This is a genomic window from Marinobacter persicus (genome assembly GCF_900114155.1).
GTDB lineage: Bacteria > Pseudomonadota > Gammaproteobacteria > Pseudomonadales > Oleiphilaceae > Marinobacter > Marinobacter persicus.
Genome location: NZ_FOSC01000006.1, coordinates 1 through 56,593, shown reverse-complemented (window position 1 = coordinate 56,593; position 56,593 = coordinate 1). Strand labels below are relative to the sequence as shown.

Sequence of the window (56,593 nt, the reverse complement as noted above, 5' to 3'; positions counted from 1 at the left end):
GGGCCATGATCACTGAAACCGGAAAAGTCGTGGCCATCGATGGTGGCTATGCCTGGGTACAGACCATCCGCACCAGCGCCTGCCAGAGCTGCTCGGCCCGCTCCGGTTGTGGCCAGCGGGCTCTGGCTTCGGTGACCGGTGGGCGGGCCAATCGGGTCAGGGTAAGCAACTCCGCCGGCGCCCGGGTCGGTGATGACGTGGTACTGGGCATTGACGAACAGGCCCTGTTGCGGGCTTCGCTATGGGTTTATGGTGTGCCGTTGCTTGCGCTGGTGGTTGGCTGTATTGCCGGTTTTCGCGGGTTTGGTGGTTCTGAGTTGTCGGCGGTAGCCGGCGCGGTGGTGGGCCTGGCAGGCGGGTTCTGGCTGGTGCGCCGTTGGCAGGCCGGCAATGCCGGGGCCTTCGAGCCTCGCATGTTGCGTGTTCAGCGCATCGGGACGGTGCCAGGGCTTTGATACCTACGGTTTTTTAAGTTGAAAAGTCGTACTTTGCCCTCAGAATGTAGGCTGGTCACGAATCAAACCAGGGGTTGATTATGTCGCGTGTAAAAACGAATGTCATGCTGATGCTGGCGGCTCTGGTAGCCGCGTTCTGGAGCCAGGTGGCGGCGGCCCAACTGCCGGATTTCACCGATCTTGTGGAAGAGAATTCCAGTGCGGTGGTGAATATCAGCACCACCACCGAACCACAGAACCGCAGTTCCGGTTTCCATGGTTCTCCGTTTGATGAGCGCCAGCTTGAACAGTTGCCCCCGTTTTTGCAGGAATTTTTCCGTGGCCCCCAGTCTCCCTTTGGTGACTCCCCCCATTCCCGTCAGCAGCCCCGCCGTTCCATGGGCTCCGGCTTCATTGTCTCGGCCGACGGCTATGTGCTGACCAACAACCATGTGGTTGAAGGTGCCGATGAGGTGATGGTGCGCCTGAGTGACCGCCGGGAATTCAGTGCCACCATCGTTGGCACCGACCCCCGTTCGGACATGGCCGTGTTGAAAATCGAGAATGGCGATGATCTGCCGGTGGTGCGCATTGGCCGCTCCCGCGACCTGGAGGTGGGCGAATGGGTATTTGCCATCGGCTCTCCCTTCGGCTTCGATTACACCGTGACCGCCGGCATTGTCAGCGCACTTGGCCGCTCACTGCCGTCGGAAAACTATGTACCCTTCATCCAGACCGATGTGGCCATCAATCCGGGCAACTCCGGCGGCCCGCTGTTCAACCTCGACGGCGAAGTGGTGGGTATCAACTCCCAGATTTACACCCGCTCAGGTGGTTTCATGGGGGTCTCGTTCGCCATCCCCATTGATGACGCCATGAATGTGTTCCGCCAGCTGCGCGATGATGGTGCCGTGTCCCGTGGCTGGCTGGGTGTGCTGATCCAGGAAGTCAGCCGGGATCTGGCCGAAACCTTTGGTCTTGATCGCCCCCGGGGGGCGCTGATTGCCGAGGTGATGGAAGGTTCGCCGGCAGCGGAGGGTGGTCTGCGTTCCGGCGATATCGTACTCGAATTTGATGGCGCCCCGGTGGATACTTCCGCAGACCTGCCACCAATGGTCGGACGCACCCCGGTGGGAGAAACGGTGCCCCTGACCGTGCTGCGTGAAGGTCGGGAAATTACCCTGAACGTGGAAATTGGCCAGTTGCCGGAAGATGATGAGCGTTCGCCGGCGGTCAGTGGTCGGGATCAGGGCGATAGCGCGGGCAATCCGCTCGGCCTGACGGTTGAACCGCTGCCGGAAGATGCCGCTCGCTCCCTGGGTATTGACGGGGGTGTGGTGGTGACTGACATCGACCGTGGCCCGGCCTACCAGGCTGGTATCCGGGTGCGGGATGTGATTACCGAGCTGAATCGTCGCCCGGTGACCTCGCTGGCGGAGTTCCGCGAGGCGGTGGAACGCCTGCCGGATGACCGGGCTGTTTCTGTGCGCATAATCCGCGAAGGCCGTGCCAGCTACCTGGTGATGCGGCCCTGAAGCCATCCCCGTCTGGCAAGGCCTTCGGCAATCCCGCGGACCTTGCCAGTTCTCCACAAACTCGCGCCACCTGCGGCGTTCAGGGCGACAGCGCCCTCTGTTCGCGTTACAATGCCTGCCGTTTTTAATTTCCGCACCGGATGATTTTCAGCATCCTTGCATCCGAGTGTTCATACCATCTGGGTTTTGATGAATGTCTGAAGCCGAAAAAGATAACGACATCAGTCGTATACGAAATTTTTCCATCATTGCGCACATCGACCATGGCAAATCCACCCTGGCGGATCGTTTTATTCAGATTTGTGGTGGCCTGACAGACCGGGAAATGGCCGAGCAGGTACTTGATTCGATGGACCTGGAGCGTGAACGCGGGATTACCATCAAGGCCCAGAGCGTTACGCTCAACTACAAGGCCCGGGACGGCCAGATCTATAAACTGAACTTCATCGATACCCCCGGCCACGTGGACTTTTCCTACGAGGTATCCCGTTCCCTGTACGCCTGTGAAGGTGCGCTGCTGGTGGTGGACGCCGGCCAGGGCGTGGAAGCCCAGTCCGTGGCCAACTGCTACACCGCCATCGAGCAGGGCCTGGAAGTGGTGCCGGTGCTGAACAAGATGGACCTGCCGCAGGCCGAGCCCGATCGTGTGTCCGAGGAAATCGAGGATGTGATCGGCATCGAAGCGACCGACGCCGTGCGCTGCAGTGCCAAGAGCGGCATGGGCGTGGAAGATGTGCTTGAGGATCTGATTCACCGCATCCCGCCGCCCAAGGGTGACCGCAAGGCGCCGTTGCAGGCGCTGATCATCGATTCCTGGTTTGATAACTACCTTGGCGTGGTGTCGCTGGTGCGGATTACCGAAGGCACCCTGCGCAAGGGTGACAAGATCGTGATCAAGTCCACCGGCAAGGCCTGGAATGCCGACAAGGTGGGTATTTTCAACCCGAAGCCGAAAGACACCAACATTCTCGAGGCCGGCGACGTTGGCTTCGTGGTGGCCGGTATCAAGGACATCCACGGCGCGCCGGTGGGCGACACCATCGTGCATCAGAAGTACGCCGAGGAAACCCCGATGCTGCCGGGCTTCAAGAAAGTGAAGCCGCAGGTCTACGCCGGCCTGTTCCCGGTCAGTTCGGATGACTACGACGATTTCCGGGATGCGCTGGAAAAGCTCACCCTGAACGACGCCTCTTTGTTCTTCGAGCCGGAAAACTCCGACGCCCTGGGATTCGGCTTCCGTTGTGGTTTCCTGGGCATGCTGCACATGGAAATTATCCAGGAGCGGCTGGAGCGGGAATACGGCATTGATCTGATCACCACCGCGCCCACCGTTATCTACGAAGTGGTGACCACTCAGGGTGAGACCCTGTCGGTGGACAACCCTTCGCGCTTGCCGGATATTGGCTCCATCGAGGAAATGCGCGAGCCGATTGTCGAGGCCAGCATCCTGGTGCCACAGGAGCATTTGGGTAATGTGATTGCCCTGTGTGAGGAAAAGCGCGGTGTGCAGAAGAACATGCACTTCATGTCCAACCAGGTGCAGGTGGTGTACGAGCTGCCCATGGCCGAGGTGGTGCTGGATTTCTTCGATCGTGTGAAATCCGCCAGCCGCGGCTTCGCCTCGCTGGACTACCAGTTCGTGCGTTTCCAGCCGGCCAAGCTGGTGCGCCTGGATGTGTTGATCAACGGCGAGCGGGTGGATGCCCTGGCGCTGATCGTTCACAAGGATCAGGCCCACTACAAAGGCCGTCAGCTGATCGACAAGATGAAAGAACTGATTCCCCGCCAGATGTTCGATATTGCCATTCAGGCGGCCATCGGCACTCAGGTGGTGGCGCGGGTCACGGTCAAGGCGCTGCGCAAGAACGTCACCGCCAAGTGCTACGGCGGCGACGTCAGCCGTAAGAAGAAACTGCTGCAGAAGCAGAAAGAGGGCAAGAAACGCATGAAACAGCTGGGCAATGTGGATGTGCCCCAGGAAGCGTTCCTCGCCGTGTTACAGGTCGATAAATAGGACAAGACACCGGAATGGATATCAATTTCCCGCTGGTACTGGTGGTGCTGACGTTTGCCACCGGCGTGGTCTGGCTGGCCGACAAGCTGTTCCTGCGCAAACGCCGTCTGGCGGCGGCAGGTCCGACACCGGAGGCCGGCGAACCGGCCGAGGAGCCGAAAGAGCCCTGGCTGGTGGACGTCAGCCGGTCGTTCTTCCCGGTACTGGCCATTGTGCTGGTGTTGCGTTCCTTCCTGGTTGAACCATTCCAGATTCCCTCCGGTTCCATGTTGCCCACGTTGGAAGTGGGCGATTTCATTCTGGTGAACAAATACGCCTACGGTCTGCGTTTGCCGGTGGCCGGCACCAAGGTGATCGAGGTGGGGGACCCGGAGCGCGGCGACGTCATGGTCTTCCGTTATCCCGAAGACGGCGCGACCAATTACATCAAGCGGGTGATTGGCCTGCCGGGTGACCACATCCGTTACCGGGACAAACAGCTTTACGTGAATGGCAAGGCGGTACCCCGTGAATTTGTCGCCCGCATGCCGCCGATGGAACGCTGGCGCGAACGCATTGGCGGCGTTGAGCACGATCTGTACCTGAGCATGGGGCGGGTGTCGGGTTCCGGCGAGGGCGAATGGGTGGTGCCCGAGGGTCACTATTTTGTCATGGGTGATAACCGCGACAACAGCAACGACAGTCGTTTCTGGGGTACCGTGCCGGACGACATGGTGGTGGGCAAAGCGTTTGCCATCTGGATGCACTGGCAATCCCTGACCAGTCTGCCATCTTTTGAACGGGTGGGTACGATTGAGTGATTCAGGCGTTTAAGGAGAAAACGGTCATGAGAACGGATTATCCCGTGGGAAGCCGGCAGCACGGCGGCGCCCTGACCATGGTGATTGTGGCACTGTTTTTCGGGGCCCTGCTGACCCTGGGCATCAAGCTGGGGCCGGCCTACATCGATGACATTACCATTCAGGAAGCGCTCGAGAGCCTTGAGGGCACGGAGGGCCTGTCCACCATGGGGCCGGCCGAGGTGCGCAGGCTGATCAACAAGCGGCTGAGTGTGAACAACGTGCGGGGCTTTGACGCCAAGCACATCTCGGTCGATAAAAACGGCGAATACGTGGTGATTAACGTGGACTACGAAGTTCGCAACAATCTTTTTGCCAACGTGGACAGCGTCGTCCACTTCCAGCATGAATACGAGTTGAAGGGCCAGTGAATTCACAACCAGATCTTGACGAACTCCAGCGCCGCATCGGCTATCAGTTCAAGCAACCCGAGAGGCTGTTGCTGGCGCTGACGCACCGCAGTTATGGCAACCAGAACAACGAACGCCTGGAGTTTCTGGGCGACTCCATCGTCAATATGGTGATAGCCGAACACCTTTACCAGCATTTCGAAAAAGCCCGGGAAGGCCAGTTGAGCCGCCTGCGGGCCCGTATGGTCAAGGGGGTAACGCTGGCGGAGATCGGTCGTGAATTCAAGCTGGGCCAGTACCTGCGGCTGGGGTCGGGTGAGCTGAAAAGCGGAGGTTTCCGCCGGGAATCCATCCTGGCCGACGCGATCGAATCGATCATCGGCGCGATTTACCTGGACAGCGACTTCTACACCTGCCGGGAGCAGGTGTTGCGCTGGTTCGAGCAGCGCCTCAAGCGCCTGGATATCCAGGATACCCAGAAAGATCCCAAAACCCGGCTGCAGGAATATCTGCAGTCCCGGCAATTCCCGTTGCCCAACTACGAGGTGATCTCGGTGGATGGCCAGGCCCATAACCAGACCTTCCATGTATCCTGTGCGCTGCCCTCCCTGGACCGGAAAACCAACGGGACTGGCAGTAGCCGGCGCATTGCCGAACAGGAAGCGGCGCGTAATGCGCTCAGGCAACTGGGCGTGGAGACCGAATAATGAACGATCTGATGCAACCGGAAGACCCGAACAGCCGCTGCGGTTTTGTCGCCATTGTCGGCCGGCCGAACGTGGGTAAATCCACTCTGCTGAACCACATCCTGGGCCAGAAGCTCAGCATCACCTCCCGCAAGCCCCAAACCACCCGCCACCAGGTACTGGGTATCAAGACCGAAGGGCCGGTTCAGGCGATTTACGTGGACACCCCGGGCATGCACGAAGACGAGCCCCGGGCGCTGAACCGTGCCATGAACAAGGCGGCCTCGTCGGCACTGATCGATGTGGATGTGGTGGTGTTCATGGTGGACCAGTTGAACTGGACCAGTGCCGATGAAATGGTGCTGGAAAAGCTCAAACGCCTGACCTGCCCGGTGATTCTGGCGGTTAACAAGGTCGATCGTCTGGAAAAGCGTGAATTGCTGCTGCCGCATCTGGATATGTTGTCCAAGAAGCGGGAGTTTGCCGAGATCATCCCGCTCTCGGCCCTGAAGGAAACCAATCTTGAGCCGCTGGAGCAGGCGGTCGGGCGCTTCCTGCCGCAGAGTGTCCATTTTTACCCGGACGACCAGGTGACCGACCGCAGCGAACGGTTCATGGCGGCCGAAATGGTGCGTGAGAAAATCACCCGCCAACTGGGCGCGGAGCTGCCGTATTCCGTGGCCGTGGAAATCGAGGAATTCAAACGCCAGGGCAATACGCTGCACATCTCCGCGCTGATTCTGGTGGAGCGGGAAGGCCAGAAAAAAATTCTGATCGGTGACAAGGGCGAGCGTATGCGTCGCATCGGCCAGGAAGCCCGGGCCGACATGGAACGGCTGTTTGACAGCAAGGTGATGTTGCGCCTCTGGGTGAAGGTCAAGCGGGGCTGGGCCGACAGTGACCGGGCGTTAAAAAGCCTGGGCATGAACGATTTCTGAGGCTGGTATGGAACCGGCGGTGCAGCAGGAGCCCGCTTACGTCATCCACCGCCGGCCCTGGCGGGAGTCTTCATTGCTGGTTGACCTGTTTACCCTGAACCACGGTCGCATGGCGGTGGTTGCCCGTGGCGCCACCGGCGCCCGTAGTCCGCTGAAGGCCCAACTGCAGCCATTCCAGCCACTGCTGGTGGACTGGCGCGGGCGCAGTGATCTGAAAACCCTGGTGCAGGTGGATGTGCGCCCGGCCGAGCCGCCAACCCGCACCCGCGCCCTGTACAGTGGCCTGTATATCAACGAATTGTTACAGCGCATCCTGCCCGAGGCTGACCCCCACCCGCAGCTGTTTGCCAGCTATATCGAGGCATTGCAGGCGCTGGCCGGGCTGCCCGCTGACGCCGATGTGGAACCGGTGCTCAGGGTCTTTGAGCGAGCCTTTGCCCAGGCCCTTGGTTACGATTTTGCCTGGGACCAGGCCACCGATACCGGCGAGCTGGTTCAGCCCAACGGCCATTACGGCTATGATCCGGCCCAGGGTGTTATCAGTCCCGACAACCCCGACGCCCTGTTGCGGCAACTGCCCGGTTCCGCTCTGCTGGCACTGGCGGCCGGTGACCTGACCTCCGGGCAGGCCCGTAAAACCGCCAAGCAGGTGATGCGCGTGCTGGTGGATTACCTGCTTCAGGGCCGGCCGCTGCACAGCCGTTCACTCTTTTCCCATTCCGTCCGTTCATCAGGGAGTAAATCATGACCGCCAGAGTGCTTTTAGGTGTCAATATCGACCATGTGGCCACGCTGCGTCAGGCGCGGGGTACCCGTTACCCGGACCCGGTGCAGGCCGCCATGCTGGCAGAAGAAGCCGGAGCCGACGGGATCACCGTGCATCCCCGCGAAGACCGTCGGCACATCCAGGATCGGGATGTGCTGCTGTTACGCGAGACCCTGCAGACCAAAATGAATCTGGAAATGGCGGTCACCGACGACATGCTGGCTTTCGCCGAGCAGGTGCGGCCGCAGTGCGTATGCCTGGTGCCGGAAAAACGCGAGGAGCTGACCACCGAGGGCGGCCTGGATGTGGATGGCCAGGAAGAGCGGGTGGCCCGGGCCTGTGACCGGCTGGCGCGGATTGGCGCCGAGGTGTCACTGTTTATTGACCCGGACCCGGTGCAGATTGATGCGGCCGTTCGTTGCGGCGCGCCGGTCATCGAGCTGCATACCGGCGAATACGCCGAGGCCGAGACGCCCGAGGCGCTGGCCCGTTCACTGCGCGTGCTGGAAGACGCCGTGGCCTATGCCCGAAAACGGGGGTTGGTTGTGAATGCCGGTCATGGTCTGCATTATCACAATACCGAAGCGGTGGCGGCGATTGCCGGCATTAACGAGCTGAACATCGGCCACGCGATCGTGGCCCGGGCGCTGTTCACCGGGCTGAAAGAGGCTGTGCAGGAAATGCGGGCCATCCTGGACCGCGCCCGGCGCTGATCAGGCATCCGGCGCGGACGGGTCTTGGGGTTCGGCGGCGGGAGGAGCGTGAGAGCGTTCCCGGAACAGGGCCTGCCAGTCGGTTTGCTCACTCCAGGCTCGCAGCCGGTCCATGGCGGCAATCAGTTGCTCTTTATGGGCCGCAAGCTCGGAGCTTTCGCATTTCAGTGCGGTTTCGAACTGATAGGTGGCCCCGCGTAGCTCCGGAACGCCGCAATAACGAGTGGCGCCGTGCAACTTGTGTACGCATTCCAGCAGGTTGGCCAGTTCGTTCCGTTGCCAGAGCTGCTCCACCTGTTCCCGGTCTTTGGGCAGTTGTTCCATCAACATGCTGAACAGCTCTTCGGCCAGATCCGCTTTGCCGCCAGCCAGTTCCACGCTTTCCTCAATACTCACGCACTCGTGTTGCCGGCTGCGGCTTGACGGCCTGGGGGTACTGCTGCGGGTGTCCCTGACTTCATCCACCGGTTCCTGGCCAGCCACCGCCGGCGGCTCATAGCCGGTGTGTTCGCGCACCAGCTCCCTGAGCTGGCGACTGCTGATCGGTTTGGGCATGTATCCGTCGAAGCCCTGCTCGCGCAGTTTTGCCTGTTCGCTGGCCATGGCGTGGGCGGTTAGCGCGATGATGCAGGTGTGATGGTTGTCGGTGTCCTGCTCGCGAATTCGGGCGGTGGCCTCCAGGCCGTCCATGCCCGGCATTTGCAGGTCCATCAGCACCAGGTCATAGGGCTGCTCACGCACCAGGCCCAGTGCCTCGAAGCCGCTGGTGGCTCCGTCGGCCGGCAAACGGCTTTCTTCGAGCAGGGTCAGTACCAGTTTGAGATTGGCGGCGTTGTCATCCACCGCCAGAATGCGCGGACAAGCCGGGGCACGTCGCCTGGACAGCCCGCTGCCCGGCTGATCGTTGGCGGCGTCTTCGGAATAGATACCGTGAATCAGTAGCAGCAGCTCGTGGTAGAAGGTGTCCCGGCGTACCGGTTTGGTCAGATGGCTGCTGGCAATGCCGGAGAAGGGCGTGTCCTGCGTGTCCAGGGTGGGGGTCAGCAACAGGGTGCGACAGTCGTAATCCACCTCCAGGGTGTGCAGCAGGCCCCGGTACTGGTTTGACCGCAGCAGGTGCCGGGTAATGCCGATCATGGCCAGGGCGTAGCCCCGGTTGTTTTTCTGGGCCTCGTCCACGCGCTCGAGTAACTCAGCCGGTGTGTCGGCACGTTCCACCGTTACGCCCCAGCTGCGCAACAGGTGTTCCATGGCCAGGCCGGTGGTTTGCTGATGCTCCAGATAAATGATCCGCTCGCCCTTGAGGGCATCCCTTGCCGGCATCTCGTTGGCCAGGGTTGAGAGTTCCGGGTTCAGGGTAAACCAGAAGGTAGAGCCCTTGCCCAGCTCGCTCTTCAGGCCAATCTTGCCGCCCATTTCTTCCACCAGCCGTTTGGATATCGCCAGGCCCAGGCCGGTGCCGCCGTACTGGCGCGCGGTCGATGGGTCGGCCTGGCTGAAGGCGTTGAACAGGGCATGCTGCTGCGCCCGGGACAGTCCCACACCGGAGTCGGTCACGCTCAGGCGCAGGGTAACCCGGTGATTTTCCGGGTCTGCGGCTTCCAGGCTGGCGCGCAGCACCACCTCACCGGTCTGGGTGAACTTGATGGCGTTGTTGATCAGGTTAGTGATGACCTGTTTCACCCGCAGCGGATCGCCCATGATGTTGTCGGGAACGTCCTGGTACACCAGTGCCACCAGATCGAGATTCTTGCCATGGGCCTCGGGAGCCAGCATGACCATCACTTCCTCGATGATGTCCCGCAGCTGGAACGGGATGCGGTCCAGGATCAGCTTGCCGGCCTCGATCTTGGAGAAGTCCAGAATGTCGTTGATGATGGTCAGCAGGATTTCCGACGACTTGCGTATGGTGTTCAGGTGGTCACGGTGCTGGCGTGGCATGGGGCTTTTCAGCAGCAGCTCGGTAAAGCCAATGATGCCGTTCAGCGGAGTACGGATTTCGTGGGACATGTTGGCCAGGAATTCGGACTTGATGCGGCTGGCATCCAGGGCCTGTTTGCGTGCGATGTCCAGTTCGATGTTCTGGATTTCAATGGTTTCCAGGGTCTGGCGCAGGTCACTGGTGGCCTGGTCAATGTTCTGCTGCATCTCGGCCTGGGCCTGGCTCAGTTCCGAGGCCATTTCGTTCAGGCCGGATTCCAGCTGTTCGAATTCCGGCCCGGCGCCGGTGTAAACCCGGGTGTCGAGTTTGCCTTCCTTGAGCCGGGCCACGGCCTCGTTGAGCTGGAAGATCGGGTCGGTGAAGGCTTTGCTCAGCCGCACGGAAATGGCCATGCTCAGGAGCACGCCGCCGAGAATCAGCAGCAGCGAGATCAGCAGCGCCTTGTAGGTTTCTTTTTCCGTGCGCACGTGGGACATTTCCACGGCAGCCCAGCCGAGCGGTTCGCGTATGCCGGCGGTGCGCTCCCGGGCATCCGGGTCGAGCATGGAGTCGACCATCAGCTCTTGAAGGTATACCGGTGTGATGAACAGGGTACTGTTGTCTTTGCTGATGCGCCGGGCGTTTTCCGGGTCCAGGCGTGGCGTGCTTTCCGGCTCGCTGCGGCCAGGGCCGGCATGCAGGAGCCGCTCGCCGTCGCGGGTAAAGAAGGTGATAGAGCGTACGTCCTGTTCCTCGAGCAGGGCGTTGGAGAGGTTGGTCAGCAGGCTTCGGTTGGCGGTGAACAGGCCGTATTCGGAACCGGCCGCCAACTGGCGGGACAGGGATTCGCCGCGGTCTTTGAGCAGGGTTTCAATGTTATTGACCCAGCTATAGGTGAAGAACAGCCCCAGCAGCACGGTGGTCAGCAGTATGGGTACCAGTGTCACCACCAGCACTTTCTTGCGAATGCCCCAATGTCGCATAGACGTTCCTGTCACCCTTCCTATACACCGATAAGCCAGCAAGCAGAGAGGTATCTCTGCCTGCGGGTTCATACAATACACCAAGTTTCAATGTTATAGCCGTCGGTCATGGTGTTAGCGACAAGCCGTATTGGGACAACGGGGCTATAACGAGTATGATTCGTCGCCAAAGTGTATCACAGGGTCAGAGCATGAGTTTTCCCACCATTGAAGATTATGTCGGGCACACGCCGCTGGTTCGCCTGCAACGTTTGCCGGGTGATACCAGCAATGTGATTCTGGCAAAACTGGAAGGCAATAACCCGGCCGGCTCGGTGAAGGATCGTCCGGCACTGGGCATGATTCAGGAAGCGGAGCGTCGCGGTGAAATCAGCCCCGGCGATACCCTGATTGAGGCCACCTCCGGCAATACCGGGATTGCCCTGGCCATGGCGGCGGCCATCAAGGGTTACCGGATGAAGCTGATCATGCCCGAGAACATGAGTGAGGAGCGTCGTGCCTCGATGCGTGCCTACGGTGCCGAGATTATCGGTGTCAGTCAGGCGCAGGGGATGGAGGGCGCCCGGGATCTGGCGTTGAAGATGCAGGCTGAAGGCCAGGGCAAGGTGCTGGACCAGTTTGGCAATCTGGATAATCCGCTGGCCCATTACCGCACCACCGGTCCGGAGATCTGGCAGCAGACCGAAGGGCGGGTGACCCACTTTGTCAGTTCCATGGGCACCACCGGCACGATCATGGGTGTGTCCCGCTACCTGAAAGAACGCAATCCGGACATCCGCATCATCGGCTTGCAGCCGGAAGACGGTGCCTCCATTCCGGGTATTCGGCGCTGGCCGGAAGAATATCTGCCGAAAATCTACGACGCCAGCCGGGTCGATCAGGTACTGGACATTGGCCAGCAGGAGGCGGAAGACACCATGCGTGCGCTGGCATCGCAGGAAGGTATTTTCTGTGGTGTGTCGTCCGGCGGCTCCATTGCCGCGGCCCTGAGACTGTCCCGTGAGGTTGAAAATGCCGTGATCGTCGCGATTATCTGTGACCGTGGTGATCGATACCTTTCTACTGGCGTGTTCCACAGCGCCTGAACGGAAACCGACAAGAGAGCGATTATGAGCAAGCGTCGCCGCAAGGCCCTGCCCAAGGAGCCCGTGCGTTGTGAAGTTGAAACCCTGAGCCACGATGGCCGGGGCATTGCCCGGGCCGAGGGCAAAACCCAGTTTGTTGACGGCGCGCTGCCCGGTGAAACCGTGATGGCGAAAATGGTCGGCACCCGGAGCCGGTTTGATGAGTTGCGCACGCTCGAGGTGCTGGAGGCAGCGCCGGATCGCCAGCAGCCGCCCTGCGAATTTGCCGATCTGTGCGGTGGTTGCAGCCTGCAGCACATGAGTCCGGATGCCCAGATCCGGTTCAAGGAAAACACCCTGCGTGAGCATTTTGCTCATTTCGGGGGCATCGAGCCGGAGCTGTGGGTCGAGCCCATGCGCTCGCCCGACAGTCTGGGTTATCGGCGCAAGGCCCGCCTGGGCGTGCGCTACGTCAAGGCCCGGGAGTCGGTGCTGGTGGGTTTCCGCGAGAAGCGCAACAGCTTTCTGACCGACATCGACCAGTGCATCGTGCTGGACCCGCGCATTGGAGAACGGATTATCCCCCTGCGGGAACTGTTGCACGACCTGGCGGCCTTCAACCGTATTCCGCAGGTGGAAGTGGCCTGTGGCGACGAAGCGGCTGCCATGGTGTTCCGGAATATGGACGACCTTGTGCCGGAAGACCGGGAGAAGTTAATCCGGTTCGGGCAGGCCCACGACTTGCATATTTACCTGCAGCCGAAGGGACCGGACACGGTGCACCGGATCTGGCCGGAATCGTCTGGGCATGATGCCGAGCGATTAAGTTACCGCATGGATGAATTTGACCTCACCATGCAGTTCCACCCCATGGACTTTACCCAGGTGAATGCCGGCATTAACCGGGATATGGTGCACCGTGCGGTTGAGTGGCTGGATGTGCAGCCGGGCGAGCGAGTGCTGGATCTGTTCTGCGGGCTGGGCAATTTCACCCTGCCATTGGCCCGCAAAGGCGGCCAGGTGGTGGGTGTTGAAGGCGATGGCGCCATGGTGGTGCGGGGGCGCGAAAATGCGCGCTTGAACAACCTGGATAACGTCGAGTTTTTCGGCGCCGACCTGCATGGGGATTTCACCGGCCAGAGCTGGGCGAAGGAAGGTTTCGACAAGATCCTGATCGACCCGCCCCGGTCCGGCGCCGAGGACATCTGCAAGTACCTGACCGCGTTTGGTGCCAGCCGCATCGTTTATGTGTCGTGCAACCCGGCCACGCTGGCCCGGGATGCCGGTGTGATGGCGCGCAACGGCTACCGGCTGGTGCGTGCCGGGGTGATGGACATGTTCCCGCACACCACCCACGTTGAATCTATTGCGCTGTTTGAGCGGGATAGTCACTGATCACTGACTAAGTATCTGCCATGGTTAAAGTAAGGGAAGATTACGCAACAAGCGGCAATGGGGAAGTGGATATCGGCCAATGGGTCTCCCACATTGCCCAGCAGACCCACCTGGACAACCCTGAGCAGTTGCGCCGGGCCTGTGAAAAAGCGGCGGTAATCGATCTTGAGGCCTTCCGCGAAGACCGCCAGTGGGCGCCGGGCGCCAGCAGCTTTCTTACGGGCCTGGAAATGGCTCAGGTACTGGCGGAATTGCGCATGGACCAGGCCAGCCTGGTGGCGGCGGTACTCTACCGCTGTGTACGGGAAGAGCGGGTGCCTCTGGAAGACATTCGTAAGGAATTCGGCGACGAAGTGGCTGCGCTGATCAACGGCGTACAGCAAATGGCGGCGATTTCCTCGATCCACCACCCGTTAAAAGGCAACGTCCTGGGGCAGAGTGAAGGCCAACTGGACAACGTGCGCAAGATGCTGGTCACCATGGTGGATGACGTGCGGGTGGCACTGATCAAGCTGGCGGAGCGAACGTCCGCCATCCGGGCGGTGAAAGACGCACCGGACGAAAAGCGCATGCGGGTGGCCCGGGAAGTGTTCGACATCTACGCGCCGCTGGCGCACAGGCTGGGTATCGGTCACATCAAGTGGGAACTGGAAGACCTGTCTTTCCGCTACCTGCACGCCACCGCCTACAAGAAAATCGCCAAGCTGCTGGACGAAAAGCGCCTTGACCGGGACCGCTACATCAAGCGGGTGATCGAAACCCTGCAAACCGAACTGGCCGCCTCCGGCATCAAGGCCGAGCTGAACGGCCGGGCCAAGCACATCTACAGCATCTGGCGCAAAATGCGCCGCAAGGGCATCGATTTTTCCCAGGTGTATGACGTGCGTGCCGTGCGGGTGCTGGTGCCCGAGGTGAAAGACTGCTATGCCGCGCTGGGCATTGTGCACACCCTGTGGCGCCATATTCCCAACGAATTTGATGACTACATCGCCAACCCGAAAGAGAACGGTTACCAGTCCCTGCACACGGCGGTGATCGGCCCCGAGGGCAAGGTGATGGAAGTGCAGATCCGCACCCAGGCCATGCATGAGGAAGCCGAGCTGGGCGTGTGTGCCCACTGGCTGTACAAGGGCACGGACACCAACAACAAGTCCTCCGGGTACGACGCCAAGATCAACTGGCTGCGTCAGGTTCTGGAGTGGCAGGAAGAGTTGGGCGACCTGTCCGGCCTGGCCGATCACCTGAAAAGCGATGTCGCGTCTGACCGGGTGTACGTGTTTACTCCGGATGGCCATGTGGTGGACCTGCCCCAGGGGGCCACGCCGGTGGATTTTGCCTATCGCGTACACACTGAAATCGGTCATGCCTGCCGGGGCGCGCGGGTGAACAGCCGTATTGTGCCGCTGACCTACCCGCTGAAAACCGGCGATCAGGTGTTCATTCTGACTTCCAACAACCAGGCACCCAGCCGGGACTGGCTGAATCCCAGCCTGGGTTATATCCAGACCTCCCGGGCCCGGGCCAAGGTCACCCACTGGTTCAAGCAGCAGGACCGGGATCGCAACATTGTCGATGGCCGGGCCATCCTGGAAGACGAGTTCAAGCGCCTGTCACTTTACGACGTCGACCTCTCCGAGCTGGCGAAAAAGGTGAACTACCATTCCACCGACGACATGTTTGCGGCGGTGGGCGCCGGTGATTTGCGCCCCACCCATGTGGCCAACGTGGCGCAGCAACTGCTGGTACCAAAATCCGAGCAGTTGGATCTCAAGCTCAGCACGCCCCGGAAAACCGCCTATGACACCGAATCCGACATACAGATCCAGGGCGTGGGCAAGCTCAAGACCCAGGTGGCCAAGTGCTGCAAGCCGCTGCCGGGTGACCCCATTGGCGGTTACATCACCGTGGGGCGGGGCGTAACCGTGCACCGCCAGGACTGCCTGACGTTCCTGAACCTGTGCGAGTTCGAGCCCAACCGCATCATCGAGGTGAACTGGGGCGGCACGCCGGCGGCGGTGTACCCGGTGGACATCGATATCGAGGCCTACGACCGCTCCGGCCTGCTGCGGGACATCACCCAACTGCTGTCGTCCTCGCGCAGCGATGTGTTGTCGCTCAATACCCTGACCAACAAAGACGAGAACACAGCCCACATCCGAATTACCGTGGAAATCTCGAGCCTGGAGCAGCTGGCCCGTCTGCTGGCGCAGATTCGTAACCTGCCGAACATCATCGACGTGAGGCGCAAACGCGGATGAGCTACTCCATTGAAGACCTCAAGTACCTGATGGCGCGCCTGCGGGAGCCGGAAACCGGCTGCCCGTGGGACACCAAGCAGACCTTCAAGACCATCGTGCCCCACACCATCGAGGAAGCCTACGAGGTGGCCGATGCCATTGAGCGGGAAGACTATCCGCACCTGAAGGATGAGCTGGGTGACCTCCTGTTCCAGGTGATCTTCTACGCCCAGATGGGGCGGGAACAGGACCATTTTGATTTCGACGGCGTGGTGGACCACCTGGTTCGCAAACTGGTGCGCCGCCACCCCCATGTGTTCCCCGAGGGTACCCTGGAAAGCCGGATTGACCCGGACAACCGCCCGGACGAAGCCTGGATCAAGGAAAGCTGGGAGCGCATCAAGGCCGAGGAGCGTGCCGAAAAAGCGGACGCCGCCGAGCCGGACAGCCGGCTGGACGGTATCGCCCGCACCCTGCCGGCCATGGCCCGGGCCGACAAACTGCAGCGCCGGGCGGCACGCCATGGCTTTGACTGGCCGAATGTGGAACCGGTGTTCGACAAGCTGCATGAGGAAATCGACGAGCTCAAGGAAGCCTGGCAGGCGGCCGAGGCGGGCACCGGCGAACGGGATGCGGTGGAAGACGAGCTGGGTGATCTGTTGTTTGTCTGTGTGAACCTGGCCCGGTTCATGAAAGTCATCCCCGAACAGGCGCTGAATCGCACCAACCACAAGTTCGAAAGCCGTTTCCGGGCCATTGAGCGGACTCTGGCCGAACAGGGGCGCGATATGGACAGCGAAACCCTGGAGGCGCTGGACGCCATCTGGCAACGGGTGAAGGGTGTGGAAAAAGGCTGACGGAATGGCTGGCGGCTTTGACTAAATGCCTGATTGGGCCGACACTTAGAGTTGTGCAACATTACTGACGCAAAACGGAAACAAAGGGGAAGTCAGGGTATGAAAATCCGCGAATTGGTGGATCACTGGGACAAGCATGGTCGGGGCCGGTTAACCCGTGAGCCGACGTTTGTATCCCTGTCGGAAGAGCACCATCAACTGCTGCAACGGCTGGTGGAGCTGTATCCTCTGAAATCGCCACAGGAGTTGATGCGTGATCTGCTGACCGCCGCCCTGGACGACCTGGAAACAGGATTGCCCTACAAGCAGGGTGACAAGGTCGTGGCTTACGACGAAGACGGCTTTGAAATCTACGAGGATGAAGGCCTGACCCCGCAGTTCGTGGCGTTGAGCAAGAAGCACATGCAGCGACTGAAGAAACGCCCCCAGTCGCCGGCCTGAGCCAGAAGCCGCCTAATTGCCGGCTTTCAGCCGTTCATTCAGGTCGCCCTGGCTGAGCAGATCATCCAGGGCTGCCGCCACCAGATCATTCAGAATCTCGCCTTCGCTGCGCCCGGGATAGAGCTCTGCCAACGCCGCAATTCTTGCGGCATCCTCCATCGGCAACCGCAAATTGTATTGATGTGGCCGCTCCACGTCGCTTTTGCCACTGGCCCATTGTTGGGGTAAGTCGCTGACTGTCATACCGGTCTCCCGTCAGGGTGCGTATTTGCGATGGACTTCCATCGGCTAGACTTAGTATCGTAAGTTTACTTTGCATCCGTCAATTGATAAGGACACCGCCGTGACTGAACTGCATCCTGATCTGCGTGAAAATGTACGCATGCTGGGTGAGCTGCTGGGCCATAGCATCCAGCGCTTCCCGGGCATGGACTGTTATGAGCGGATCGAGGAAATCCGGGCGGCGGCGAAAGCCGACCGCAACAACGAAAGTGGTTCCGGCCAGCGCCTGGCAACCCTGCTCAGGCAACTGGACGACAACGAACTGTTGCCCGTTACTCGGGCCTTCAACCAGTTCCTGAACCTGGCCAACCTGGCCGAGCAGTACCACGGTATCCGCCGCAAGCAGGGCCACCCGTCCGACCTGGTGGTGGAATCGCTCAGTGAGGTGTTCGAGCGGCTGCAACAGGGCGGCGTTGATCCGCAGGAACTGCACAAACGGGTGGCGGACCTGCGCATCGAATTCGTTCTGACCGCCCACCCCACCGAGGTGGCCCGCCGCACACTGATTCTGAAATACGACGAGATGTCCGACTGCCTCGCCCGGCTGGACCACGAGGACCTGCTGCCGGCCGAGCGCGAGGAAGTCATCGCCCGGCTGACACGGCTGATCAACGAAGCCTGGCACACCGATGAGATCCGCCAGCAACGCCCGACGGCCGTCGACGAGGCCAAATGGGGCTTTGCCGTGATCGAAAACAGCCTGTGGCACGCACTGCCGCAGTTTCTGCGCAATCTGGATGTGTCGCTGGATGATGCCACCGGCCACGGCTTGCCCCTGCAGGCCTCGCCCATCCGCATCGCTTCCTGGATGGGCGGCGATCGGGACGGCAATCCCAATGTTACCCACGAAGTCAGCCGGGAAGTGTTCCTGCTCGGGCGCTGGAAGGCCGCCGAACTGTACCTGGCCGATATCCAGGCCCTGCGCAACGAGTTGTCCATGTGGCAGGCGAGTGATGAGCTGCGGCAAGTGGTTGGCGACGCGCCCGAACCCTATCGGGAAGTGCTGGGAGAACTGAAGGCGCGGCTGATCCGCACCCGCGACTGGGCGCTGGCGCGCATGCGCGGTGAGAATGCCGATGCCTACGGCATTCTGTTCGAGAAAGATGACCTGGTTGAGCCGCTGGAGCTGTGTTACCGCTCGCTGGTGGAATGCGGCCTGCAAGCCATTGCCGACGGCCCGCTGCTCGATACCATTCGCCGGGCGCATACCTTCGGCCTGCCACTGATTCGCCTGGATATCCGTCAGGAAGCTTCCCGTCATGCCGAGGCGGTGGCGGAAATGGTGGACTATCTGGGCATGGGGGATTACCTGGCCTGGTCCGAAGAGGAGCGCCAGCAGTTCCTGATCCGGGAGCTGAACAGCCGCCGGCCATTGGTGCCTCGCAACTGGCAACCATCCGAACCGGTGCGCGAAGTACTCGCCACCTGCGAAGTGGTCGCGCAACAAACGCCGGAGGCCCTGGGCTCCTACGTCATCTCCATGGCCAGTAAGCCCTCCGATGTGCTGAACGTCATCCTCCTGTTGCGGGAAGCCGGCATGAACTTCCCCATGCGTGTGGTGCCTTTGTTTGAAACCCTGGATGATCTGCAGGGCGCACCGGAAAGCATGTCGGCGCTGTTTGATATCGACTGGTACCGGGACTACTGCCAGGACCGCCAGGAAGTAATGATTGGCTACTCCGACTCCTCCAAGGATGCCGGCCAGTTGATGGCCGCCTGGGCGCAATACCGGGCCCAGGAGCAACTGACCGAGATTGCCGGCCGTTATGGCGTGCACCTGACCCTGTTCCACGGCCGTGGTGGTACCGTGGGCCGTGGTGGCGGGCCGGCGAATCGTGCGATCCTGTCTCAGCCGCCGGGTTCGGTGAATGGCAGTTTCCGGATCACCGAGCAGGGTGAAATGATCCGCTTCAAGTTCGGCCTGCCTCGGCTGGCGGTGCAAAGTCTCACGCTGTACAGCACGGCCGTGATCGAAGCCACCCTGGCGCCGCCGCCCGCCCCGAAAGACAGCTGGCGGGACATGATGGACTGGCTCACCGGCATCTCGCTCAAATCCTACCGGGATGTGGTGCGTGAACACCCGGATTTCGTACCCTACTTCCGTCAGGTGACGCCGGAAACCGCACTGGGCAAGCTGGCACTGGGCAGTCGCCCGGCAAGGCGCAAACCCACCGGTGGCGTGGAAAGCCTGCGGGCGATTCCCTGGATTTTCGCCTGGACCCAGATGCGCATGATGCTGCCGGCCTGGCTGGGCAGCGACGAAGCACTGGATGCGGCGGCCCGTGACGAGCGCCTGCCGGAACTGCGGGAAATGATGGAAGGCTGGCCGTTTTTCCGCACCTACGTGGACATGCTGGAAATGGTCCTGGCCAAGGCGGACCTGCGCATTGTCAACTATTACGAGCAGACCCTGGTGGATGATGAAAAACTGCGGGTGTTGGGCGCCAGCCTGCGGGAACGCCTGCGCAACTGCATCAATCGTCTGCTCGAGCTGAAACAACAGGAAACCCTGCTGGAAGCCGAACCTGTGTTTGCCCACTCCATGAAAGTGCGCAACCCCTACACCGATCCCTTGCACTACCTGCAGGCTGAACTGCTGCGCCGGGATCGGGAAGGCGAGGGCAAGGGCGAAGTGCCGGAAGTGGTCGAGCGGGCCTTGAAGGTCACCATGGCGGGGATCGCCGCCGGCATGCGCAACACCGGCTGACCAGGCGGGGCACCAAGAGCCGTTCACCAAAGGGAGCTTGCATTTTGGCACTGTCGGAGCGACTGTCGGATTTTCTGGCCGGGAAGGCCATCGATTACCGTGAAATTGAAATACCGCCGGCCGAGGAACTGGACGATGCCGTCATCGCCTCGCCAGCGACCGGCCATGAGTTTATCCGCGCCACTCTGTTGATTGATATCAACGGTGTGGTCATGGCCGTGCACCGGTTTGACAGCGCCCTGGATATGGATGCCATCAACCGGTTCACCGGCCGCCGGCTGCAACCATTGACCGCCCGACAGGCAGCCCGGTTGTTCGCGGATTGCCGGCCCGGTTTCGTGCCGCCACTGGGCGGTGCCTGGAAGGTTCCGGTTTTGCTGGACGACGATGTCACCCGGGCTGAAAGTGTTGTGTTCACCGGAGGCAGCGGTACCACGCTGGTGGCCATGAGCGGCCGGGCATTGCGCCTGGCGCTTGCCGGCGCCCGGGTGGGGCACCTGGTCATTCGCGGTCCGACGGCCGAGCATCCCGCCTCTCTGACTCTCGAAGAGGTGGCCAATGAGTTGCAGAAACTCTACCGGTTGCCACCCATGCCGGCGCTGGCACTGCGCATTCTCCGCCTGACCGCCAATAACGATGCCTCGGCTCGCGAGCTGGCGGAGCTGATCGAGTTTGACCCCAGCATGACCGCGCAAATCATGCGTTATGCCCGTTCCGCCCTGTTCAATTACCAGGGCAGGATCCATTCGGTACAGGAGGCGGTTACCCGGGTGCTCGGTTTTGATCGCGTGGCCCACATCGCCCTGGGTATTGCTTCGGTCCGGGCCTTTGAGGTGCCCCGTGAAGGCGTCCTGGGCATGGACAGTTTCTGGCGTCATTCCCTGTACTGCGCCTTCCTCAGCCAGAGCCTGGCTGGCAGCTCGGGACACGACAAGGGGCTGGCCTACTTGTGTGGGCTGCTGCACAACTTCGGTTTGTTGCTGGTCGGTCATCTGTTTCCGGAGGACTATCAGGAGTTGGCACAACTGCGGGAAAGCAACCCGGAAGCCAGCATGCAGGCACTGGAACAGGAAGTGTTTGGTCACGGTCGGCACCAGGACATCCTGGCCGTTGGTCATGGTGCCATTGGCGGCATTCTGCACCGCTTGTGGGAACTGCCGGAACCGGTGATCAAGGCTGCGGGCATGCATCAGCACGCCGGTTACCGGGGGCAGCATCAGGAATACGTCTGGCTGGTGCAGCTGGCCAACGGCCTGTTGAAAGAGCAGGGCATTGGTGATGAATTCAACCCCGACGATCTGGATGCCCTGGCCAGCGCTCTGGCCCTCTCTCCAGAGGCCCTGGATCACGCCCGGGACGAAATCGCGCGGGTTGCCTCCGACCTGGATGTTCTGGCATCCTCCATCGCCCGGTAACCGGTCCGTCCGGCCAGCCGGCTGAGTTTTTGACTTGGGCTTTCTCAGTTGGCTACGACTTCGGTATAATGCCCACCCGTTTTTGGTTCGGTGCGCCAATGGTCATTGCGGGCTGCCGAGAGGCTGCCGCAAAGGTATTGGTCTTTGTCGTAGCTTTTCCAAAGATATACAAGACAATGGGAGCACAAGGTATATGCGAATTATCATGTTAGGCGCGCCGGGCGCAGGTAAGGGTACGCAAGCCCAGTTCATCACTGAGCGGTTTGCCATTCCCCAGATTTCCACCGGCGATATGCTGCGTGCCGCCATTAAAGCCGGAACCGAGCTGGGCAAGCAGGTCAAGGAAGTCATGGCCAGCGGTGGCCTGGTCTCCGACGACATCATCATTGCGCTGATTGAAGAGCGCATCCAGCAGCCGGATTGTGAAAACGGCTTCCTGCTGGACGGTTTTCCGCGCACCATTCCCCAGGCTGAAGCACTGAAGGATCGTGGCATTGCCATCGACTACGTGGTGGAAATTGCCGTGGATGACGAAGAAATCGTCAGTCGCCTGTCCGGTCGCCGTGTACACGAAGGCAGTGGCCGTATTTACCACGTGAAATACGACCCGCCCAAGGTGGAAGGCAAGGACGACCAGACCGGCGAGCCGCTGGTTCAGCGTGAGGACGACAAGGAAGAAACCGTGCGCAAGCGCCTGCAGGTTTACCACAACCAGACCGCGCCGCTGGTGGATTTCTACCAGGACTGGGCCAGCAAGGCTCCGTCTGATGCACCGAAGTACGTGCGGGTTGAAGGCGTGGGCAGCATGGACAGCATTCGCGACCAGATCCTGTCCCAGCTCAAGTAATCCCCCCCGAGAAGCAGCCCCGGAGGTATGATTCTGTGAAGTTATTGGCACTGGATACGTCTTCGGAAGGCTGCTCCGCCGCGCTCTGGCTTGACGGCCAGGTGACTGAGCGTTTCGAAGTGGCCCCCCGGGGCCATACCCGCCTTTTAATGCCCATGGTTCGGGAGTTGCTGGCCGGGCACGGGCTGTCTCCGACGGACCTGGATGCCCTGGCTTTTGCCCGTGGCCCCGGCTCGTTTACCGGCTTGCGTATCGCCACGGGTGTGGTGCAGGGGCTGGCCTGGGGGCTTGAGCTGCCGGTGGTGCCGGTTTCGTCCCTGGCAGCGGTGGCCCTGGCCGCCATTGAACAGCAATCGCTGCGGACCGGTGACGGCATTGCCGTGGCCTTTGACGCGCGCATGGGCGAAGTCTACTGGGGCGCTTTCGAGTGTCAGGGGAGCTTGCCCGTGGCTGTCGGTCCTGAGCGGGTCTGCGCACCGGACCTGGTCGCTTTACCGGCGACGGGTGAGCCATCGCCGGCAAGTTGGTTTGGCGCCGGGTCGGGCTGGAAGTTTCAGGAATCGATGCCAGGCAGTGTCACCGGCACCCTGACCGGTCATGATGAAACCCTTGTGCCCCACGCGGCGCAGGTGGCCCGTCTGGCGGAAGTGGCTTACCGCCGTGGCGAGACAGTCAGCGCCGAGCAGGCACAGCCGGTGTATGTGCGTGATGAGGTAACCTGGCAGAAATTGCCAGGCCGGGGTTGATTCCGGCGGGCGTCAAACCTGTGTTTCGTGGCCCTGTTCACTTTTCATCCGCGCCGGCTTCTTCCATAATGTCGTTAACCATTCATTTCATCTGCGGTGATCGGCCATGATTGGCGGTTTGAACCCGGCAAGCTATTCCCAGATCCAGTCCGGCAACAATGCGCCGGCCCGTGAGCGCACCGATACGGCCCGGGCATCGGCCGCTGCGCCCATGTCGGTGGCCGTCGATTCGGCGCGCAAGGATCTTGGCAACCCGGCCCAGAGCCGTGATGGCGCCCCGCAAACCGGCAATGCGACGGAATCACCGGAAGCCACCGCCCGCCGGGTAGAGGCCCGGCGGGCAGCCGAAGACGTCCGCCTGGAAAGCTTCCGTGCGGACGATGTTTCTCCCTCGGCAGCCCGGGCCCTGTCGACCTTTGCCGGAGTGGCCGCTGCCGGCCAGGAATACGAAGGTGGCTCGGTACTCTCCGGCATTGATATCATGGTCTGATGACCAACTCTCCCCCACAAAGCCCATCCTCGCTGCCACCGGCGCTGGCCGGAAATCTGGCGGTTGCCTGTTCTGCGCTGGGTGACGCACACGCTGCCCGGGCCCTGGCTGATGAACTGGGTCTTCGATGGCTTGGCAGTGCAGAGCCGAAAAAAGTCCGCGATGTACCGCTGTTGTTGTTCTCCGATGACCGGGGCCTGTGCCTGCAACTGACGGGCAAGGGTGCGCCTGGCCCGGTGCGGGCGGAGTTTGTGACCGGCAAAATGGGATATCGGCGCGAGCATGGCGGTGGCGCCGGGCAGTTGGTGGCCAAGGCGGTGGGCCTGCAGAAAACACGGCAGCCGCTGCAGGTGCTGGATGCCACCGCCGGGCTTGGGCAGGATGCATTTGTGCTGGCGGGCCTGGGGTGTGAGGTGACGTTGTATGAGCGTAACCCGGTCATCCACGCGCTGCTGGCGGATGGCCTGGCCCGTGCCGCCCTGAACCCCGATTGTGCCCCGGTGGTGGCCCGCATGCATTTGCAGCCGGGTAATGCCATCGACAGGTTGGCTGGTTCAGACAGTGACGTGGCGGATGTGATTTACCTGGACCCCATGTTTCCCCACCGCGACAAGTCCGCCCGGGTGAAAAAGGAAATGGAGGTGTTCCGCCAGGTGGTGGGTGACGACGACGATGCCGGCGAGCTGCTCGCCGCCGCCCTGAGGTCCGCCCGTTACCGGGTGGTGGTCAAGCGCCCCCGCAAGGCTCCGGCCGTTTCAGGCCCGGAACCGGCGACGCGGGTGGAGGGCAAGAGCAGTCGTTACGACATCTACCCCATCAAGGCGCTGCCGGTATAAGCCATTACCCGGGGCTTTCGGGCTCTGGCTGTCAGGCATTCATCATGGTGATCTGCTGTATGGCCTGGCGTTTCTCCACACTCAGGACCAGCCGGGCGTCCTCGGCTACCTGCTGTAGCCCCTCGCCGTAACACAACAGCCCGTTCTGGTCAGCCTCCAGCACACCGTTTTTCTGCATGTTGGCAATAAAGTTGCGGAACAGCGTTTTGTCGAAAAATTCCGGGGCGTTCAATCCGAACAGGATCGACATGCGCTCGGCCAGCAGGGTGCTCTGTTCTTCCAGTTCGACGGCAGTGAGTTTGCCTGAGCCATACTTGCGCAGAATGCCCAGCACAATGTGGTAACGCTCCAGTGTCTGGATGATGAAACGGGCCAGAATGCGGACCCGCAACATCGCGTCGGTTCCCTCGTCGGGGCGGCCGATGCGGTCGTTATCCAGCTGTACTAGCAGGCCCTGGGCAATCATGACATCAATCCAGTGATCAATGACTGTTTCAATACCGTCAGCGGGGTAATGCAGGAACAGCTCGGACTGCAGATAGGGGTAGGCCACTGAAGCGAGGAAAGCCACCTTGTCCCGTCGCAGACTGTCTTCATTTTCGAACAGGCTGGCAATCAGCGCCGGCAGGGCAAACAGGTGCTGGATGTTGTTGCGGTAGTAGGTCATCAGAATGGCATTGCTGCCTTCCAGGGCAATGATGTCGCCCAGTTTCTGGGGCTGGCGCACCACCAGCCCCATGTTCTCGCAGTAGGCAAGCCAGTCGCGTCCGGCGCCGTCGGGCAGGGTGACGGTCCCGGCATAAGGGTAGGCCCGCAACAGGGCGGCGTACTGGTCCATCAGGCGGATCAGCTGGCCTTCGTCCATGGCCATGCGTTCGGTGCCGAGCAGGGCGGTGGCGGTCAGGCCAATGGGGTTGACCGCAACAGCCGCATTGATGCGGCAGGCCACGCTTTCAGCCAGATGATCAACCACCCCGGGCAGCCAGTCCGGGCGATAGTCTTCCGGGTAGGTTTCTTCCCGCCACAGGGGGTGTTGCTGGTCCAGCACCTGGTCCAGGGCGATGGGATCACCAAAATTCACCGATACCTTGCCGAAGGAGTTGCCCAGTTTTCGGGCGGTTTTTGCCAGGCCAAGTACGCTCTCCTTCTGCTTTTTCTTGCCCCGCAGCTCGCCCAGGTAGGAACGACCCTCCATGACCTTTTCATAACCGATGTATACCGGCACAAAAACAATGGGTTTGCGGTGATCCCGCAGGAAGCTGCGCACGGTCATCGCGAGCATGCCGGGGCGGGGTTGCAGCATGCGCCCGGTGCGCGAACGGCCGCCCTCGACAAAATACTCCACTGAGTAACCCCGGGTGAACATCTGGTGCATGTATTCATTGAACACGGTGGCGTAGAGCGGGTTGTCTCGAAAACTACGGCGCATGAAAAACGCCCCGCCCCGGCGCAGAATCGGCCCGACGATGGGCATGTTCAGGTTGATGCCGGCGGCAATGTGAGGCGGCATCAGGCCGTTGCGGTACAGCACGTAGGACAGCAGCAGGTAGTCGATGTGCGAGCGGTGACAGGGCACGTAAACCACCGCGCTGTCCTGGGCCGCTTCCCGGGCCACTTCGATGTTATTGACATCAATGCCCTTGTAGATCCGGTTCCAGAGCCACGACAGCAGGCGCTCCATTACCCGGATGGTTACCACTGACATACTGGCGGCGATTTCATCGGCGTACTTGTAGGCTTTCATCCGCACTTTCCGGGGCGGAAGGTTCTGCTCCCTGGCGGTGGTTTCAATCGCTTCTTTCACCGCCTGGGTGCGAACCAGGCCTTCGACCAGGGTGCGACGGTGGGACAGGTCCGGCCCCAGCACGGCCCGGCGGGTGCGCCGGAAATGAGTGCGCAACAGGCGGGCCAGTTTGCGGCTGGCCCGGGCCTCGTTGTCCCGGTATTCGGAGATGACGTCCTGCAGCGACAAGGGGGTGTCGAACTGCACGTAGGTGTTGCGCCCGTGCACCAGGATAATCAGGAATTTCTGCAAACGCCCGGCCACGGACCAGGTGTCGGACAGCAACAGTTTGACCAGGGATTTTTCCTTGTCTGGCGACCGGCCCCAGAACAATGATACCGGCACAACCTGAACATCGGTTTGCGGGTGTTCCAGGCCAAACCGGACCAGCTCGCTGAACTCGCCAGTGGCCACCGGTTTGTGCCGACGGCCCTGGAACAGGCCGCCAATCCGTTTGTACAGGAAGAAAAACGACCGCTCCGGTGCCTGTTCGCCGGGTTGCTGGTGATGGGCGCCGGGCAGCCCGGCCCGGATGACTTCCTGCTCCAGTACCAGCCGGGCCGATAACGAGCGGTATTGGAGAACGTAACACACCGGTTTTTCCGGGTTCAGGTCCAGGGCTTCCAATGAGTTGCCACTGACATCGGTGCGTACCCAAAGAAACAGGATTTTGCGGAAAAAAGACAGGATCAGGCGACGAATGCCCTGGTAAAGTCGCATGAACGGTTACTCCGGTGCGGGAAACAGAGAGCAAGTCTAACCGGTTGCGGCAGGAGGGCAAAGTGTCGGCCGCTTTTCGGCAGGTGTGATACATTGGCAGTCTGTGACCGTGCGACCGCACACCGGATTCCAACGCTTCAACGGACAACAGACGGCCATGACAACGGATCATAATTCACTCTGGCGGCCCGGGTGGTCGGAACAGTCGCCGGCCGAAGGCGATCGGGTGCTGGCGTTCGCCGGCAATAACCTGCTTAAGCCCGGGGATGACTGGTTTTTGCGGTGGGGAGGCCCGGAGATGGGGGACAGTCGGCCGCAAGCACTATTCATGGGAACCTGGGCGGGAGAGAATCTGTTTGTCACCGGCCTGCCGGATCCCGGAGTGCCGGGGGTGGAGCTGATCACACTGCGCGAGGCTTTGCTGGAGCGCCCGGATGCCCCCTCGGAGTTGCTCAACACCGCCTTTCAGGTCTGGCTATGGTGGCAGGACAGCCGTTTCTGCGGCCGCTGCGGCGAGCCGACCAGCCCGCACCCCCGGGAGCGGGCGCGTTGGTGTGAACCATGTGGCATACCCTGGTATCCGCGCATTGCGCCTTGCATCATCACGGTGATTCGCCGGGATGACCGGTTTTTACTGGCCAAATCGTCCCGGGTGACGCGAAACTTCTACAGCCTGATTGCCGGGTTTGTTGAGCCGGGGGAGAGCCTGGAGCAGGCCGTGGCCCGGGAGGTGATGGAAGAAACCGGTCTGGAGGTGGAAAACATTCGCTATCAGGGTTCCCAGCCCTGGCCGTTCCCGCATCAACTGATGGTTGGTTTTTTTGCCGACTACCGGGCCGGCGAGTTGCGTCTACAGGAAGACGAACTTGCGGATGCCGGCTGGTTTACCATTGATGATCACCCGCCGGTACCGCCACCCGCGACCATTGCCGGGCGACTGATTGCCGCCATGAAAGATGAAATAACCGGAACAGGAGGCCAGGGTAGCCGTGACTGAACGTTTGCCCAGGGTTCTGGTGTTTGATTCCGGTGTGGGCGGGCTGAGTGTTGCCCGCTGTATTCACCAGTACCGGCCCGATGCCGAACTGGTGTACCTGGCCGATAACGTGATGTTCCCCTATGGCGATCTGGCCGAGTCTGTGGTGGTCGAGCGCTGTTGTCGACTGATTGCCCAGGCGCAGGAAGAAGCGCCGTGTGATGTCATTGTGGTGGCCTGTAACACGGCCAGTACCGTGGCCCTGCCTGCGCTACGCGCCCAGACGGACGTTCCGGTGGTGGGCGTGGTGCCAGCGGTAAAGCCGGCGGCTGCCTGCAGTGAGAACCGTAGAATCGGAGTGCTGGCCACGCCCGCGACGGTGAAAAGACCTTACCTGGACGAACTGGTCCAAACCTTCGCCGCCGACTGCCAGGTGATCCGGCTGGGATTGCCCGAGCTGGTGCGTTGGGCTGAACAGCGGGTGGCGGGCACGACGCCACCGCAAGATGAGATGGACCGGGTGCTGGCGCCCCTGCGCCAGGCCCGTGTGGATACCGTGGTTCTGGGTTGCACCCATTACCCTCTGCTCTTGCCCTGGTTGCAGGTCGCGCTGCCGGAGGTGAAGCACTGGGTGGATTCCGGGCCGGCCATTGCACGGCGGGTCGATGAACTGCTGGCCCGGGCGGGCTTTGTGGCCGCCGCAGACCGGACCACTGCTAAACTTGGCGCGGTGATTAAACTGCACTTTACCGGCATCGAACCGGCCAATCTTGGCGGCTTCATGACGGATTTGGGGTTACGCCGGGATTTGCGTACAATCGCTGCCAACAACCTGTGAGGAATCTGTTGAATGACACAAACAATAATCGTCGCTGATGACCACCCGCTGTTTCGGGCAGCCTTGAAGCAGGCGGTGACTCAGGCAGTGCCGGATGCAAACACTGTGGAAGTCGACAGCATCAAGTCATTACAGGCGGCGGTGGAATCCCACCCGGATGCAGACCTTATCCTGCTGGATCTGACCATGCCCGGCGCCCACGGTTTTTCAGGGCTTGTTTTCATGCGTGGTCAGTACCCGGGCCTGCCGGTGGTGGTGGTGTCCGGCTCCGAAGATCTGCAGGTGATGCGTCGTTCCATTGATTATGGCGCCTCCGGTTTCATTCCCAAGTCTGCTCCGTTGCCCACGATTACGCTGGCAATCCAGGCGGTGCTGGAAGGGGATGTCTGGCTGCCAGATGGCATCGCCGAGAAGATTGAACGCATGCAGAGCGAGGCGACGGACTTTTCCGAACGCCTGGCGTCACTCACGCCGCAGCAGTTCCGGGTGCTGGGTATGCTGGCCGAGGGGCTGCTGAACAAGCAGATCGCTTATGATCTGGATGTGTCTGAGGCCACCATCAAGGCCCATATTACGGCTGTTTTCCGCAAGCTGGGTGTGCGTAACCGTACCCAGGCGGTGATTGCGATTCAGCAGATGGAGATTGATCCGGCGGATCAGTCTTTGTCCGGGGGCTGATAAAAGCAACTAAGCGAGTGCCCAAGCAAGCGGGTAGGGCTTTCCAAAACACGCTGTGAATACATCCATGTAGCGCTCGAGCTCCGCCATCCCTGGCTCCGCACGGTTTTGGAAAGCCCTACCCGCTCGCTTGTTTAGGCTGTGGGGCTAGTGTCCCGTCTGGTTAATTCGCTGATCTACTGCGTAGCTCTGGGATTTCTGGCCAAGGCGCCAGTGTGCAGGTGTGGTGGTTCCACATCAAGCGCTGGCAACACCGGCCAGGAATCCCAGAGCTACGCCCTTCGGGAGCCACTGAGAGCGTTGATAGCTGCGTTGCGCTAATTCGATATGGAACCACCATACCTTCATTAGCACGCCTTGCTCTCAACGCTCTCAGTGGCTCAGTAGGTCAGCGAATTAACCAGACGGGACACTAGCTCTCCTTACTTGCTGGCATACCCCAGCTTCTTGTCCACCAGGTTAAACCGGTCCTTTCCCTGCGCCCACAGATCGAAGTTCTCCAGGAACTGGTCGGTCAGCGCGCGTTTCCAGCCGATGAAATCCCCGGCCATGTGGGCACTCATGGTGACGTTTTCGTAGTCCCACAGCGGATGGTCTTCCGGTACGGGTTCTTCTTCGAACACGTCCAGGCCGGCGCCAGCTATTTCGCCATTGTCCAGAGCGCTGATGAGGTCGTCGGTCTTCACGATCGGGCCGCGACCGATGTTGATTAGCCGGGCGCTGTTTTTCATGGCCTTGAAGGCTTTCTGGTCAAACAGGCCTTCGGTTTGGGGTGTCAGCGGGGCGGCAATCACCACGAAATCGGCCAGCGGGAGTTGGTCGAACAGGTCTTCGTTGCTGTGAATGGCTTCGAAGTCCGGGTCGTCGGTTTTGGCCTTGCGGGCAATGCCGTGGGGTTCCATGCCGATGCCCCTTGCCAGGCGGGCGATCTGGTGGCCGATGGAACCGGCGCCCACCACCAGCACCCGTTTCTTGTGGACCAGCTCGGTGTCGCGGTGTTTCCACTGGTGCTTTTGCTGCAGTCGGATGTTCTGGGGGAAGTCCTTGGCGAACATGAGCATGGTGCCGGCCACGTACTCGGCAATGCCCCGGTCAAAAATGCCCCGGGCGTTGGTTACGGTTACGTCACTTTCAATCAGGCCGGGGAACATCAGGGCGTCCACGCCGGCGCTGGTGGCGTGAATCCACTGCAGGCGGTCGGCGACGGGCCAGGCGGCTTCCAGTGCTTCCGTGCGGAAGTCCGTCACCATCATCACATCGGTGCCGGGCAGGGTGTCGCGCAGGGTTTGCTCGTCCCAGGCGAAACGCACTTCGGCGCGCGCTTTCACATCTTCAATGCCGGGCGGTGCGTCTTCACCCGGTGCGGTCAGTACGGTGACAACAGGCTTTTCGGATACTGTCATCGGTCCTCCGGAAAAATGGTTGCATCAGCGGAACTTATCTACAGTCTGGTTGCCCGCAGGTTGTGGGTCAAGCCTGCTTGCTCCGGCGATCTTTACTGGCTAACCTGCAAGGGTATTATTCAATTCAGCCTGTATTCAGGAGGTGTGTATGGCAGAGGCCGTCAACAAGGACACCGGCTACACCCGGCCGCGGAAAATGAAGTATCGCAAAGCGAAGGCCAGCTGGAACCCTGCCATGCAGGCCATTCCTGTGTCGGGGATTCGCCGGCTGGTGAATATGGCGGCGGATATGAACGATGTGATTCATCTTTCTATCGGGCAGCCGGACCTGCCCACGCCCAAGCACATCATCGATGCCTACGTGGACGCGCTTAATGCGGGCCAGACCGGTTACACGATGGATGCCGGCCTGCCAGAGCTGCTCAATGCCCTGGCGGAGTATTACGGCAAGCGTTACAACCGGGAGTTGAGTCCGGAGAACATCCTGATCACCAGTGGTGCCACCGAGGCCCTGTACCTGGCTATTTCGGCCACCTCGGCGCCGGGTCGTCAGTTCCTGGTGACCGATCCCTCGTTCCTGCTGTATGCGCCGTTGATCCGCATGAACGGCGGTGAGGTGAAGTACATTCCCACCCGGGCCGAGAACAACCACCAGCTGGACCCGGACGATGTGATCCGGGCCATGGGCTCGCGCACCTTTGCGTTGATTCTGAATAACCCGAACAACCCCACCGGGGCCGTGTACCCGCGCAGTACCGTGGAAACCATCATGGAAGAGTGTGCCTACCGGGGCATTCAGGTGTACGCCGACGAGGTGTACGACCACATGATTTTTGATGACGACGAGTTCGCCAGTGTGCTGAATTGTTCCATGGACCTGGACAACATCATGTGCATCAGCAGTTTCTCGAAAACCTACAGCATGGCCGGCTTGCGGGTAGGCTGGGTGATCTCAAGCCAGGCGGCGATCAAGTCACTGCGCCGGTACCACATGTTCACCACCTCGGTGGCCAACACGCCGGCCCAGTTCGCGGGTGTGGCGGCGCTCACGGCGGACCAGAAATGCGTGAATGACATGGTGGATATCTATCGCCAGCGTCGGGACCGCATCGTCGAGCTGGTTGATCAGACACCTCACCTGACCGGCTACAAACCGGGCGGTGCGTTCTACGCCTTCCCGAACCTGCCGCCTCATGTGGACGGCTCGGATCTGGCGTTGCGCATGCTGAAGGAAACCGGTGTGTGTGCCGTGCCCGGCGATGCCTTCGGGGATGACTGTGGTAATGCGCTGAGGTTCAGTTTTGCCACCAGCTGTGAGCGTATCGAAGAGGCGTTTGATCGCATCATTCCCTGGATGGCCAAGCAGCAGTTCTGATGCGTTATGCCAGCCCTTGATTCGGTCATGATCCAATGCCCCTACTGTTGGGAAATGCTGGACATCAGCATTGATCCTTCAGTAGAGGAGCAGGAGTATGTGGAAGACTGTCAGGTGTGCTGCAACCCGATCCTGATCACAGTGTTGATCACTGCCGACGGCACGCCTCAAGTCGAGGCCAGGGCAGAAAACGAGTAGCTGCGCTTGCGGCTGAGAAGTCCGCGCTTTCTGGAGATACCGGGACCATGACCCAAAGACGATTGACTGGCCTGCTTCTGCTGGCCATCACAGTGCTGATTAGTGGCTGTGCCAGCCTCTCCCCCTATTCTGTTTCCGAGGCACAGATAGAGCGCCACTTGCAGGATGCCGTGGCCGATTTTGATCGCCAGCAACTGAACAGTGGCTCGCCGCTGAGCCTCAGCCTGAGCGATGCTGACATTACCCTGGGCCCGGACGGCCGGGACGTGGCAGTGATTGATCTGCGCGGCCAAGTGGCGTTGAACGCCCTGATGACCAAGCTGCCCGTGGATATCGCCCTCAAGCTGGAAGGCGCCCCGGTGTATGACAGCGAGGAGAAAGCGGTCTACATTCGTCGGCTGAATTTGCTGGAAAGCTCCATTGAGTCGCCGTTTTTCAAGGGTGACCTGGCGCCGGTAACAGATTCTGTGATGCGTGTTGTTGCGCAGATGCTGGAGACCATGCCGGTGTACCGGCTGGATGACAGCGACATGAAGCAGCGCATGTTCGGCATGGTGCCGATGGATATACGAGTGGCGCCGGGCCGGCTGGAGTTTGTGATGGATGAATGATGCCGTCGGCGTGTGACATAAAAAAAGGGAGTGGCTGAAAACCACTCCCTTTTTTTATGGATACAACCAGCCGGTGATTAGCCTTTCAGGCGATTACAGACAGCCGTGCCGATCTCCCGACAGGAGCGTTGCTGGTCTCCGGACTCGGCCAGGTCCGCCGCCATGGCGTCAAACAGCTCCTGGCCGGCGGTGGCCATGGCCGGGTCCTTGCGGCCCAGCCATTCCAGCATGCGGGCGGTGGTGAACAGCATGGCGGTGGGGTCGGCGATGCCTTGGCCGGCGATGTCCGGCGCGCTGCCATGGGTGGGCTCAAACATGGAGGGCATGTCCGGGTCGGTCGGGTTAAGGTTGCACGATGGCGCCACCCCCATGCCGCCGGACAATACTGCTGCCAGGTCAGTCAGGATGTCGCCCTGCAGGTTGCTGGCAACCACTACATCAAACGCCCAGGGGCACTGCACGAACTTCATGCAGGCTGCATCCACCAGTTCATGGTGGGTGGCGACATCCGGGTATTCCTTGCTGATTTCCTCGAACACTTCCGTGTACATGTCACCCCAGTGACGCAGGGCGTTGCGCTTTGTGATGATGCACACCTGGCTTTCGCAGGTGCGACCATCCAGGGTGCGGAAACTGCGTGTGCGACCTTCCTGCAAGCGGGCGGCCGCACGGATACGGGCCTGCTCAAAACCGTAACGGACAATGCGCTCGGTGGCCTTGCGGGTAAACACTTCCATCTGGGTGGCCACCTCGTCCGGGGTGCCCTTGCGCAAGCGGCCACCCTGGCTGACGTACTCGCCTTCGCTGTTTTCGCGAATCACCAGCATGTCGATGTCTTTGGCCCGGTCATCCTTCAGGTACTGGCGTGCTCCGGGCAACAGGCGGGCCGGGCGCTCACACACCCATTGGTCAAAGCCTTTGCGCATTTCGAGCAGTGGTGCCAGGGAAATGCTGTCTGGCAAAAGGTAGCGGTTTGGGTCGTCCACCGGGCCGGGATCGCCCAGGGCGCCCAGCAGAATGGCCTGATAGTCGCGCAACTGATCCAGCGCATCGGACGGCCAGGATTCGCCGTGTTGTTCATGCCAGGCGTGGGAAGGCCAGGGGAAACGGGTCCATTCCAGGGCCAGGTGGTGTTTTTCTCGCAGAACTTCCAGGCAGCGGACCGCCTCTGCGACAACTTCCGGGCCAATGCCGTCTCCGGGTGTGATTGCAATGCGCATGGTTCCGGCCATTCAGTTACCTCCAGGTTGGGATGTTTCGTGCTGCGGCCAAACCCCAGTGTAGACTTCGCGGGGCCAGATGCCAGTTACCTATACGTATGATAGTTAACGGATGTTGCCAATTTGCGGGAATGCTAACTATAGTGGAATCTGTCGGTTTTCTTTATGCTTCTGTCTGCAATCAAGACAGACCCATTTGACGGAGCCCTTGTGGACAAACCCGAAGTGTTATTTGATGAGTCGCACTGTGGTCAGTGCGCGTGTGGTGAAGGGCTGGATTTCTCATTCAGCTTTGCGTTTCAACCCATTGTTGATGCGGCCCAGAAATCGGTTTACGCGTATGAGGCTCTGGTGCGGGGCACCAATGGCGAGGGAGCCATGTCGGTGCTCTCGCAGGTCAATGAACGAAACCGGTATTCGTTTGACCAGATTTGCCGCGTGAAAGCGGTGAAGCTGGCCTCCAGGCTGGATATGCAGCCAATGCTGAGCATCAACTTCATGCCCAACGCGGTCTACCGTGCGGAATATTGTATCCGCACCACGCTGGCAGCGGCGAAAACCTACAACTTCGATACCAGCAAAATCATCTTTGAGTTGACCGAGGGTGAGAACCTGTCGTCGGTGGAGCACCTGACCTCAATCATCGAGGCCTACCAGGAAATGGGCTTCAGCACGGCGATTGATGACTTTGGCGCGGGTTACTCCCGTTTCAACATCATGATGGCCAGCCCGCCGGATTTACTGAAACTGGATATGGCGCTGGTGCGTAATATTCACAACGAGCCCAACAAACAGGCGGTGGTGGCCGGCATCATTACCATGATGCGCCAGCTGGGCGGCAAGATTGTTGCCGAGGGTGTGGAGACGCCGGAAGAGTATTACTGGCTGCGCTCTCAGGGCATCACCCTGTTCCAGGGTTTTCTGTTTGCCAAGCCCGGGTTTGAGTGCCTGCCCGAGCCGGTCTGGCCTGACTAACATTTCCTAACCACAGGATGCCGGTGTGTTCTATCGCCTGATTACCCTGATTGGCGGCCTGGTGTTTGTGGTCGCTTTGTTCGCGTTGCTCTGGTTCTTCTGCAAGAAATTCCTGCAGGCCCGGGGTGTGACTGAACAGGTCAATGATAAAGCCATGGTGCTTGCCACCTGGACCTTTGCCGGTATCGCCGTCGGGCTGGTGTTCGCGGTGGTGGGCGCGTTTGTGCTGGGTCCCTGGGCGTTTTACCGGACTGTTCGCGGCCATGACATGGCACTTTCCGATGCCGCCGCCGTTTGGTGGGGACTGGGCATTGTTGCCTTGTCCCTGGGGCTGACCGGTGCGGGCTTTTTCGGCTTCCTGATGCTGGTTGGCGCATACTGAACCGGAAAACCGCAGCGGTTCTGCCTAAAGACACGCCAGTTCGCTGAAATCCCCGTTCAAGCTCTGAATCCGGTTCACCAGGTGCTGCCGGTGGCCGGCATCGCCCGCGGCCAGGACATCGTGTAGCAAATCGGCCATGGCGGCCTGGCTTTCTGCCGACATGGCCTGGTAGGCAGGGCCGCGAGCCTGCTCGTAATTGACCAGCAACTGTTCGATACGCGCGCCAAAGCCGGGCTCACCGCGTTTTTCGAGCGCATCAATCAGCGCGTGTTGCCAGTTTTGCCGGCCCTGCAGCCAGATTTCCGTTTGCCGCCCGCGGTCGGCGGACCAGTCGGTTACGATAGTCTGTTGGTCTTTGTTCAGCCCGCCCAGCCAGGTTTCCAGCCGTTCGCGGGTGCGTTGAGCCCGGGCTTTGGCGGTCTGTTCGGGGTTGCCCGCCAGCATTTCCTGTTCCAGTTCACGCTGGTTTTTCGCCATGTTGTCGGCCAGTTCCTTAACCTGTCGGTCGGACAGGTCTTCCAGCAGATTGACCGCCACCGGTGCCGCCTGGCCCATTAAATCGGGTATGAAGGCCAGCAGTCGTTGCTGGTGGTAGTGAACCGCGTCGCGGTCCGGCACGCCGGTCATCAGGTCGCCCTCTAACTGCGTCAGCCAGCCGGTGTAGCGGGGCAGTTCTGCCGAACAGTGCCATTGCTTCAGGTTGACCAGGTCCCGATCGAGCCGGTCTGCCTGTTCTGGGGTGAGGGTGACATAATCTTCCACCCACCAGACGATGCCCCAGTCGGCAAATCGATAGGCGGTTTTTGTGGAGCTACATCCGGCCAGGAATGCGGCCAGAACCAGGGCGATAAGAGCGTATTTACAGAAGCGTGCGGCGGCCATGAATGATCTCTCTCGGTAAAAAGCCGTATGGAAACCCGTTGCATGCTTATTATGATGTCTCGCTGTTTCCGGGGTGCGGTTCCTTATACCGGTACGAATCGCTTTCAAAAATGGATGGCGTGGGTGGTTGATCCGCGCCGGGAGGGAATATGTCCACATTCAAGGTAACGCAGCTGCGGCGCTTCGTGTTCTCGTTTTATATGTCCGGGATTATGTCGTTGCTGATGTCTGGCATCATCACGCTGATTAATACCGGCCTGGCCGAAGGCTTTTTGATGCGCTGGGGGCCGGCGTTCGGGGTGGCCTGGGGGTGGCTTTTCCGTTGGTGACGTTCATCGCGCCGCTGGCCGGCAAGCTGGCCGATAAAACCATGGAGAAGGTGTTCAAGGCGGGGTGAGCCCCGCCCGTTCTATTGAATAGTGGTGCGGCGGCCTGCGGCAGTATCGGACTGTGAAACGGCGGTGCCGGTTGGTGGCTGGTAATGTAATGAATGCAGAACCTGGTCGAGCACGGCCTTGCCATTCCATGCCGGGTCGTTGTTCACCATGCCGACGATGGCCCAGGTGGTGTTGTTCTCGTCGCGGGTGAAGCCGGCGATAGAGCGCACATTGGCCAGCAGGCCGGTCTTGATCCGGCCTTTGCCGTCCAGGCCGGTATTCTTCAGCCGGCTGGCCATGGTTCCGTCCATGGCAATAATCGGTAGTGATGCCATCAGGTCCGAAGCATAGGGGCTTTGCCAGGCCTGTTGCAGTATTTTCACGCCCTGGCGGGCGGTGATACGGCCGTGTCGGGTGAGGCCGGAGCCGTTATCAATCACCATGCCCGCGGTGTTGATGCCTTTGCCTTCCAGCCAGCCGTAGATCGCCTCTATACCGGCCACCCGGTCGTCTTTCTGGTCTTCCTGCCGATGCTCGGCACCAATGGCCAGCAGCATCTGGCGGGCCATCACGTTGCTGCTCCACTTGTTGATGTCCCGCACCATGGTCACCAGGTCTGGTGAGCTGGTGCGCATCATCAGGCGTGCGTCTTCCGGGGTTTTGGCCAGGCGGTCACCACCGTTTACGGTGACGCCGGTTTCAGCCAGAACCGAACGGATCAGTGAAGCGGAATATTGCTCGTGGGGCAGCAGGGAAAGGTAAGTTGTGGTGCGACACCCCTGGGGAAGTGAGCCGGTGACCTGCACCGTCACCTTGTTGTCGTCATGGAAAATCGGTGTCCAGTCGAAGCGCCGCCGGGCAGGGCAGGGACCTTCGGCCGTGGCGGTAATGCGGTTATCGATGGTTACTTCCGACAGGTTGGGGGTGGCCCATGCCTGTGTGCCCCGTTCATCGGCCCGCACCTGAAAATGAAGCAGGTTCAGGTTGGTGAGATAGGCGGAGGGTTCCACCAGAAACGGCCGGTAGGGGTTGTCGCCGGTGTCGTCGAATTTCGGAAAGCCGTCCACCTGAAAGTGGGTGCCGTCCAGCACCAGGTCGCCGTTGATGCGGGTCACTCCCATTGAACGCAGTTCCCGCAGCGTGCGCCAGAGCCGTTCGATGGTCAGCTTGGGGTCACCACTGAAACGGACGTAAAGGTTGCCTTCCAGTGTGTTTCCAACAAGGTTGCCGTCGGTCAGAAAATCGGTCTCCCAGCGGTGGTTGGGGCCGAGCAGCTCCAGAGCGGCGTAGGTGGTTACCAGCTTCATGATGGAGCCGGGGCTCATCAGTTGGTCAGCGTTCACGTACTGGTCAATGCCCGGTCCGTCGAGGGGCACGGCCGCTACCCCCACACCTTCATCGGTACTGAGGGACTGGGTGGCGAAATCGCGCACTTCGCTGGCCCACAGGTGGGCGGCGCCATAGGTTTCGCGGGAGGAATCCTGAGCCAGACCGGTTACCGGGAGTGAGCAGGCCGTTGCCAGCGCCAGCGCTCTGAGTACCGTTTGGGCTATCCTGGCTTTGTGCTGAAGCCGCTTATCTGAGCGCTGGGGCAGCATGGCTGACGTCCTTTGGGGGTGGTGGTATAAACATAGCCTAATTGTAATGATGGCACCACGACAATACTCTACATAGCACATTAAAAACTAGTTACAGCTGTATGGTTTGTAAAGGTTTTTTCTTAGGGTGTTTCTGTGTTCCGGTACAGGTATGATCAGGTTGTTGAATTTAAAAACTTTGTGAGAGGAGCAGCCATGAAAACAGGCCAATGCCTGTGCGGTGATATCCGGTTTGAGTACGAGGGACCTCTGGGGCCGATTGCCTTGTGCCATTGCAGCCAGTGCCGGCGGGCCCACGGCAGTGCGTTTTCGGCCAGCGCTCCGGCGCAGAAGGTGCGGTTCCGGTTTGTTGCGGGTGAGGAGCTGATTACTGAATTTGAGTCCCGGCCGGGTAAGTATCGGGCGTTTTGTAGCCGGTGTGGTAGCCAGCTTTACAGCCGGGTGGATGCGATTCCCGGTATTTTGAGGTTGCGGGTTGGGGCGCTGGATGGGCCCGTTGGGCAGAAGGCGGCTCAGCATGTGTTTGTGGGTTCGAAGTCGGACTGGTTTGAGATTACCGATGAGTTGCCGCAATTTGAGAAGACTGAGCGGACGAATGATCCGCATTAGCTTTTGGCGGACTGCGGAGTCAGGGGTGCTGTTCCAAAAACCGCTACAAGCTCGTCCATGAGCGCTTATTTCGGGCCATCCGTGGCCCTCAAAATTTTTGGAACAGCACCCCTGACTCCGCGTTTAGACTTATTTCCCGCCTTCCGTAGAGCACGGCTCTTAGTATCACTCTACTGGCACTACTCGATAAACCTTCCCTCTTGACGAATCCGTCAGTAGCCAAAGCGCGCCATCCGGCCCCATGCGCACATCGCGGATGCGTTCATCCAGGTCTGTCAGCAGGTCTTCCTCTTCTACCACATCGCCATTCGCTATGCTCAGGCGCACCAATTTGCGCATAACCAGAGCACCTACGAACAGGTCGCCTTGCCACTCGGGGAACAGGTCGCCGGTGTAGAAGGCCATGCCGGAGGGGGCGATGGACGGGTCCCAGTAGTGGAGTGGGTCTTTGATGCCTTCCATGGTGGTTTTGCTGGTGATGGGCAGGCCGGAGTAGTCGATGCCGTAGGTCACTTTCGGCCAGCCGTAATTGGCACCGGCTTCCAGGATGTTGATTTCATCACCGCCCCTTGGACCATGCTCGTGGGTCCAGATTTCTTTGGTTTCGGGATGGCGGGTCATGCCCTGGATGTTGCGGTTGCCCCAGGTGTAGAAGGTGTCGTTGGCGGAAGCGTTGTTCAGAAACGGGTTGGCGGGAGCCGGCTCGCCATCGGTGGTGATGCGGTGCACGCCGCCGGCGTCGTCCTGCCTGTCTTGTGCCCGGTCCATCTCGCCCCGGTCACCAACGGAGATGTAAAGATAACCTTCCTGATCAAATTCCAGCCGGCTGCCAAAGTGCCGGCCGGCGCGGGAGCGGGGGAGGGCTTCGAAGATGACGTTCACATCGCTCAGTGCTTCACCATCAAACACCGCCCGTGCAACGCGGGTGGTCAGGCCTTCCCGGGTTTTGTGGGCGTAGCTCAGGAAAAGCTGGTGGTTGTCTGAAAATTCCGGGTGCAACACCACATCCAGCAAGCCGCCCTGGCCCGATACCGCCAAATCGGGCAAGCCCCGGACGGGCTCTTTCTGGAGCTTTCCATCACGAATCAGGCGCAGCTGGCCCGTGCGTTCGGTGACCAGTTGGTCGCCATTGGGCAGGAACGCCAGGCTCCAGGGGTGTTCGAGGTTGGTGGCGATGGTTTGTAGTTGGAAATCGGTTTTGTCAGATGAAAACAGTTGTTCCGCCAAGCTGTCAGGGGTGTGCAGAACCATCAGGCAAAAGCCGGTCAGGGCGATGGTGCGAAGCATGGTGCCTCCTCGGGCGTAGCTGTTCACATCTCGTATTTCTGAATACAGCATAAACAAAAACGCCATCGCGGTGCGATGGCGTTTTTGTGACGTTGTCAGAGGGTCAGAACTGATAGGTCAGTGAACCCACGATAGTTCTTTCCGTGCCTATGAAACAATCACCCCGGGACAGGCATGAGGTGAAGTAGGTTTCGTTTGTCAGGTTGTTCACGTTCAGTGCCAGTTCCCAGTTGTCGAGGCCGTAGGCAATCATGGCGTCAATCAGGGTCTCGGAAGGTGTCTTGATTTCATCCGCTCCGTCCCAGCTGGCCCCTATGTAGCGTACGCCCGCGCCTGCACGCAGCCCAGGCACGCCAACACTGCTGAAGTTATGTTGGCTCCAGAGTGATGCGGTGTGTTCAGGGATGGCTGCGAGTCTGGCACCTTCATTTGTGCCTTTTTCCACTTCGGTGTCCGTGTAAGCGTAATTGGCAATCAAATCCCAGGACCCGGTTACATCGACCTTGGCTTCAAGCTCAACACCTTTAGCACTGGTCTCACCGTTCTGGATATCGTTGTTGGGGTCAGCCGGGTCTGGTGCCTTCCGGTTTTTCTCTCTCAGATCATACACCGTTGCCGTATAGAGGCTGTTCGAATCGGTCGGCTGGTATTTCACCCCCAATTCCACCTGTTCGCCTTTCAGTGGTTCCCAGGGGTTACCGTTATTGTCCACACCAGTTAGTGGGTTGAACGATTCGGAATAGCTGATAAACGGGGTGAACCCAGCATCAAACTTGTACATCAGGCCTACCCGACCAGTCACTTCCTCGTCGGAATAGGTCTGGTTGCCCTCGGTTTTATTGCGTGTTGAATCGTGACGCAGTCCCAGCACTGCAATCCATTTGTCGTTAATGGTCATCTGGTTCTGTGCGTAGAAGCCGCTCTGGATGACGGTGTTTTCTGCTATGTCGCTGAAATCGCTGGCGCTTAGGCGAGTGTAATTGCCGTATTGCGGGTTAAAGACATTCAGGTCACCAACATCTTCAGCGCCTCCCTTGCTTCCTTTGGTAACAGCATGTTGATAGTCCCAGCCCATCAAAAGGGTGTGATCAATGCTTCCGGTAGCAAACAGTGCTTCTGCCTGATGATCCACTGTGAAGGTGTCGAGGTTTGATTTCCTAGCATAGGCTACCCGGGAGATATCACCATTTGGTTGGAGCGTTGGCGGAAACTCGGAGTAAATGCTCTGATAATCAACTTCACTTTCCGAATAACGCAGGTTCTGGCGCAGCGTCCAGACATCATTCAGTTGATGGCGCAGGAGCGAAGTGACGGCAGTCTGCTCGGTGTTGTAGCGGTCGAAATCCGGTTCACTGATAAACAGGTCTGTTGGTATTTGGGGCAAGCCATTAGGTGAAGGCTTCAGTGTGCCTTCAATAGGCAGGAACTGGGCGGTAGTGCCGGTGCGGTCTTTCTGGTGCAAGCCCTGAAGGGTCCATTCCGTGTGCTCGCTCGGGCGCCAGGTGATGGCGGGCGCAATTACAGCCCGGTTATCCTCAACCTGTTTTACCTGAGTATCACTGTCGCGACCAAGGGCAATAAACCGGTAGAGCAGGGAGCCGTCATCGTTCAACTTTCCGGTGGAGTCCAGGGCAGCCTGTTTTCTTGAATGATTGCCGACCTCGAGTCGAAGTTCATTGGCTTGTTCAGCCTGTGGCCGTTTCGTGGCCAGATTAATCAATCCTCCCACGTTGCCCTGTCCGTAGAGTACGGAAGATGGTCCCCGAATGACCTCTACTCTTTCAAGCAGGTACGGATCTGTACGCGCATTGTTGTAGCTGCCAAAAGTTTTCTGGAGCCCGTCGAGGAAAATAACAGGGGTGCCACCGCGAACAGATTGCCAGTCGCCGCGACTGTCGAAACCGTATTGTTCCGCGCCGACACCGGTTGTATATCGGAGCGCTTCCTGGATGCTGTTGGCACCCTGATCACGCATCTGGTCCCGGGTGACCACGGAGATGGACTGGGGAATTTCATCAATGGGCGTATTGGTTTTTGTGCCTGATGCACTGGAGTTGGCGACATACCCTTCAACAGGTGCGGTTGGTGAATTGATTCGCTCTCCTGTGACATTGATGGCATCCAGTGTTTCCTGGGCTGCGGCAGGCAAGCTGGCTGTGCCAAGCGCAATAACAGTTGTGGAAACAAGGCAGGGGAGTCTTCGGTTGGTGGCTTGATGTGATTTACGCGCCAAACGCATCGATGATGTACCTCGAGATAACTGAGTGAGTTGCAAGGAATTAACTTTCCAAATAGTAATGATAACGGTTATGATTTGCAATATATTGTCGTTATGTTTGCTGGATTTTTGAAGGAGGTAGCTCTCGTGGAAGCAGAAAGAGAAGTTGTTGAAGGATTAAAAATCGCTGCTGTGGCGACCGGCCTTGTTGTTTTGGTCCTGTCCGGGTTGATTGCGGGAGTGTGAGTACAGTCGGTACTTTTGGTGAGCGGAACCAGTCACGCCTGGAGGCTGGCTTGCCAGAAGGGGGGATAAACAGAAAGGGGGAGAACCATGATCGCATCCCTGTGATCATGATTCTCCAGCTCTCAGAAATGGTAGGTCACTGAACCGGTCACTTCCCTACGAGTGCCATAAGTCCCGGAACTACCCCATGGGCTGCCAAATGCTGTAGCTACATATTTCTCGTCCATAAGATTCTGGGCATGCAGCCCCAGAGATATCTGACCGATATCGTAGGTGATGGCGGCATCCACGAGGGTTACACTGGGTACTTCCAGCAAATCGTTCGGGCCATATGAATAGGCGCCGTAGCTGTCACCGATATAGCGAACACCCGCACCAAGCCCCAGGCCGGCAATCGGGCCGGAGTGGAAGGTATACTTGCCCCACAGAGCGGCCTCATGTTCCGGTGTATATTCCAGAGGTTCACCTTCCTCGGTCGGAGTACTTGAGTGGGTGACTTCTGCATCGGTGTAGGTGTAGCTGGCAATTACATCCAGATTGTCGGATACACGGCCCCGTAGCTCCAACTCAATACCTTGTGAATTGGCTTCGCCATTTTGCTCATCTGCGAAGGTTGATGGATTGGTGGTCAAATAGTTTTCGCGCGTCAAATCAAAATACGCCAACGTAAGCAGCGTACTGGTAGTTGGCTGGTATTTAACCCCAACCTCATACTGGTGTGACGTTTCCGGCTCAAATGGGTTGCCATTTGCGTCTGCACCTGCATTGGGCAGGAAGGATTCCATGTAACTTATATACGGGGCCAGACCATTGCTGAACTGGTAGTTGACGCCGGCTCTGCCGCTGAACTCGTCATCCTCGCGATGAGTCTCACCACCATTCAGCTTGTCGACGGTGCTGGTACGGGCACTGTCGTACCGACCGCCTAGCGTGACGGTCCAGCTAGCAAAGCGGATCTGATCCTGCAGGTATACCCCGGTTTGCTTTAATTTACTGTCTTCATCCTTTTGCAGGGGGGCATTGGCAATAGCACTACCATACTGGGGATCAAAAATGTCCAGCTCCATGGGGTTGGTGGTGGTATCGCTATAATACTGTTTCGATGAAACATCGATATCCTGGTGATCAAGGCCGATCAGCAAGGTGTGTTCAGCAGCGCCGGTCTTGGCCTCCACTTCAATTTGATTATCAAGGTTCAGACCATCAATGCGGCCAAAACTGTCATAACGTTGGCGAATGATGGTGCGCTTGTCAGATTTCAAGCTACTGGTATAGACACTTTTGTCATCCACATCGTTTCGATAATCACGCACGTTCTGGCGGACCGTCACCTGATCATTGATATGATGCTCAAATTCGTAGCCGATGGCGCTCTCACGGCGTGTGTATTCATCGTAGCCAGGTTCACCGGTGAAACGGTTGTCGGGAATCTCGCCATTTGGGTTGGAATCCAGAGTGCCTTCCAGTGGGTAACGCTGTGACGGCTGGGTATCGTCATACTGCCAGTGAGCCAGTACAGTCAGACGTGTCGCATCGGTTGGCTGCCATGTCAGGCTCGGCGCCAGGTATTTGCGGTCGTCGTTGACGTAATCCACTTGTGTCTCACTGTCACGAACCAGTCCCACCAGCCGTAGTGCCAATGTATCACTGTCATTCACGGCGCCACTGAGATCGAATTGTCCTTGCATCAGCTCGTTGGTTCCGGCTTCAACCCGAACTTCTCGTCGAGTGTCGAACGTTGGACGCTTGGAAACGTAGTTCACCAAGCCACCCGGACCGGCCTGGCCATACAGCACGGAAGACGGGCCTTTGAGCACGTCAATCCTTTCAGCTCCGTAAGGCTCCAGGCTATAACCGGCTGCAAACCCTGGATTGGCCAGCTTCAGGTTATCCCGGAACAGGCCGCTGGTGGCAACATCAAAGCCGCGAATCCGCAGGAAAGTCGTACGAGGTTCGAACCCAAAGGTTTCACCCCGTGCTCCGGCTGTGTAGCGCAACACTTCACCCATATTTGCTGCGTTTTGATCACTGATTTCATCAGCAGTCACGGTACTGATTGATTGGGGTGTTTCCTTGATATCGGTGCTGGTTTTAGTGCCGGTTACAGATGCCTCCGGCGTATAGCCTTCAATGGGTGACGTACCCGTGGCAGATGCCTCCTCTGCAGACACTTCGATCGCATCCAGTTCGGTAACAGACTCTTCCTGAGCATAAACGGTGGAACCAAGGGTACAACTCGCGATGGCGAGGGCCAGGGCTGAGGGTTTGAATAATGTGCGGTGATGCGAATTCAGGGTCATAAGTACTGCTCCAAAGAATGCAAAATTGCGCCTAATAAAAACAATGCGAATTATTATTGTTCGTGTCATTGGTTTGGTATTCGAAAAAGCAGAATACCTATGCGAAGCGCTAAATCTGGTTGGTTTCTGGCCGATTCTTTGGGGGCAGGCCAAAGTGTCGTCTGTACGCTGTGGTGAAGTTTGTGGCGTGCCTGTAGCCAACCATGTGAGCAGTTTGTTGAACGCTGAATCCCTGTTCCAGGTACTGGCGGGCCAACTCGAACCGGCACCGGCGCCAGTATTCAAAGACTGATACGCCGTAGGTGTTTCGGAACTTCGTCCTGAGGCCGCTTTCGCTCATTGCCGCAAGACGAGCCAGATCTCTAAGCTGGTGCTCCTTGTCGGGAGAAAATTCCAGATGCTGCCTGACCAGTTCAAGACGTTTCTGCTGTTGTTCAGATACCGATGAAAAAACCGGTTTGGCATCTGCGTCTACCGTTACCCCTAGACCGGCGAGTTGCAGTGCCAGTCCTTCCAGAACGAGATTTTGCTGTGCTTCAGGTAGATCGGGATGGTTATTTGCCTGGAGTTGTTGTTTTAGCGAATAAGGTAAGGTCCACACAAAAAAGGGAGCTCGCGCACGCGCCAGAAGTTCGTAAAGCGCTGGTGACGCGGCCCGTCCCACATTGGCTGACTTTGGATTAAAGGCCAACGTCATGGTGGTCAGGCGTTCCTGAGCAGGCTGTATGGCCTGCAATGCATATTCAGGATGCAGTTGCATGGTAACTGCGCTCCCGGGAGTCAGTTCCCTTTCCAGTGCCCCGATTTTGAGGCGGATATTACCTTCCTGGACAACAAGAATTAAAAGCGGTGCGTGACCTAGCGAAACCGATTCATAGTGCTGACGGATGCGTAGATCGGAAAAGGTAAAACGAAAGCCGGAACTCAGGATGTGCTCGGATATCTGGCCTTCAGCGATTACCGTCTGATTGAAATCGTCGCCGCTGGACGAAAGGTTGGGAAAACGGTAGTTAATGTCGAACGTTTCTCCAAACTTCTGAAACTCCCGAACGCGATAGTACTGGTGTTCACTGTTACCGGGGGGCAACAGGGTTTGATGATGAAGAGGGGGATTATCGTTCATTATTTGCTCCCACCCACGGGTTTGATCGCTGAATGTCGAGCCTCGCCAACCGCTCCTTCCGATAAACCCCGCACGTCCCGCAATACCCACCTTCCGGCAACCGATATTTCAGGCAGCACCCCTTGCGCTGGGGAATGGCGGTTTCCTGTTCAGCGAACACCGCCGGTATCCAGTCGATAAATCGGTTTGCCTCGTTATTGAACTGCTCCAGCCATTGTTGCGCCAACTCACACACCGCAGCCGGCTGCGCCAGGTTCCAGACCGCCGAGAAGGGTGCGCCCAGGCCCAGTCCGACACTGCTCCAGTAAGCTCCCGGGCTGACTTTCCACTCTTGCCGGAATACCGGATACCACTGCCGGGTTTGTTGTGCCATTGATCGTATGAACGTGGTTTCATCGACTGCCGGCTGGTCCGGGATCTGGAACCAGCGGTTGGTTGTCTGGCCGCTCTGCTCAAGGGGCGCGAGAAAGATTCGGGTTGGCTCTGCCACCGGCGCCTCATGGTAGCGGAAAAGCCGGAGAGCGAGCGGGGCGATCACGCTCAGTGCCAGGTCCTGTTGCAGGACCGACGCATAGGTCCGGAGACTCTGGCCGGTGGTGGCGTCCGGGTAGTCGGTCTGAATCTGCTGAACCAGCAATTCCGGCTGCGCCAGGCATTGGGCCAGTGAGAACAGGCCCCGCCGTTCAATGCTGGTGCGTTGCAGGGCGCCCCCCAGAACCGTTTCCCGGTCCAGCCCGTCCGCTTGCAAGAGCCGCTGGTAACGTTCGGCCCAGGAGTATTGGGCGGCTTCCGGTTCAGGCCTTGCCATGACGGCTCAGCCCCCAGAGGAAATACAGGCCCCCCACGAGCGCTGCCAGCAGGCCCGCCGGCAACTGGTTCGGATAGACCACAATACGGGAGAGGTAATCGGCCAGGGCCAGCAGCACGCCGCCCACAAGCCCGGCCACAATCAACTGGCGGCCAACGGTTTGCTGGCCCAGCACCCGCGCCAGGTGCGGGGCAATCAGGCCGACGAAGCTCAGCGGCCCGATGACCACAGTTGCCGCTGCGGTCAGCACGGCGGCAAGCAGTAGCAGGGCCAGCCGCGCCCGGGCCACCGGCAGGCCCAGGGAGGAGGCGGACACATCGCCCAGGGGCAGAATGGTCAGCGGCCGGACAATGATGGCCAGCACGGTACTGATGGCAAAGATCACGGTCATCAGGCTGAGCGCCTCGGTTTCCGAGATGAGCCAGGTGGAGCCGTACATCCAGTTCAGCAGTTTCGAGGCCTGGGTGCCGCCGGCGGCCATCACCAGGCGCAGGCCGGCGTCCATGAACACATACAGCGCTAGCCCGCCCAGCAGCAGCTGATTGCCGGCGAACCGGTGCTTGCGGGCCAGCAGAATCAGTAGCCCCAATGCCCCGGCGGCACCCAGGGTGGCGGCCAGTATCTGTACGGTGCGCCCCGCCTCGATGCCGGAAAGCACCACGACAACCATCACCAGGGCCGCGCCACCGCTGATGCCCAGCATTTCCGGGCTGCCCATGGGGTTGCCGGTCATGCGCTGGATCAGCGTGCCGGCCAGCCCCAGGGCAACGCCGGCCAGGATGGCCGCGAGCATGCGCGGCCCGCGCCAGACCCAGGCATCATCCCAGTTGGTCACGGCCGTCCAGTTCCAGCCCTCAAGGCCGGGCGACCAGCCCATGGAAATCACCACTGTGGCCGCCAGCAGCACCAGCAACACGCCGGCAATCACACTGGCGGACCGGCGCCTGGGCAGGAAGCCGGGCGGGTTGGAAGCCTGGCCGGGCATGTGATGGGTATTCCGGATACTCTGCAGGGCCAGCAGGATAATCGGCCCGCCAATCAATGCCGTGGTGGTGCCGGTGGGAATCAGTGAGCCGTCGCCCCAGGTGGAGGCCCAGTGGGCCAGAGTGTCGGCCAGTAACAAAAGACCTGCGCCCAGCAGCGGGCTCCAGACCAGCTTTTCACCCAGGGTCCGGGCCCCCAGTAAGCGCGCCAGCACCGGGGCCGCCAGGCCGACAAAGGCGATCACGCCCACGCGGCTGACCACCGTCGCACTTAGCAACACCACCAGAAAAAGCGCCAGCGCGCGCACCCAGGCCACCTTCGCGCCCAGTGAGCGGGCTGAGGTTTCGCCCAGTTGCAGCAGTTGCAGTGGCCGCATCAGCAAAAGCATGAGGAAGGAAAGTACGATGACCCGGGGCCAGAGGTCCTGGAACGGCTGCCAGTTGTTCTGCACCAGCGAGCCCGCGCCCCAGATGAACAGGTTGCCCAGCCATTCGCCCTTGAGCAGCAGGAAGGCCATGTTGGTGGCGCCCAGGAAGAAGGTGATCACCAGCCCGGCCAGAATCACCGTGACCGGCGAGAAGCCCAGGCGCCAGGTCAGCGCGATGACCATGCCAATGGCCAGCAGCCCGCCCAGAATAGCCGGCACATCGGCGCTCCAGGCCAGCAGGCCGGGGAAGAACAGCGAGGCGACGGTCACGCCAAACTGGCTGCCGGCGGCCACGCCCAGGGTGGTGGGGGAAGCCAGTGGATTGCCCAGGATCTGCTGGGTTACGGCACCGGCCAGGCCCAGTGCTGCACCGATCAGAACCGCCATGGCCACCCGGGGTGCCCAACTGAAGTGAGCCATGACCGAGGCGTAGCTGTCCTCGTTGAAGCCGGCGAAGGCTTGCAGCAAGGCCAGTGGCGACAGCTCACCGAGCCAGGGAGCGGCGCTGGCCAGCAGGGCGGTCAGCCAGAGAGCGGCGGCCACCAGTGGCAGTCGTGCCGGCAGGGTGGGGGCGTATGGGGCAGCGCTGGCTAGACTATTGGACATTGTCGGTACCTCCGGCCAACAGGGCGTCGGTCAGGTAGACGGCGAGGCGCTTGACCTGGTAGGCACCGCCGAACGGCCAGACCGGATCCATCTGGTACACCTGGTCCCGCTGCACGGCGGGCAGGTAGGTCCAGAATGGGCTTTCGGCCAGGGTTTGCTTCAGTCCGGGCGGAGTGGGTGAGAGTGCCACCAGGCGGGCTTCCGGGTGCTCCGCCAGGGTTTCGAGCCCGACGACCGAGAACCCCCAGAAGTTGCCGGCATGGGGCCAGGCATTGGGCAGTTCCAGGGCCTTCAGTGCGGTCTGGTACAGGCCATTGGGGGCATAGATGCGTACATGGCGGGAGTCCAGGAAGTTCACCAGTGCCACAGGCCGGCGTGGCAGGTCCGCGCCGGCCAGCCGGGCGCGCTGTTCGGCCAGTGTCTGTTCAATGTCCGCCATCACGTCTTCAGCGCGCTCCTGGCGGTCCAGTATGTCGCCAAGGGTCAGCAGCATTTTCCGGGCCTGGTCGAAGGCGTCTTTGCCTTCGCGGTACACGCTGATCACGTAGGTTGGGGCAATACGATTCAACAGACCGGCAGCGGGAGCCATCTCCGCACTGGTGACGATCAGGTCCGGTTCCAGTTCGGCAATGGCTTCAAGGCTGGGGGCCACCCGGGTGCCCACGTTGGCCACGCCGCTTTCCGGCAGCGCGGGTTCTTGCACCCAATGGCCATAGCCTTCCAGGTCGGCCACGCCCACCGGGGTGACGCCCAGCAACAGCAGGGCCTCGGTGGCGGCCCAGTTCAGGGCGACTACCCGTTTCGGGGTGTCTTCAAGGGTGAGTGTCCCGTTTTCGTGTTGCCAGGATTCGGCTGCGGCTGTGGGGGCCAGTGCCGACAGTATGAAAAACAGTAACGTCAGGGCTGCAGGCCTAGTGAACATAAGACACCCACTGCCCGGGAGCCCGCTCCATCACGCCCATCGGTACGCTGTAGATGGCTTCCAGCGTGCCTTCTTTCATGATCTCGTCCGGGCGGCCATCGGCGATCAGCCGGCCGGCCTTCAATGCCACCAGCCGGTCACAGAAACGGGCCGCCAGATCCACATCGTGCAAGACCACAATCACCGTCAGCTCCCGGCTTTCGGCCAGCCGGTGCACCAGGCGCAGGGTTTCCACCTGGTGTTTCACATCCAGCGCGGAGATGGGTTCGTCCAGCAGTAGGCAGCGGGTTTGCTGGGCCAGCAGCATGGCAATCCAGGCCCGCTGGCGTTCGCCGCCGGAGAGGGTGTCCACGGAGCGGTGGCTGAAAGCTTCAAGGCCAGTGTCGGCAATGGCCTGGTCGATCAGTTGGTGGTCTTCGGCGGTATAGCGCCCGAGCGGCCCGCGCCAGGGGTAGCGGCCCAGGGCCACCAGTTCACGCACGGTCAGGCCATCGGTGGCGGGCGGGTGCTGGGGCAGATAACCCACCGTTCGGGCGAATTCCCGGGCGCCCGTTTGCTGGAAGGACTTGCCCAGAAGCCGGGCGTGACCGCTTGTGGGTGGCTGATGCCGCGCCAGCACTTTCAGCAGGGTGGACTTGCCCGAGCCATTGTGGCCCAGCAGGGCGGTTACTTCACCCTCCGCGAAACCCAGGTTTACATCCTGAAGAATCGGGGTGTCGCCAATGCGAACCCCGAGGTTGGAAACTTCGAAAAATGCCGACATGCAGGCTCCCCATCGTCAAGAGTCGGCATGGTAATCTAAATAATAATTACTATCAATCTGTGGTGTGGGCCAGTACCTGCCCGGTTTGTACCTGCCACTGGGCGTGGTAGGCGCCTTGGCGGGCGAGCAGGCTCTGGTGGTCGCCTTGCTCGATCACCCGGCCGTTTTCCACCACCGCAATGGTGTCGGCTTCCACGATGGTGGACAGCCGGTGGGCGATCATGATCACCGTGCGGTTGTGGCCGATGCGGCTCAAAGAGCGCTGTATGGCGGCCTCTGTCTCGTTGTCCACGGCGCTGGTGGCCTCATCAAGTACCAGGATTGGTGGGTCTTTCAGCAACGCACGGGCCAGGGACAGGCGCTGGCGCTGGCCGCCGGAGAGGCGCACGCCCCGTTCACCCACGGCGGTGTCCAGGCCCTCGGGCAGGGCACTGATGAACGACCAGGCCTCGGCGGTTTTCGCCGCCTCGATGATCTCTTCTTCGCTGGCGCCGGGTTTGCCGTAGGCCAGGTTGTCGCGAATGCTGCCTTCAAACAGGTACACATCCTGGCTGACCAGGCCAATGGCATCGCGCAGGGATTTCAGGCTGACCTCGCGGATGGGCTGGCCGTCGATGCGGATCTCACCCCGTTCGGGGTCGTAGAAGCGCAGCAGCAGTTTGATCAGGGTAGATTTGCCGGAGCCGGTGGCGCCCACCAAGGCGAGCGTATGGCCGGCCGGCACGTCCAGGCTGATGCCATGCACGCCGGCTCCGCTGCTGCCATAGCGGAACTCGACGTTGTTGAAACTTACCTCGCCGCGCACCGGCTGGGCCAGTGAGGTTCCAGCCTGGTCACGCACATTCACCGGCTCGGCCAGCAGGTCGAGGATGCGGCGGGTGCTGGCCATGGCGCGTTCGAACAGATCAATCACTTCCGCCAGGCCGGTCAGCGGCCAGAGCAGGCGCTGGGTCAGGAACACCAGCACGCCGTAGGCACCCACGTTCAGCGAGCCTTCCAGCGCCATCATGCCGCCCACCGTGAAGGTGGCCAGAAAGCCGGCCAGGATCGCCATGCGAATCACCGGAATGAAGGCGGAGCTGATGCGAATGGCGCGGGCGTTGGCCTGCACATAGGCCTCGCTGGCCTGCTTCAGCCGCTCGGATTCGCGCTGCTCGGCGGTGAAGCTCTTGATGGTGGCGATGCCGCCCAGGTTATTGGCCAGCCGGCTGGAGAGATCGCCCACTTTTTCGCGCACGTCCGCGTACAGCGGCCCGGCCTTGCGCTGGAAGTAGAACGCGCCCCAGATAATCAGCGGAATCGGGGTGAAGGCCAGCAGTGCGATCAGTGGCGACAGCACGAAGAACACCGCACCCACGGCCACCACGGTGACACCCACCTGAATCATGGCGTTGGCGCCGCCGTCCAGGAAGCGTTCCAGCTGGTTCACATCGTCGTTCATGGTGGCCACCAGCTGCCCGGAACTGGTGGATTCGAAAAAGCTCATGTCCAGACGCTGGGCGTGCTCGTAGGCATCCTGGCGCAGGTCGGATTGCAGGCGCTGGGCCAGGTTGCGCCAGAGCACCTGGAACAGGTATTCGAACAGCGATTCGCCGGCCCAGATAAAGAAGGTGAGGGCGGCCAGCACGGTGATCTGCTCCTGGGCGGTCTCAAAGCCCAGCCCGGCCACAAAACTTTCTTCCTGGTTCACCACCACGTCGATGGCCACGCCGATCAGGATTTCCGGGGCGATATCGAACAGTTTGTTGATGATGGAGCAGGTGGTGGCGGCGATGATCCGGCGGCGGTAGCCCCGGGCATACCGGAGCAGTCGACCCAGGGCGACAAAACTGCTGGTGTGCTGGCGGTTTGAAGACATGATCCGCTTCCTTATGACAGGGCTCGGTGATGAAAGCCGGCAAGGGTAGCGGATTCGCTGCTATTTTAAAACTTAATCATTATCACTTGCGTGCGTTTCGTTGTAGCCACCGGTCCAGCTTATCAGCAAATTCCTTGCGGTCGGTCTGGCTGAACGGGGCCGGGCCACCGGTGACTTGCCCTGCATTGCGCATCTCTTCCATGAAATTGCGCATGGCCAGGCGCTGGCGGATGTTCTCTTTGGTGAAGGCTTGGCCGCGCAGGTTGAACACGTCCGCGCCTTTCTCGATGGCCTCGGCGGCCAGGGGGATGTCCTGGGTGATCACCAGATCGCCTTTGGTCATCTGTTCCATGATGTCGTTGTCGGCCACGTCGAAGCCCAGGGGTACCTGCCGGCGCTTGATGTACGGGCTCGGTGGCAGGTTGATGGCGTGGTTGGCAATGAAGGTGGTTTCAACCTGCCAGCGGGTGGCGGCGCGGCAGAGGATTTCCTTGATTGGTACGGGGCAGGCGTCGGCGTCGACCCAGATAGGCATTTGGGGGTTCCTTTGAACTTGGTTTTGGTTTGAGTTTACCGGATGAGGTCCGCGACTGCTTCTTTGTATTTGCTATTTGGGAGGCTGGCATATGCGGATAAGGCTTCCAAAAACCGCTACGAGCACATCCTTGTGCGCTTATTTCGGGCCATCCTTGGCCCTCAAAATTTTTGGAAGCCTTATCCGCATATGCCTTTCGATCAATCAGCAAGACGCCGCGGCTCGGTAGATGGATAGAGCTGCTGAGAAATCAACGCGCGGGAAGTGGTATAATTCCGTTCACACTCTATTAACAGGAAATGATAATGTCCCAGCTCCCCTCTTGCCCCCAGTGCAGCTCCGAATACACCTACGAAGACGGCGTTCAGCTTGTGTGCCCCGAGTGCGGCCATGAATGGACCGAGGCTGAGCAGGCGGAAGCCGAGGCGGGCCCGGTGGTTCGCGATGCCAACGGCAATGAGCTTCAGGACGGCGATTCGGTGACGGTGATCAAGGACCTGAAGGTGAAAGGTTCCAGCCTGGTTGTGAAGGTGGGAACCAAGGTGAAGAGCATTCGCCTGGTTGATGGTGATCACGATATTGATTGCAAGATTGATGGTGTCGGTGCTATGAAGTTGAAATCGGAGTTTGTGAAAAAGGCCTGATCACTCCCAGATGAATGCAGGCCCGGAAGGAGATGGTTTATGGCGGGTTCTGGTAACGAGAAGGAAGAGGTCACAGTTCCTGAACATGAGAAGCGGCATGAGCTGCATCAAGAACTGCCGGTAGATTTTCCGGACCCGTTCTTCCGGGGCCTGCATCGGATCATTCGTTTTGCCATCCGCGTGCTGGCGGTTTTGATGGTGGCGGTGATTCTCTGGGGCGTGGGCGATGTCATCTACATCATCTACGACCGGCTGGTGACGCCGCCTTTGTTGCTGCTGGACATCAACGACATCTTCTTCACCTTCGGCGCCTTCATGGCGGTGCTGATTGCGGTGGAAATCTTCATCAACATCCGCCTGTACTTGGGCACCAACGTGTTTCCGGTTCAGCTGGTAGTCGCCACCGCCCTGATGGCCATCGCCCGGAAAGTGATCGTGTTGGATTTTGAAACCCTCACCCCCATGTACCTGCTGGGTATTGCCGCCACCACCCTGGCGCTGGGCATTACCTACTGGCTGCTGCGCCAGGGAGACCCGAACCGGGACTGGTAAGAGCGCGCCCGTGTTTCTGCGACAATTTGCCGCTTGCAGGGTAAGAGGGGTTACGCCGATGATTCCGGCAGGAAAATACCGAAAAACAAGCACCTGGTGACTGAGCATGAAACGACTGAACTCCCTGGCCTGCGCCTTTGCCCTGGCCTGCGCGGCCCTCGCACCCATTGCCTTTGCGGCCGACCATGGTGGCGAACAAGGCCCGGTTGGCATCGCCGACCCCTGGACCCGCCCCACACCGCCGGGCACCCCCATGGGTGTGGGCTACATGGAAATCAGCAACCACACCGATGAAGAAATCCGCCTGGTAGGCGCTGAAACCCCCAAGGCCGGCCACGTCTCCATCCATGAAACCGTGATGGACGGCGACATCATGCGCATGCAGTCCGTAAAAGGCGGCCTGGCGATCCCGGCTGGCGAAACCGTGAAGCTCGAACCCATGAGCTACCACCTGATGCTGGAGCAACTGAAGAGCCCCATCACCGAGGGTGAGCCGGTGCCGGTAACGCTGGAGTTTGAGGGTGCCGACTCTGTGGACGTGGAATTGCGGGTGCAGTCTATGGATGGCAGCAAGCAGATGGATCACTCCAGCATGGAGCACTGATACCTCGCCAAACCTCGCGGAGTCAGTCGGCACCGGTCGTTTGACTCCGTCATCCCTCCCTTTTTCCTCTGATTCCCCGCCTGCCATCAAAAGCGCATGGAGCCGCACGTTGCCCTGTGGAGCCCGATCACATCACCTGATTAACCGGAGATATGCGACAACTGTCGTTAAAGTCCGCGATCTTCTTCCGGAATGGTTGCATCTCTTTGAAAAATATCGCCTTCCAGACGTGGAGCGTGCGAATAGGCGAATTTATGACTTGAGACAAACCGGAAAATTGACGCCTATTTCCGGCGGCGCTACTGTTCGGAGAATGGTAGGTTTCTGATAAAAAGAAAGAAAACGACGGGTGGCTGTGTGGCGGGTGTTAAAATAGGCGCGTATCGGATAGAAGTCGTTTGTCGTTGAATTATGCAGTTAAGTTTGCTAAAGGGTTTCGCTAACGTGACAAAATTCGAACTGAAAGACGGAATGAAACCCACAGATATCGTGTTCAAGGACTTTTTTTCGGAGCACACGCGGCGTACCCGAAAGACCTTGCTGATACTTGCCTCAGTCTTAGTTTTGCTGTCGATTGAAGGGCTGTCTCTCAAACGATTCGTTTGGTTTGAGGTTGACGATTTTGAACATACAAGGCCAATAATCCTCGGCGCTACAACGTTGGGTCTGGTTTATTTCTACCTATCATTTCTAATATACAGCTGGCACGATTTTCGGCAGTGGCGATCGACGGCACAGATATATCAAGCGATTCAGGCTTACGGCTATCTGCTTCAGATCCATGCAACGCTTCAGGTGCTCAACAAGTCGATAGCGGAAATTGCAGCTGCGAAGCTTCCGCTTTCTAATGACATTGACCAAAAGATAAAGTACTTCGTAGGGAGCGGCTCGAAGTTTTACGAAGATCGACTGTCAAAAGCGGGTGATGACTTGGCCCGAGTATTTACTGAGCAAAGGAACCTGAAGTTTGGGCAATGGATAAAGTTGTCTACTGTAGATCTTGGCTTCCCAGTTTTGGTAGGTGCCTTTGCAATTGAAAAAAACAGCCATCTGCTAGCCCCATTCTTGCGGCTGGTTATCGGGTAAGTAACTTAACAAGACCAAGCACAGCGACGCCTACTACATTGCGGCTTCGCCTCCATTTCGTAGGCGCGCATGTTGGCTGGCGTTAATGGCAAAGGCTCCGGCCTTTTGGGTGGCCGTGTGCCAGTGGCCTTGGTGCCGGGCTTGGCAGCCAAACCCGCTTAGTCTGGTGAGCACCAAGGCCAGCAGAGTCCGCGTCCGATTTGGCAGCTTTAATCGTCAGCGGCGTTGGTAGCAAAATCGGTGTTCGTCGTTTTGGGCTGTCCGCCGAAATTTAAGTCAGGATCTGGTACCTTTGAGTACAGGTTCATCCGCCGCTGGCTTGGCGGTGGTTTCAAACAAACGGTATCGGCGTGAGCCGGTGCAAGGTAACGGAGTAGGCCGTCGCGGTCAGTGCCAGGGAGCAGGCAACGTCAACACCCTGCCACTAACTAGCCGGTCAACCGGACGCCAAAAGCGTGCCGCTTTTGGTCCCCTCCGCTGGCGCTCCGGCGCCGGTTACCTTCGCGTTA

Annotated in this window: 53 protein-coding genes (1 of these 53 cut by a window edge); 36 read left to right on the top strand and 17 right to left on the bottom strand. The window is 59.8% G+C overall.

Annotated elements, in window-relative coordinates; translation table 11 throughout:
* From BMZ63_RS07755 to pdxJ, 10 genes are all read left to right on the top strand, one after another.
* A protein-coding gene (locus tag BMZ63_RS07755) for a MucB/RseB C-terminal domain-containing protein (protein WP_227663441.1) crosses the window boundary here: on the top strand, window positions 1-16 show its final stretch. The gene continues 992 nt to the left of window position 1, outside the view; the window shows 16 of its 1,008 coding nt (coding positions 993-1,008); its start codon lies off the left edge, out of view; its stop codon occupies window positions 14-16.
* The gene (locus BMZ63_RS07750) at window positions 6-455 is read left to right on the top strand and encodes a SoxR reducing system RseC family protein (protein WP_091703969.1); all 450 of its coding nucleotides are present in this window, start codon (window positions 6-8) and stop codon (window positions 453-455) included. Before BMZ63_RS07755 ends, BMZ63_RS07750 begins: the two co-directional genes overlap by 11 nt.
* A gap of 80 nt (window positions 456-535) precedes the next feature.
* The gene (locus tag BMZ63_RS07745) at window positions 536-1,969 is read left to right on the top strand and encodes a DegQ family serine endoprotease (protein WP_091703966.1); all 1,434 of its coding nucleotides are present in this window, start codon (window positions 536-538) and stop codon (window positions 1,967-1,969) included.
* A 193-nt stretch (window positions 1,970-2,162) separates the two neighbouring features.
* On the top strand, window positions 2,163-3,983 hold the full coding sequence (gene lepA / locus BMZ63_RS07740) for a translation elongation factor 4 (protein ID WP_091703963.1): 1,821 nt from the start codon (window positions 2,163-2,165) through the stop codon (window positions 3,981-3,983).
* Between the two features lie 14 nt (window positions 3,984-3,997).
* Window positions 3,998-4,783 carry a signal peptidase I gene (gene lepB, locus BMZ63_RS07735; protein WP_091703960.1) on the top strand — a complete coding sequence of 262 codons (786 nt, stop codon included), beginning with the start codon at window positions 3,998-4,000 and terminating at the stop codon, window positions 4,781-4,783.
* Between the two features lie 26 nt (window positions 4,784-4,809).
* Complete coding sequence (locus BMZ63_RS07730; RefSeq protein WP_091703955.1) at window positions 4,810-5,193, top strand: DUF4845 domain-containing protein; 384 nt, start codon at window positions 4,810-4,812, stop codon at window positions 5,191-5,193.
* Window positions 5,190-5,879: a ribonuclease III gene (gene rnc / locus BMZ63_RS07725; RefSeq protein ID WP_091703953.1), complete on the top strand. Its 690-nt coding sequence runs from the start codon at window positions 5,190-5,192 to the stop codon at window positions 5,877-5,879. Before BMZ63_RS07730 ends, rnc begins: the two co-directional genes overlap by 4 nt.
* Window positions 5,879-6,796, top strand: coding sequence for a GTPase Era (era, locus tag BMZ63_RS07720; protein ID WP_091703950.1), 918 nt, complete (start codon window positions 5,879-5,881; stop codon window positions 6,794-6,796). The genes rnc and era overlap by 1 nt, the downstream gene beginning before the upstream one ends.
* 7 nt (window positions 6,797-6,803) lie before the next feature.
* A complete protein-coding gene (recO, locus tag BMZ63_RS07715) occupies window positions 6,804-7,544 on the top strand; it encodes a DNA repair protein RecO (protein ID WP_091703945.1) in 741 nt (246 codons plus the stop codon).
* Complete coding sequence (gene pdxJ / locus BMZ63_RS07710; protein WP_091703942.1) at window positions 7,541-8,275, top strand: pyridoxine 5'-phosphate synthase; 735 nt, start codon at window positions 7,541-7,543, stop codon at window positions 8,273-8,275. Before recO ends, pdxJ begins: the two co-directional genes overlap by 4 nt.
* Here pdxJ and BMZ63_RS07705 read toward each other — a convergent pair whose 3' ends face one another.
* Window positions 8,276-11,179 carry an ATP-binding protein gene (locus BMZ63_RS07705; protein WP_091703940.1) on the bottom strand — a complete coding sequence of 968 codons (2,904 nt, stop codon included), beginning with the start codon at window positions 11,177-11,179 and terminating at the stop codon, window positions 8,276-8,278.
* A gap of 191 nt (window positions 11,180-11,370) precedes the next feature.
* On the opposite strand from BMZ63_RS07705, the gene cysM reads away from it, so the two are divergent.
* The 5 genes from cysM (at window position 11,371) to BMZ63_RS07680 (ending at window position 17,173) form a co-directional block, all read left to right on the top strand.
* A complete protein-coding gene (cysM, locus tag BMZ63_RS07700) occupies window positions 11,371-12,264 on the top strand; it encodes a cysteine synthase CysM (RefSeq protein ID WP_091703937.1) in 894 nt (297 codons plus the stop codon).
* A 24-nt stretch (window positions 12,265-12,288) separates the two neighbouring features.
* Window positions 12,289-13,638, top strand: coding sequence for a 23S rRNA (uracil(1939)-C(5))-methyltransferase RlmD (rlmD, locus tag BMZ63_RS07695; RefSeq protein ID WP_091703935.1), 1,350 nt, complete (start codon window positions 12,289-12,291; stop codon window positions 13,636-13,638).
* 20 nt (window positions 13,639-13,658) lie between these two features.
* Window positions 13,659-15,896: a GTP diphosphokinase gene (gene relA, locus BMZ63_RS07690; protein ID WP_091703932.1), complete on the top strand. Its 2,238-nt coding sequence runs from the start codon at window positions 13,659-13,661 to the stop codon at window positions 15,894-15,896.
* Window positions 15,893-16,732 carry a nucleoside triphosphate pyrophosphohydrolase gene (mazG, locus tag BMZ63_RS07685; RefSeq protein ID WP_091703930.1) on the top strand — a complete coding sequence of 280 codons (840 nt, stop codon included), beginning with the start codon at window positions 15,893-15,895 and terminating at the stop codon, window positions 16,730-16,732. Before relA ends, mazG begins: the two co-directional genes overlap by 4 nt.
* 99 nt (window positions 16,733-16,831) lie before the next feature.
* Window positions 16,832-17,173: a pilin assembly protein gene (locus tag BMZ63_RS07680; protein ID WP_091703927.1), complete on the top strand. Its 342-nt coding sequence runs from the start codon at window positions 16,832-16,834 to the stop codon at window positions 17,171-17,173.
* Between the two features lie 12 nt (window positions 17,174-17,185).
* On the opposite strand, the gene BMZ63_RS07675 is transcribed toward BMZ63_RS07680, so the two are convergent.
* The gene (locus BMZ63_RS07675) at window positions 17,186-17,416 is read right to left on the bottom strand and encodes a hypothetical protein (RefSeq protein ID WP_091703924.1); all 231 of its coding nucleotides are present in this window, start codon (window positions 17,414-17,416) and stop codon (window positions 17,186-17,188) included.
* Window positions 17,417-17,516: 100 nt separating this feature from the next.
* Here BMZ63_RS07675 and ppc point away from each other — a divergent pair, with 100 nt between their 5' ends.
* From ppc to BMZ63_RS07645, 6 genes are all read left to right on the top strand, one after another.
* On the top strand, window positions 17,517-20,162 hold the full coding sequence (ppc, locus tag BMZ63_RS07670) for a phosphoenolpyruvate carboxylase (RefSeq protein WP_091703921.1): 2,646 nt from the start codon (window positions 17,517-17,519) through the stop codon (window positions 20,160-20,162).
* 44 nt (window positions 20,163-20,206) lie between these two features.
* Window positions 20,207-21,577, top strand: a complete 1,371-nt coding sequence (locus BMZ63_RS07665; protein ID WP_091703919.1) for an HDOD domain-containing protein — start codon at window positions 20,207-20,209, stop codon at window positions 21,575-21,577.
* A 193-nt stretch (window positions 21,578-21,770) separates the two neighbouring features.
* On the top strand, window positions 21,771-22,424 hold the full coding sequence (gene adk / locus BMZ63_RS07660) for an adenylate kinase (protein ID WP_091703916.1): 654 nt from the start codon (window positions 21,771-21,773) through the stop codon (window positions 22,422-22,424).
* A 35-nt stretch (window positions 22,425-22,459) separates the two neighbouring features.
* Window positions 22,460-23,170 carry a tRNA (adenosine(37)-N6)-threonylcarbamoyltransferase complex dimerization subunit type 1 TsaB gene (gene tsaB / locus BMZ63_RS07655; protein WP_091703913.1) on the top strand — a complete coding sequence of 237 codons (711 nt, stop codon included), beginning with the start codon at window positions 22,460-22,462 and terminating at the stop codon, window positions 23,168-23,170.
* A gap of 106 nt (window positions 23,171-23,276) precedes the next feature.
* Window positions 23,277-23,660, top strand: coding sequence for a UDP pyrophosphate phosphatase (locus BMZ63_RS07650; RefSeq protein ID WP_091703910.1), 384 nt, complete (start codon window positions 23,277-23,279; stop codon window positions 23,658-23,660).
* Window positions 23,660-24,496 (top strand): class I SAM-dependent methyltransferase, encoded by an 837-nt coding sequence (locus BMZ63_RS07645; protein ID WP_091703908.1) that lies wholly within the window; start codon window positions 23,660-23,662, stop codon window positions 24,494-24,496. Before BMZ63_RS07650 ends, BMZ63_RS07645 begins: the two co-directional genes overlap by 1 nt.
* 31 nt (window positions 24,497-24,527) lie before the next feature.
* On the opposite strand, the gene plsB is transcribed toward BMZ63_RS07645, so the two are convergent.
* Window positions 24,528-26,999: a glycerol-3-phosphate 1-O-acyltransferase PlsB gene (gene plsB, locus BMZ63_RS07640; RefSeq protein WP_091703905.1), complete on the bottom strand. Its 2,472-nt coding sequence runs from the start codon at window positions 26,997-26,999 to the stop codon at window positions 24,528-24,530.
* Window positions 27,000-27,156: 157 nt separating this feature from the next.
* On the opposite strand from plsB, the gene nudC reads away from it, so the two are divergent.
* The 3 genes from nudC to BMZ63_RS07625 are packed head-to-tail and all read left to right on the top strand — an operon-like array spanning window position 27,157 to window position 29,491.
* A complete protein-coding gene (gene nudC, locus BMZ63_RS07635) occupies window positions 27,157-27,996 on the top strand; it encodes an NAD(+) diphosphatase (protein WP_091703903.1) in 840 nt (279 codons plus the stop codon).
* Window positions 27,989-28,813 (top strand): glutamate racemase, encoded by an 825-nt coding sequence (murI, locus tag BMZ63_RS07630; RefSeq protein ID WP_091703900.1) that lies wholly within the window; start codon window positions 27,989-27,991, stop codon window positions 28,811-28,813. Before nudC ends, murI begins: the two co-directional genes overlap by 8 nt.
* Window positions 28,814-28,825: 12 nt before the next feature.
* On the top strand, window positions 28,826-29,491 hold the full coding sequence (locus tag BMZ63_RS07625; RefSeq protein ID WP_091703897.1) for a LuxR C-terminal-related transcriptional regulator: 666 nt from the start codon (window positions 28,826-28,828) through the stop codon (window positions 29,489-29,491).
* A 422-nt stretch (window positions 29,492-29,913) separates the two neighbouring features.
* On the opposite strand, the gene BMZ63_RS07620 is transcribed toward BMZ63_RS07625, so the two are convergent.
* Entirely contained in the window at window positions 29,914-30,894 is a 981-nt protein-coding gene (locus tag BMZ63_RS07620) for a D-2-hydroxyacid dehydrogenase (RefSeq protein WP_091703884.1), read from the bottom strand.
* A gap of 148 nt (window positions 30,895-31,042) precedes the next feature.
* Here BMZ63_RS07620 and BMZ63_RS07615 point away from each other — a divergent pair, with 148 nt between their 5' ends.
* The 3 genes from BMZ63_RS07615 to BMZ63_RS07605 are packed head-to-tail and all read left to right on the top strand — an operon-like array spanning window position 31,043 to window position 33,078.
* A complete protein-coding gene (locus BMZ63_RS07615; RefSeq protein ID WP_091703883.1) occupies window positions 31,043-32,269 on the top strand; it encodes a pyridoxal phosphate-dependent aminotransferase in 1,227 nt (408 codons plus the stop codon).
* Window positions 32,270-32,275: 6 nt separating this feature from the next.
* The gene (locus BMZ63_RS07610; RefSeq protein ID WP_091703881.1) at window positions 32,276-32,467 is read left to right on the top strand and encodes a CPXCG motif-containing cysteine-rich protein; all 192 of its coding nucleotides are present in this window, start codon (window positions 32,276-32,278) and stop codon (window positions 32,465-32,467) included.
* Between the two features lie 47 nt (window positions 32,468-32,514).
* The gene (locus tag BMZ63_RS07605) at window positions 32,515-33,078 is read left to right on the top strand and encodes a YceB family lipoprotein (protein WP_091703879.1); all 564 of its coding nucleotides are present in this window, start codon (window positions 32,515-32,517) and stop codon (window positions 33,076-33,078) included.
* A 77-nt stretch (window positions 33,079-33,155) separates the two neighbouring features.
* Here the strand turns inward: BMZ63_RS07605 and BMZ63_RS07600 are convergent, their stop codons facing one another.
* Window positions 33,156-34,310: an isocitrate/isopropylmalate dehydrogenase family protein gene (locus BMZ63_RS07600; RefSeq protein WP_091703876.1), complete on the bottom strand. Its 1,155-nt coding sequence runs from the start codon at window positions 34,308-34,310 to the stop codon at window positions 33,156-33,158.
* Between the two features lie 198 nt (window positions 34,311-34,508).
* Between BMZ63_RS07600 and BMZ63_RS07595 the strand changes: the two genes are divergently transcribed.
* The gene (locus BMZ63_RS07595) at window positions 34,509-35,273 is read left to right on the top strand and encodes an EAL domain-containing protein (protein WP_177187048.1); all 765 of its coding nucleotides are present in this window, start codon (window positions 34,509-34,511) and stop codon (window positions 35,271-35,273) included.
* Between the two features lie 25 nt (window positions 35,274-35,298).
* Window positions 35,299-35,655, top strand: coding sequence for a hypothetical protein (locus BMZ63_RS07590; protein ID WP_177187047.1), 357 nt, complete (start codon window positions 35,299-35,301; stop codon window positions 35,653-35,655).
* A gap of 24 nt (window positions 35,656-35,679) precedes the next feature.
* Here BMZ63_RS07590 and BMZ63_RS07585 read toward each other — a convergent pair whose 3' ends face one another.
* On the bottom strand, window positions 35,680-36,537 hold the full coding sequence (locus BMZ63_RS07585; protein WP_091703874.1) for a DUF6279 family lipoprotein: 858 nt from the start codon (window positions 36,535-36,537) through the stop codon (window positions 35,680-35,682).
* Between the two features lie 149 nt (window positions 36,538-36,686).
* On the opposite strand from BMZ63_RS07585, the gene BMZ63_RS07580 reads away from it, so the two are divergent.
* Entirely contained in the window at window positions 36,687-36,866 is a 180-nt protein-coding gene (locus BMZ63_RS07580) for a DUF2798 domain-containing protein (protein WP_227663690.1), read from the top strand.
* An 80-nt stretch (window positions 36,867-36,946) separates the two neighbouring features.
* Here BMZ63_RS07580 and dacB read toward each other — a convergent pair whose 3' ends face one another.
* On the bottom strand, window positions 36,947-38,512 hold the full coding sequence (dacB, locus tag BMZ63_RS07575; protein WP_091703871.1) for a D-alanyl-D-alanine carboxypeptidase/D-alanyl-D-alanine endopeptidase: 1,566 nt from the start codon (window positions 38,510-38,512) through the stop codon (window positions 36,947-36,949).
* 195 nt (window positions 38,513-38,707) lie between these two features.
* Here dacB and BMZ63_RS07570 point away from each other — a divergent pair, with 195 nt between their 5' ends.
* Complete coding sequence (locus BMZ63_RS07570; RefSeq protein ID WP_091703869.1) at window positions 38,708-39,121, top strand: GFA family protein; 414 nt, start codon at window positions 38,708-38,710, stop codon at window positions 39,119-39,121.
* Window positions 39,122-39,286: 165 nt separating this feature from the next.
* Here the strand turns inward: BMZ63_RS07570 and BMZ63_RS07565 are convergent, their stop codons facing one another.
* Both BMZ63_RS07565 and BMZ63_RS07560 read right to left on the bottom strand, forming a co-directional pair.
* Entirely contained in the window at window positions 39,287-40,408 is a 1,122-nt protein-coding gene (locus BMZ63_RS07565) for a PQQ-dependent sugar dehydrogenase (protein ID WP_091703866.1), read from the bottom strand.
* 103 nt (window positions 40,409-40,511) lie between these two features.
* Window positions 40,512-42,647, bottom strand: coding sequence for a TonB-dependent siderophore receptor (locus BMZ63_RS07560; RefSeq protein WP_091703863.1), 2,136 nt, complete (start codon window positions 42,645-42,647; stop codon window positions 40,512-40,514).
* A gap of 30 nt (window positions 42,648-42,677) precedes the next feature.
* Here BMZ63_RS07560 and BMZ63_RS14875 point away from each other — a divergent pair, with 30 nt between their 5' ends.
* Entirely contained in the window at window positions 42,678-42,872 is a 195-nt protein-coding gene (locus BMZ63_RS14875; protein ID WP_143072202.1) for a hypothetical protein, read from the top strand.
* Window positions 42,873-42,994: 122 nt separating this feature from the next.
* Here the strand turns inward: BMZ63_RS14875 and BMZ63_RS07555 are convergent, their stop codons facing one another.
* The 8 genes from BMZ63_RS07555 to BMZ63_RS07520 all read right to left on the bottom strand — a co-directional run bounded on the left by BMZ63_RS07555 (window position 42,995) and on the right by BMZ63_RS07520 (window position 53,198).
* Window positions 42,995-45,172, bottom strand: a complete 2,178-nt coding sequence (locus tag BMZ63_RS07555) for a TonB-dependent siderophore receptor (protein WP_091703860.1) — start codon at window positions 45,170-45,172, stop codon at window positions 42,995-42,997.
* Window positions 45,173-45,281: 109 nt separating this feature from the next.
* Window positions 45,282-46,295 carry a helix-turn-helix transcriptional regulator gene (locus BMZ63_RS07550; RefSeq protein ID WP_091703855.1) on the bottom strand — a complete coding sequence of 338 codons (1,014 nt, stop codon included), beginning with the start codon at window positions 46,293-46,295 and terminating at the stop codon, window positions 45,282-45,284.
* A complete protein-coding gene (locus tag BMZ63_RS07545; RefSeq protein WP_091703853.1) occupies window positions 46,285-47,103 on the bottom strand; it encodes a (2Fe-2S)-binding protein in 819 nt (272 codons plus the stop codon). Before BMZ63_RS07545 ends, BMZ63_RS07550 begins: the two co-directional genes overlap by 11 nt.
* Entirely contained in the window at window positions 47,090-49,120 is a 2,031-nt protein-coding gene (gene fhuB / locus BMZ63_RS07540) for a Fe(3+)-hydroxamate ABC transporter permease FhuB (RefSeq protein WP_091703850.1), read from the bottom strand. The genes BMZ63_RS07545 and fhuB overlap by 14 nt, the downstream gene beginning before the upstream one ends.
* Complete coding sequence (locus tag BMZ63_RS07535; protein WP_091703847.1) at window positions 49,110-50,042, bottom strand: iron-siderophore ABC transporter substrate-binding protein; 933 nt, start codon at window positions 50,040-50,042, stop codon at window positions 49,110-49,112. The genes fhuB and BMZ63_RS07535 overlap by 11 nt, the downstream gene beginning before the upstream one ends.
* Window positions 50,032-50,805, bottom strand: coding sequence for an ABC transporter ATP-binding protein (locus BMZ63_RS07530; protein WP_091703844.1), 774 nt, complete (start codon window positions 50,803-50,805; stop codon window positions 50,032-50,034). Before BMZ63_RS07530 ends, BMZ63_RS07535 begins: the two co-directional genes overlap by 11 nt.
* 52 nt (window positions 50,806-50,857) lie before the next feature.
* A complete protein-coding gene (locus tag BMZ63_RS07525; RefSeq protein WP_091703841.1) occupies window positions 50,858-52,663 on the bottom strand; it encodes an ABC transporter ATP-binding protein in 1,806 nt (601 codons plus the stop codon).
* 82 nt (window positions 52,664-52,745) lie between these two features.
* A complete protein-coding gene (locus BMZ63_RS07520; RefSeq protein ID WP_091703838.1) occupies window positions 52,746-53,198 on the bottom strand; it encodes a YaiI/YqxD family protein in 453 nt (150 codons plus the stop codon).
* Window positions 53,199-53,503: 305 nt separating this feature from the next.
* On the opposite strand from BMZ63_RS07520, the gene BMZ63_RS07515 reads away from it, so the two are divergent.
* The 4 genes from BMZ63_RS07515 (at window position 53,504) to BMZ63_RS07500 (ending at window position 56,084) form a co-directional block, all read left to right on the top strand.
* Window positions 53,504-53,842, top strand: coding sequence for a zinc ribbon domain-containing protein YjdM (locus BMZ63_RS07515; RefSeq protein WP_091703835.1), 339 nt, complete (start codon window positions 53,504-53,506; stop codon window positions 53,840-53,842).
* A 39-nt stretch (window positions 53,843-53,881) separates the two neighbouring features.
* Window positions 53,882-54,394, top strand: a complete 513-nt coding sequence (locus BMZ63_RS07510) for a phosphate-starvation-inducible PsiE family protein (protein ID WP_091703832.1) — start codon at window positions 53,882-53,884, stop codon at window positions 54,392-54,394.
* A gap of 106 nt (window positions 54,395-54,500) precedes the next feature.
* Window positions 54,501-54,998 carry a copper chaperone PCu(A)C gene (locus BMZ63_RS07505; RefSeq protein WP_091703829.1) on the top strand — a complete coding sequence of 166 codons (498 nt, stop codon included), beginning with the start codon at window positions 54,501-54,503 and terminating at the stop codon, window positions 54,996-54,998.
* A 444-nt stretch (window positions 54,999-55,442) separates the two neighbouring features.
* Window positions 55,443-56,084, top strand: a complete 642-nt coding sequence (locus BMZ63_RS07500) for a hypothetical protein (protein ID WP_143072201.1) — start codon at window positions 55,443-55,445, stop codon at window positions 56,082-56,084.
* Window positions 56,085-56,593: the final 509 nt, after the last annotated feature.

Excerpts from the sequence above, each read along its gene's own strand:
- BMZ63_RS07535 (WP_091703847.1), bottom strand. The coding sequence starts at position 50,042 with ATGTTCACTAGGCCTGCAGCCCTGACGTTACTGTTTTTCATACTGTCG.
- BMZ63_RS07645 (WP_091703908.1), top strand. The coding sequence starts at position 23,660 with ATGACCAACTCTCCCCCACAAAGCCCATCCTCGCTGCCACCGGCGCTG.
- cysM (WP_091703937.1), top strand. The coding sequence starts at position 11,371 with ATGAGTTTTCCCACCATTGAAGATTATGTCGGGCACACGCCGCTGGTT.
- BMZ63_RS07730 (WP_091703955.1), top strand. The coding sequence starts at position 4,810 with ATGAGAACGGATTATCCCGTGGGAAGCCGGCAGCACGGCGGCGCCCTG.
- lepB (WP_091703960.1), top strand. The coding sequence starts at position 3,998 with ATGGATATCAATTTCCCGCTGGTACTGGTGGTGCTGACGTTTGCCACC.
- BMZ63_RS07510 (WP_091703832.1), top strand. The coding sequence starts at position 53,882 with ATGGCGGGTTCTGGTAACGAGAAGGAAGAGGTCACAGTTCCTGAACAT.
- BMZ63_RS07600 (WP_091703876.1), bottom strand. The coding sequence starts at position 34,310 with ATGGCCGGAACCATGCGCATTGCAATCACACCCGGAGACGGCATTGGC.
- BMZ63_RS07650 (WP_091703910.1), top strand. The coding sequence starts at position 23,277 with ATGATTGGCGGTTTGAACCCGGCAAGCTATTCCCAGATCCAGTCCGGC.
- BMZ63_RS07745 (WP_091703966.1), top strand. The coding sequence starts at position 536 with ATGTCGCGTGTAAAAACGAATGTCATGCTGATGCTGGCGGCTCTGGTA.
- BMZ63_RS07530 (WP_091703844.1), bottom strand. The coding sequence starts at position 50,805 with ATGTCGGCATTTTTCGAAGTTTCCAACCTCGGGGTTCGCATTGGCGAC.
- BMZ63_RS07520 (WP_091703838.1), bottom strand. The coding sequence starts at position 53,198 with ATGCCTATCTGGGTCGACGCCGACGCCTGCCCCGTACCAATCAAGGAA.
- rlmD (WP_091703935.1), top strand. The coding sequence starts at position 12,289 with ATGAGCAAGCGTCGCCGCAAGGCCCTGCCCAAGGAGCCCGTGCGTTGT.
- fhuB (WP_091703850.1), bottom strand. The coding sequence starts at position 49,120 with ATGTCCAATAGTCTAGCCAGCGCTGCCCCATACGCCCCCACCCTGCCG.
- pdxJ (WP_091703942.1), top strand. The coding sequence starts at position 7,541 with ATGACCGCCAGAGTGCTTTTAGGTGTCAATATCGACCATGTGGCCACG.
- BMZ63_RS07580 (WP_227663690.1), top strand. The coding sequence starts at position 36,687 with ATGTCCACATTCAAGGTAACGCAGCTGCGGCGCTTCGTGTTCTCGTTT.
- mazG (WP_091703930.1), top strand. The coding sequence starts at position 15,893 with ATGAGCTACTCCATTGAAGACCTCAAGTACCTGATGGCGCGCCTGCGG.
- BMZ63_RS07625 (WP_091703897.1), top strand. The coding sequence starts at position 28,826 with ATGACACAAACAATAATCGTCGCTGATGACCACCCGCTGTTTCGGGCA.
- recO (WP_091703945.1), top strand. The coding sequence starts at position 6,804 with ATGGAACCGGCGGTGCAGCAGGAGCCCGCTTACGTCATCCACCGCCGG.
- BMZ63_RS07750 (WP_091703969.1), top strand. The coding sequence starts at position 6 with ATGATCACTGAAACCGGAAAAGTCGTGGCCATCGATGGTGGCTATGCC.
- BMZ63_RS07515 (WP_091703835.1), top strand. The coding sequence starts at position 53,504 with ATGTCCCAGCTCCCCTCTTGCCCCCAGTGCAGCTCCGAATACACCTAC.
- era (WP_091703950.1), top strand. The coding sequence starts at position 5,879 with ATGAACGATCTGATGCAACCGGAAGACCCGAACAGCCGCTGCGGTTTT.
- BMZ63_RS07680 (WP_091703927.1), top strand. The coding sequence starts at position 16,832 with ATGAAAATCCGCGAATTGGTGGATCACTGGGACAAGCATGGTCGGGGC.
- BMZ63_RS07620 (WP_091703884.1), bottom strand. The coding sequence starts at position 30,894 with ATGACAGTATCCGAAAAGCCTGTTGTCACCGTACTGACCGCACCGGGT.
- BMZ63_RS07605 (WP_091703879.1), top strand. The coding sequence starts at position 32,515 with ATGACCCAAAGACGATTGACTGGCCTGCTTCTGCTGGCCATCACAGTG.
- BMZ63_RS07705 (WP_091703940.1), bottom strand. The coding sequence starts at position 11,179 with ATGCGACATTGGGGCATTCGCAAGAAAGTGCTGGTGGTGACACTGGTA.
- BMZ63_RS07545 (WP_091703853.1), bottom strand. The coding sequence starts at position 47,103 with ATGGCAAGGCCTGAACCGGAAGCCGCCCAATACTCCTGGGCCGAACGT.
- BMZ63_RS07505 (WP_091703829.1), top strand. The coding sequence starts at position 54,501 with ATGAAACGACTGAACTCCCTGGCCTGCGCCTTTGCCCTGGCCTGCGCG.
- lepA (WP_091703963.1), top strand. The coding sequence starts at position 2,163 with ATGTCTGAAGCCGAAAAAGATAACGACATCAGTCGTATACGAAATTTT.
- BMZ63_RS07550 (WP_091703855.1), bottom strand. The coding sequence starts at position 46,295 with ATGAACGATAATCCCCCTCTTCATCATCAAACCCTGTTGCCCCCCGGT.
- dacB (WP_091703871.1), bottom strand. The coding sequence starts at position 38,512 with ATGCTGCCCCAGCGCTCAGATAAGCGGCTTCAGCACAAAGCCAGGATA.
- BMZ63_RS07525 (WP_091703841.1), bottom strand. The coding sequence starts at position 52,663 with ATGTCTTCAAACCGCCAGCACACCAGCAGTTTTGTCGCCCTGGGTCGA.
- BMZ63_RS07565 (WP_091703866.1), bottom strand. The coding sequence starts at position 40,408 with ATGCTTCGCACCATCGCCCTGACCGGCTTTTGCCTGATGGTTCTGCAC.
- BMZ63_RS07570 (WP_091703869.1), top strand. The coding sequence starts at position 38,708 with ATGAAAACAGGCCAATGCCTGTGCGGTGATATCCGGTTTGAGTACGAG.
- nudC (WP_091703903.1), top strand. The coding sequence starts at position 27,157 with ATGACAACGGATCATAATTCACTCTGGCGGCCCGGGTGGTCGGAACAG.
- BMZ63_RS07615 (WP_091703883.1), top strand. The coding sequence starts at position 31,043 with ATGGCAGAGGCCGTCAACAAGGACACCGGCTACACCCGGCCGCGGAAA.
- relA (WP_091703932.1), top strand. The coding sequence starts at position 13,659 with ATGGTTAAAGTAAGGGAAGATTACGCAACAAGCGGCAATGGGGAAGTG.
- BMZ63_RS07675 (WP_091703924.1), bottom strand. The coding sequence starts at position 17,416 with ATGACAGTCAGCGACTTACCCCAACAATGGGCCAGTGGCAAAAGCGAC.
- BMZ63_RS07610 (WP_091703881.1), top strand. The coding sequence starts at position 32,276 with ATGCCAGCCCTTGATTCGGTCATGATCCAATGCCCCTACTGTTGGGAA.
- adk (WP_091703916.1), top strand. The coding sequence starts at position 21,771 with ATGCGAATTATCATGTTAGGCGCGCCGGGCGCAGGTAAGGGTACGCAA.
- plsB (WP_091703905.1), bottom strand. The coding sequence starts at position 26,999 with ATGCGACTTTACCAGGGCATTCGTCGCCTGATCCTGTCTTTTTTCCGC.
- BMZ63_RS07555 (WP_091703860.1), bottom strand. The coding sequence starts at position 45,172 with ATGACCCTGAATTCGCATCACCGCACATTATTCAAACCCTCAGCCCTG.
- BMZ63_RS07585 (WP_091703874.1), bottom strand. The coding sequence starts at position 36,537 with ATGGCCGCCGCACGCTTCTGTAAATACGCTCTTATCGCCCTGGTTCTG.
- BMZ63_RS07560 (WP_091703863.1), bottom strand. The coding sequence starts at position 42,647 with ATGCGTTTGGCGCGTAAATCACATCAAGCCACCAACCGAAGACTCCCC.